Genomic DNA, 57,671 nt, shown 5'->3' on the forward strand with positions numbered 1-57,671 from the left:
GCGAAGTTGAGCGCAAGTGACTCATACCCACCCCGTGATCGGGGACAAGTCAGGGTCCGGCGAGCGCCCGGACCTCCCGGATAGGCTGGCCGCCATGAGACGTCGCGGGTTGACTGTGGTGCTGGGCGCGCTCCTGGCCGTGCTGCTGCTGTTCGCCATCGGGCAGGTGAAGGTGCCCTACGTGGTGGAGAGCGCCGGCCCGACCGTGGACACCCTGTCCGCCGTCGACGACAACGGCGAGGTCTGCACGCCGGGCGCGCCCGGTGCGCCGGAAGGCTGCCACGAGGTCATCTCGGTGAGCGGCGGCCCCGCGGTCTCGAAGTCCGACGGGCAGCTGCGGCTGGTCACCGTCAACGTGCAGTCGTCCACCGACCTGGTCTCGGTGATCCGGGGCTGGTGGTCCGACGAGGAGGCGGTCGTCCCGTACGAGCTGCTCTACCCGCCGGACGCCAGCCGCGAGGAGATCGACCAGCAGGGCCAGGAGGACTTCAAGAACTCGCAGACCAGCGCGGAGACCGCGGCGCTGCGCGAGCTCGGCTACCCGGTGCGGATCACGGTCGACAAGGTGGTCGCGGGCGGCGCGTCGGACGGCCGGTTGAAGCCGGGCGACGTCATCGACACCGTCGACGGCACCGCGGTCACCTCCAACGGCAAGCTGCTGGAGCTGATCCAGGGCAAGCCCGCCGGCAGCACGCTGAAGCTCGGCGTCACCCGCGACAAGACCCCCACCACGGTGGAGGTGACCACCAAACCGGCGTCGGCGACCGACGACACCCCGCGAGTGGGTATCGAGGTCAAGACCGAGCAGCCGCACCCGTTCACGCTGAACATCAAGCTCGACGACATCGCCGGCCCGAGCGCGGGCCTGATGTTCACCCTCGGCATCATCGACAAGCTGAAGCCGGAGGACCTCACCGGCGGCAAGGTCATCGCGGGCACCGGCACCATCGACGACGAGGGCAACGTCGGGCCGATCGGCGGCATCCCGCAGAAGCTGTACGGGGCCAGGGCGGCCGGGGCGAAGGTCTTCCTCACCCCCGCCGCCAACTGCGCGGAAGCCAAGGCCAACGCGCTGCCCGGGCTGCCGCTGGCGAAGGTCGGCACGCTCGCCGACGCGCTGGCCGCACTGGCCACGGTGCGGGCCGGCGGTCAGCCGCCTTCCTGTTAATCAGCTGAGAAAACGGCCCGGCGCAGGGCCCGTCCAGGCGGGCCCTGCGCCGAAACCGCACGTCAGACGACTCACCAGGGTTCCGTAAGGGCGTCCATCGGTGCCGGGCTCTTGCACGGCAACGTAGGCTTCCACCGTGGTGAACCGATCAAGCCAACTGCCGCACATGAGCCGTCGCGGACGCGCCTGGCTCATCGTGCTGACCGGCCTTCTTGTCTTCTTCGCCGTCCTGGGCTGGGTGGTCGAGGCGTGGACCGAATGGCTCTGGTTCGACGAACTCGACGCGACCCAGGTCTTCACCGGTCAGCTCGGCACCCGGATCGGCCTGTTCGCGGTGTTCGGCCTGATCATCTGGGCCTTCCTCTTCGGCAACCTGTACCTGGCGTACAAGCTGCGCCCGTTCCTGCCGCCGACCGGGGTCGAGCAGCAGGCGCTGGAGCGCTACCGCTACCTGCTCGGCCCGCACCTGATGCGGTGGTTCGCGCTGGCCGCCGGCGCGGTCGCGTTCTTCGCCGGGCTGGCCGCGCAGGGGCACTGGCAGCAGTGGCTGCTGTTCGAGAACGCCGAGCCGTTCAACCAGAAGGACCCGCAGTTCGGCATCGACATCGGCTTCTACGTCTTCAAGCTGCCGTTCTGGCAGTACCTGCTGAACACCGGCTTCACCGTGACGGTGCTGGCGCTGATCGGCGCGCTCGGCGTGCACTACCTCTACGGCGGGGTGCGGCTGTCCGGCGCCGGTGACCGGATGACCACCGGCGCGCGGGCCCACCTGACCGGCCTGGTGGCGCTGTTCGTCAGCCTCAAGGCGATCGCGTACGTGCTGGACCGCCGGGCGCTCCTGCTGGACACCATCTCCGGCACCGACCTGACCGGCGCGGGTTACACCGACATCCAGGCGCTGCTGCCGGCCAAGGAGATGCTCACCTACATCTCGGTGATCGTCGTCATCGCCATCCTGATCTTCTCGAACGCGGTCATGCGCAACCTGGTGTGGCCGGGCATCGCGCTGGGCCTGCTGGCCATCTCCGCGGTCGCCATCGGCGGCATCTACCCGTGGGGCGTGCAGACGTTCCAGGTGGACCCGAGCCGCAACGTCAAGGAAGCGCCGTACATCGACCGCACCATCGCGGCCACGCGCACGGCCTACGGGCTGGACACCGCGACTACCACGCCGTACGCCTCGGACACGGTCGAGCCGCCGGCGTCGCTGGCGCAGGACAAGACGATCGTGCCGAACATCCGCCTGCTCGACCCGGCGGTGGTCGCCGAGACCTACACGCAGCTGTCCCAGGTGCGCAGTTTCTACCAGTTCGGCGACAAGCTCGACATCGACCGCTACACCATCGACGGCAAGACCGCCGACTACGTGGTGGGCGTGCGCGAGATCGAGTACAGCAAGCTGACCACCGCGCAGAGCAACTGGATCAACAAGCACACCGTCTACACCCACGGCTACGGCCTGGTCGCGGCGCCCGCCAACACCACGGTCTGCGCCGGCCAGCCGCTGTTCGTCTCCGGGTTCTTCACCGGCCAGGCGCAGACCAGCGAGCAGGGCTGCTCGTCGGCGACCGACAAGCTGCCCGTCGAGCAGCCGCGCATCTACTACGGCGAGCGGATGGGCGAGTACGCCATCGTCGGCAAGCCCGACGGAGGCACCAGCGCAGAGTACGACCGGCCGACCGGCGAGGCCACCGACGCCCGCTACACCTACACCGGCCAGGGCGGCGTCGACCTGGGCTCGACCTGGCGGCGGCTGCTCTACTCGATCAAGTACGCCGAGTCGAACTTCCTGCTCGCCGATGCGGTCAACGACAACTCGAAGATCCTCTACGAGCGCGACCCGCGCACCCGGGTGCAGAAGGTCGCCCCGTTCCTCACGCTGGACGGCGACCCGTACCCGGCCGCGGTCGGCGGGCGCATCGTGTGGATCGTCGACGGCTACACGACCAGCGCGAACTACCCGTACGCGCAGCGCATCGACCTGCAGGACGCGACCAGTGACTCGCTGACCGGCGACGGCACGTTCCGGCTCGCCCGGCAGGACATCAACTACATCCGCAACTCGGTGAAGGCCACCGTCGACGCGTACGACGGCACCGTCAAGCTCTACGAGTTCGACGAGAAGGACCCGATCCTCAAGGCGTGGAACAACGCCTTCGGCGGCGACCTGATCACGAAGAAGGCGGAGATCCCGGCGGAGCTGGCACAGCACTTCCGCTACCCGGCGGACATGTTCAAGGTGCAGCGCGACCTGCTCACCCGGTTCCACGTCAACAACGCCAACGACTTCTTCAACGCGCCCGACTTCTGGGCCGTGCCCAACGACCCGGCCACCGCCGGCACCTCGGCCAAGCAGCCGCCGTACTACCTGCTGACCCAGCTGCCCGGGCAGACCGAGCCGCGCTTCCAGCTCACCGCCGCGGTGACCCCGCGGGAACGGCAGAACCTGGCCGCGCTGATCTCCGGGTCGTACGTCAACGGCAAACCGACACTGCAGGTGCTGGAGCTGAGCAAGGACGGCCGGATCCCCGGCCCGGGCCAGGCGCAGCAGTTGATGGAGAACTTCGACGCGGCGCGAACACAGCTCAACATCTGGGGCAACAACGTCGTCAAGGGCAACCTGCTGTCCCTGCCGTACGGCGGCGGCATGCTCTACGTCGAGCCGATCTACCTGCGCTCCAGCGGGGAGAAGGCGTATCCGCTGATGAAGAAGGTGCTGGTCAGCTACGGCGACAAGGTGGCCTTCGCGGACACCCTCACCGACGGCATCAAACAGCTGGTCGGCACGACCACCGGCACTCCACCGGTGACCACGCCTGAGCAGCCGCCGCCGACGACCGGGGCGCCGAACCTGGCCGCCGCCGCCGAGAAGGTCAACAAGGCCATCGACGACGTGCGGGCGGCGCAGCAGTCCGGCAACTTCGAGGCCTATGGCAAGGCGCTGGCTGCGCTGGAGGCGGCGATGAAGGAGTTCGAGCAGGCGAGCGGCACGACGCCGGCTCCGGCTGCCTCGCCCTCCCCACCGGCGCCCACGCCGACACCGGCCACCACCGGCTGAGGACGACATGAGGTGAATCGACACGGGGTGAGCGCTGAGACGGCGCTCACCCCGTGTCGATTTGCAGGGCGTGCGATCAACAGGCTATGGTTTAGAGACCGACGCGGGGTGGAGCAGCTCGGTAGCTCGCTGGGCTCATAACCCAGAGGTCGCAGGTTCAAATCCTGTCCCCGCTACGAATGAAGGACCCGGTTCCGATGGGACCGGGTCCTTCTGTATGTGGGTAGGGTGACCAGAGTGACAAGGGACGACCTGGTCCGGCTGCGGCAGGCCCGCGACCGGATGAATCGCGAGTACGCGCAGCCGCTGGATGTGGCTGCGCTGGCACGCACCGCGCTGATGTCACCGGGGCACTTCTCGCGCAGCTTCCGGTCCGCCTTCGGCGAGACGCCGTACAGCTACCTGATGACCCGCCGGATCGAGCGTGCCCAGGCCCTGCTGCGCCGGGGCGACCTGAATGTGACCGAGGTCTGCATGGCCGTCGGCTTCACGTCGCTGGGCTCGTTCAGCAGTCGGTTCACCGAGGTGGTCGGGGAGAGCCCGAGCTCCTACCGGGCCCGCGACCACTCATGGAGCGCGTCGCTGCCGGGATGCGTGGCCAAGATGATCCTGCGCCAGGTCCGCAACGGCGAGTCCGGACGGCGCGCCGGAACCTCGTCCACCACTTCGTAGCGACGAGGCCCGCCCCGTGCCGACGGCGGGAGCGGGCATCGCTGTGTCCGGCACAGGTCAGGGCGTGACCGCGATGTTGGTCAGGCCGGTGGTGGCGTTGGTGACGGTGTTGGAGGCGTACACCACGTTGAGGTTGCCGGCGCACTTCGAGGTCGAGGTGACCCGGATCGCGTACTGGCCGACCCCGCCCAGGTTCGAGGTGTTGCCGCGCCACACGTTGCCGCACCCGTTCTGGAAGGACGGCGTGGTCGTCGGGTTGTGCGTCTCGTAACCGTTGACGAACGTGCCCGGCGCGGCGAACGTGCCGGTGTTGTTCTCGATGAGGTAGCCGATGCCCTTGGCGTCGATCCAGGAATCGGCCGAGTTCTGCCCGGAGATGCCGCGCCCGTCGAAGGTGTTGCCGCGGACGACGCCGGCGAAGGTGCCCTCCTTGATGTCGATGTGCTCGGCGGCGACGTACGGGCCGATGCGGTTGTTGAGCACCTGCACCCGGTCGGAGCGGTCGACGCCGCCGGAGTTGCCGTGGCAGGCCCAGTTCGACCCGGCCGAGCCGAGGTAGACGCCCTCGCCGTAGCCGGGCTGCACCAGGCCGGTGTATTCGACGATCGAGTCGCGGATCACGCCGTCCGCCGAGGAGCGGCGGAAGTGCACTCCTTCGTCCTCGGTGTGGTGCACGTACACGCTGCTGATCGTCACGTGGTGCGAGTTGTCGAGCACGATGCCCTTCTTCGACTCGGCCACGGTGAATCCGGTGAGGTTCCAGTACGGCGCGTCGAACAGCCACAGCCCGTACCCGGAGTCCCAGCCCGCGGTGGGCGCGGGGCAGGACGGCGCGGTGCCGCTCGGCCCGTCGTTGATCAGCACCGCGGTGCGCGGCCCGGTCAGCGTGATCCGTGAGTTGGCCGTGCCCGCCCGCGTGGTGGCGAACGCCCCGCGATAGGTGCCCGCCGCGAGCCGGATGGTGGTGCCGGGGTTCGCGCCGCTCAGCGCGCTGCTCAGCTGCGCGGCGGTGCTCACGTCCACGATCGGTCCGGTGGGCGGCGGGGACGATGGCAACGGCCCTGACGGCGATGCGGACGGTGACGCGGGCGCGGACGGCGACGGAGAAGCCGGCGGGGACGGCGGGGTGGACGGTGATGGAACCGGGCCGCCTGCGCAGGCGCCGCCGTTGACGGTGCAGTTGGCCGGGGTGCCGATCCCGGCGGCGTTGAAGCCGAAGGTCTGCGACGCGCCCGGGTTGACGGTGCCGTTCCAGCTCACATTGGTGAAGGTGTAGCGCTGCCCGCTCTGCGTGCGGACCGAGCTCCACGACGAGCTGACCGTGGTGCCGGCGGGCAGGTCGAACGCGACGGTCCAGCCGGTGGCGGGGGCGTCGCCGGTGTTGGTGATCGTCACGTCGGCGCCGTATCCGGTGGCCCACACGCTGACCTGGGTGACCACGGCGCGCAGCGCCGGCCCGGCGGCATGTGCGGCAGTGCTGGTCAGGTAGGGGACCGCTGCGCCCAGCAGGGCGACAGCCGCCGTGACGGCCAACGCGCGGAGGGTTCGCATCGACTGGCTCCTTTCTAGAAGGATTGTTGCCAGTCATCGAACACCGTGGAAGCCGTCCTGCCAAGAGGATGGCATCCATGAATGTGGGCGGTTAAGCGATTGGACACGGTCGACAACGGTGACATAGTCTGTGCAAGCACCCGACGCGGGGTGGAGCAGCTCGGTAGCTCGCTGGGCTCATAACCCAGAGGTCGTCAGTTCAAATCTGGCCCCCGCTACGACAAGACCGAAGCCCGGTTCCTGATTCAGGAACCGGGCTTCGGCGTGTTCGGTGTCAGGTGGCCGTCACGGGTTGGTGAAGCCGAGCGAGTACGAACCCGAGCCGCTGTACGCGTGCACCCGGTACCGGTAGTAGCCGGCGGTGCCCGAGTAGGTCAGCGTATCCGCGTTGGACGGGGTCGCGCCCTGGGCCACGACGGCCCACGCCGAACCGTTCCACTTCTGCAGGTAGAGGTCGAAGTCCGTGCCGGACGGGCCGGCCACGCAGCCGCGGTGCGTGCCGGAGGTGGTGGACTGGTAGTAGCTGTTGTCCGGCTGGTAGGCGCTGCCGCCGCTGGACAGCGAGCCGTTGCGGGAGAACTCGTAGCCGGTGCAGCCGCTGCCGCCGGGCGGCGGCGACGACGGCGGGGTGCCGCCGCCGGTCACCAGGGTCAGGCTGTACGCCGACAGGATCTCGTTGACCGGCTGGAAGTACGTCGTGCCGCCCGACGAGCAGTTGCCGGAGCCGCCCGAGGTCACGCCCTGGGCCTGGCTGCCCGCGATGAGCGAGCCGCCGGAGTCGCCCGGCTCGGCGCACACGTTGGTGCGGATGAGGCCGTTGACGGTGCCCTGCGGGTAGGTCACCGAGGAGTTGCGGGCCTGGATGGTGCCGCAGCGCCAGCCCGTGGTCGAGCCGGACCGGCAGACCGACGCGCCGATCGCGGCGTCGGTCGAGCCGGACACCGTCACGGTGCCGCCCGCATAGTTGTTGACCAGGCCGCGCGGGGTGTTGCCGGAGTTGACCCGGACCCAGGCGTAGTCGTTGCCGGGGAAGCTGGATCCGGCGAAGGTGCCGCTCGGCTGGGTCGTGGTGGCGCCGGTGCTGCCGCAGTGCCCGGCGGTGACGAAGCCGCCGTTGACCGAGAAGCCGACCGAGCAGCGGCTGCCGCTGCCGATGTAGTAGGCGTTGCCGCCGATGACGTCGATGTACGGCACCGGGGTCTCGGCGGTGGCCTCGACGCGCACGGCGGCGGCGTCGGCCCCGGCCTGCTTGACGAAGGCGGCCGCGTCGGCGCCCGACTTGGCGAGCACCACGACCTGGTTGGCGGCCACGTCGACGTACCAGCCGGGGATCGTCTTGGGGGCCTTGGTCGCGGCGGCGTCGAGCCGGGCCTTGATCGCGTCGAGCTGGTCGAGGCTGCGGGCGACCATCTTCGGGGTCGCGCCGGCGGCGCGCACCTTGTCCGCCTGCGCCTGGCTGGTCACGCCGACCGTGAAGGTCTTCGCGTCGGCTGACAGCCAGCCGCCGCCGTAGGTCGCGCCGAGCGACTTGCGCAGGGTCAGGTCGGCCTTGCCGGCCTTCTGCTCGTCGGCGAGCCGGGCCTGCACGCCGGCGGGGTCGAGTCTGAGGTCGCGGGCCAGCGCCTGGAGGACCTGGGGCGAGATGCCCGCCGCGGTGGCGGCGTCGGTCGCGGCGTCGGGGCCTTGTCCCGCCGCGGCCGGATACGTCAGCGCGACGGTGATGCCCAGGGTGAGGGTCGCCGCCGCCGAAGCGAAGAGGAGTCTGCGGTTCATGCAGCGCAAACTATGTGCATCTATATAGGGAGCGGTAGATGTCGTTTGCGTCCTACCGTGATGCGATGGAAACGCGGGGGCCGAACTGCGGGTTGGCCTTGCCCCACTCGAGGTAGTGCGGATTGCGGGCGGCCGACTCCGCGTACGCCGCCGCGGCGAGGGTGAGCATGACGTCGGCGTATCCGGCGGCCTCGCTGCGCGGATGCCAGCCGAGCAGGTGCCGCCACCGCAGCGGCCCGCCGGCGAGGGGGACCGTGGCGATGCCGTCCACCCGGCGGAAGGTGGCCTTGCACAGCCCGACCGCGTGCCCCGACAGCACCGCGTCGACGGCGTTGCCGATGTCCATCTCGTACATGGTGCGCGGAGTGAAGCCGGCCCGCGCGCAGGCGGCGGCGAAGCAGTCGCCGAAGCAGCCGTCGCCCGGCATGCTCGCCCACTGCGCGTCGGCCAGCTCGGACAGGTCGATCTCCCACCGGTGCGCCAGTGGGTGGCTCTCGGGCAGCATCACGAAGATGGCGTCGATCGCGATCTCCCGCCAGATCAGCCCGTCGTCGGGACTGCCCGGCACGGTGTCGCCGCACACGCCGACGATGCAGAAGTCGAGCTTGCCGGCGACGGCCAGCTCGCAGAGCTGATCGGCCCAGTGCGACGGGTGGGTCAGCACCTCCACGCCGTCCTTCTCCGCGGCCAGCCGGGACATGAGGCCGCCGAGGATCGGGCCGTTGACCGCGCCGATGCGCCACTGGTTCGGCCGGACGCGGGTGCCGGTCAGCTGTGCCGCGTCCTCCTGGAGCCCGCGCATCGCGGGCAGCACCACCCGGGCGCGGGCGAGCACCAGCTCGCCCAGCGCGGTCGGGGTGGCTCCGTGGCGGCCGCGCTCGAACAGCGGGCCGCCCAGCGACCGCTCGATGCGCTGCAACTGCGCGGTGACCGCGGGCTGGGCCAGCCCGAGCAGCGAGGCCGCCTTGGTCACGCTGCCCGTGTCCGCGATCGCGCAGACCACTCTGAGATGTCGGATCTCTAGGTTCATGGCCGCTCCAGCCTGGAGGGTGCAACCGGAGTAGAGAGATCCACGCAGTCTAGACTGGTGATAGATGGCTGTCACTTCGTGGGCAAGCGGTTGCTCCTTTCGTTACCGGGCGGAACACCGCGTGTCGGTGCCCTCGCGCCGCGTCGCCGACCCGCGGCCGCCGTCTTACCGCGGTGCCGTGGCGGACGGGACGGCCCAGGTCGCCGCGGGCTGGAACAGGTACTTCCACCGTTCCTGCCGGACCGGCACCGGCTCGCCGCCCCCGGGCGACGACGCCGGCCCGCTGCTCGCCGGTGCGGCGCCGGTCAGCTCGACGTGGCCGACCAGCCGTCCCGTGCTCGGCTCGAACAGCAGCTCGTCGGTGATCGTGCCGCTGGTCAGGCGTACCGCGTAGAGCCGCTTGCCGGTCATGGTGAAGGCCTCGGCGGCGGTGAGGCCGTCGAGCCTGCCCATCAGCCGGTGGAGGGCGGCGCGCTGTGCGGCGGGCAGCAGCGGGTCGACCCGGGTCAGGAAGCGCCCGTACTGCTGCCAGCGGGTGAGGTCGTCGACCTCGGCAGGACCCCGCGAGCCCGCCCGGAAGCCGGCGAGCAGCAGGTCCGGGTCGGTGGGCAGGGTCGCCAGCCAAGCCGCGGTCGGATATCCCCAGCCGGGCCCGGCCGCGGCGAAGCCGTGCCGCGCGGTGGCGAGCTGCTCGGCGGCTGACTGTCCCTTGACGTCTCCGGAGCCCGCATCCGGCGCGGGCACTTCGAGCAGGCCTTCGGGCTCGAAGCAGCGCACCTGTGCCTGGGACGTCGCCGGTGCGCTGCCGGGCGACGGCGAAGGGCCCGACCGGGTGAGCACGGAGGCGTGCGAGCACAGCAGCTCGCCGCGGCGCGGCACGGCCAGGGTGGTGCCGGCTGCGGCCTGGTCCAACTGGGCGAAGACCGTGGGGACCGGCACCGGTGCGCCGTACTTCAGCCACAGCGCGACGCTGCCCTCCGGTGCGGTGGGCGCGGCGCTCGTGGGATGGCCCGGCCCGGCCGTCGGTCCGCCCGGCTGCGGTGTCCCGTCGCCGGCTGCGCCCAGCAGCGCCACCCCGCCGACCACGGCGGCCACCACGGCCGCGGCTGCGGCGGGTGCCGCCCAGCGGGGGACGAGGAGGCGGGGCGCGTGCGGTGCGGCCGTCGCGGTCAGGACGCGCCGACGCACCCGGTCGAGCGCGGCCGGTGCGGCCCCCGGCCGCTGCTGGTGGAATTCGCGCACGCTGCGCAGGTCGGGATCGTCGGTCATCGGGAGCCTCCGTCGGGGGATTCGTGGGCGGCGGGGTCCGTGGCGAGGGCGGCGCGCAGCTTCACCCGTGCGCGGTGCAGCGCCGACTGGACCGAGCCGAGGGGGATGTCCAGGGTGCGGGCGATCTCCTCGTAGCCGAGCTCCGCGACCGCGTACAGGAGCAGCACGTCGCGTTGGCGGGCGGGCAGTGCGGCGAGCACTGCGGCCAGCCGCCGGGTCAGCGCCGACGCGTCCGCGCGGGCGGCGGCACCGGCGGCGATGTCGGTCAGGTCGAGGTCGCGGCCGGTCCGGGCCAGCGCCCGCAGGGCCCGGGTCTCGCTGCGCCGGTGCCGGCGCAGCAGGTTGCTGGCGATGCCGTAGAGCCAGGCCCGCGCCGGGCCGTCGGCGAGCCGGTGCCGGCGCCGGTGCGCGATGAGGAACGTGTCGGCCACGACGTCCTCCGCGACCGTCGGCCCGACCCGGCCGGTGCAGTAGCGCAGCAGCTCCGCACCGTGCTCGTCGAAGAGGTCTGCCACGTCGGGGAGGCTTCGGCGGGGCTCGGCCATGAGGTGCAACATACTCATGACTGCCCGCACGGCGGTCCTCTGTTCCGCGCCGCTCGCACCGGGCTGCCGGACGGGGGCCGGAGGCGGGATGATGAGTGAATGGCGGCCCGGTTCACGACGATCGACGACTACATCGACTCGTTTCCCGAAGAAGTCCAGGACGTGTTGCGACAGGTCCGGCAGACCATCCTGGCCGCCGCGCCCGCGCAGGCCGGACAGAACATCAGCTACGGGATTCCCACCATCACCCTGGACGGCCGGTACCTCGTGTACTTCGCCGGGTGGAAGCACCACCTCTCGGTGTATCCGGTGCCGGACGGGGACGCGGCGTTCGAAGAGGTCGTCGCGCCGTACCGGGCGGCCAAGGGCACGCTGCGGTTCCCGCTGCGCGAACCCATCCCGTACGACGTGATCGCCCGGGTGACGACCGCGCTGGTGGCGCAGCGGAGCGCACCCGGACGGTGACACCCGGGTGAGCGACCCGCCCCTGGTCGTGTTGCCGTCGTCGCACCGGCATGCGTGCCGTCGGGGTCGGTCCATAGGATCGACGGGTGCAGGATGCTTCGCAGGTGTTGAGCAGGATCTTCGGCTACGACTCGTTCCGCGGCGAGCAGCAGGAGATCATCGACCACGTGATCGGCGGCGGCGACGCCCTGGTGCTCATGCCGACCGGTGGGGGCAAGTCGCTGTGCTACCAGATCCCGGCCCTGGTGCGGCCCGGTGTCGGGGTGGTGATCTCGCCGCTGATCGCGCTGATGCAGGACCAGGTCGACGCGCTCACCGCGCTCGGCGTGAAGGCGGGCTTCCTCAACTCGACCCAGGATCTCGACGAGCGGCGCGTCGTGGAGGCGCAGTTCGTCGCGGGTGAGCTCGACCTGCTCTACCTGGCGCCGGAAGGGCTGAGCTCCGGCGCTGCGCTGCGGCTGCTGGACCGCGGCAAGATCTCGCTGTTCGCCATCGACGAGGCGCACTGCGTGTCGCAGTGGGGCCACGACTTCCGGCCCGACTACCTGGCCCTGTCCGTGCTGCACGAGCGCTGGCCGGACGTGCCGCGCATCGCGCTGACCGCGACCGCGACCACCGCCACCCGCACCGAGATCGCGCAGCGCCTGCAGCTGACGCAGGCGCGCCTGTTCGTCTCCAGCTTCGACCGGCCCAACATCCAGTACCGCATCGTGCCGAAGAACGAGCCGAAGAAGCAGCTGCTGGAGCTGCTGCGCACCGAGCACGCCGGCGACGCGGGCATCGTCTACTGCCTGTCCCGGGCGTCGGTGGAGAAGACCGCGGAGTTCCTGGTGCAGCAGGGCATCCCCGCGCTGCCCTACCACGCCGGGCTGGACGCGGCGACGCGCGCGAGGAACCAGTCGCGCTTCCTGCGCGAGGACGGGATGGTCATGGTGGCCACCATCGCGTTCGGCATGGGCATCGACAAGCCGGACGTGCGCTTCGTCGCGCACCTCGACCTGCCGAAGTCGGTCGAGGGCTACTACCAGGAGACCGGCCGCGCGGGCCGCGACGGGCTGCCGTCGACGGCCTGGCTCGCCTACGGGCTGCAGGACGTGGTGCAGCAGCGCAAGATGATCGACGGCTCGGCCGGTGACGCGGCATACCGGCGCGGGCTGGCCGCGCACCTGGACGCGATGCTGGCGCTGTGCGAGACGGTGCAGTGCCGCCGGGTGCAGCTGCTGGCCTACTTCGGGCAGACCGGCGAGGTCTGCGGCAACTGCGACACCTGCCTGGTCCCGCCGGAGTCCTGGGACGGCACGGTGCCCGCGCAGAAGCTGCTGTCCACCGTGCTGCGCTTGCAGCGCGAGCGCAACCAGCGCTTCGGCGCGGGGCAGTCGATCGACATCCTGCTGGGCCGCAAGACCGACAAGGTGGCGCAGCACCGTCACGAGGAGCTGTCCGTGTTCGGCATCGGCACCGAGCTGCAGGAGTCCGAGTGGCGCGGGGTGGTGCGCCAGCTGCTGGCGCAGGGGCTGCTGGCGGTGCAGGGTGAGCACGGCACCCTGGCGCTGACCGACGCCAGCGCCGACGTGCTGGGCCGCCGCCGTGAGGTGATGATGCGCCGCGAGCCGGAGCGCGCGGCCCGCTCGTCGGGTTCGTCGCGCAAGGCCTCGGCCGCGGCCGCGGTGGCGGAGCTGCCGGCCGACGCGCTGCCCCGGTTCGAGGCGCTGCGGGCCTGGCGGGCGGCGACGGCGAAGGAGCAGGGCGTTCCGGCATACGTCATCTTCCACGACGCGACCCTGCGGGAGATCGCCGCGCAGGCGCCGGACTCGCTGGGCAAGCTGCGCGGGATCAGCGGGGTCGGCGAGAACAAGCTGGCCAAGTACGGCGACGGCGTCCTGGAGGCGCTGGCCGCGGGGTGACCGCCGCCGCCCGGTAACCACGATGATCGCTGTTTGGTGTCATGAGCTGCGGTCAGACCGCAGCTCATGACACGCTGATCTTCCAGCTGCGTGCCGCCCGACCGTCGAGAGTCGGCGGGTCAGCCTTCCTCGGTGCGGCCCTGGCGCCAGTAGCCCATGAAGGCGACCGCTTTGCGGTCCAGACCGCGCTCGCCGACCAGATGGCGGCGCAGCGTGCGGATCACCGCGGCCTCACCGGCCAGCCAGGCGTACAGCCGCCCGCTCGCCGCGTCCTCGGGGACCTCCCACAGGATGTCGTTGTCCACGTCGACGTCCTCGACCGCCTCAGCCGTGCCGGGCACCGGCACCAGCCGAGCCGCGGCCTCCTGCACCGCGGGCACCAGCAGGCTGCCGTGGGCGGCGCCGTCGCGGGCCAGCCAGCGCACGTCCACCCCGGCGGGCGCGGTCAACGCCAGCGCGTCGGCGGCGTACGGCACCTCCAGCAGCGCCGCGCCGACCGTGCCCGCGGGCAGCCGCTCCAGGATCGCGGCGATGGCGGGCACCGCGGTCTCGTCTCCGGCGAGCAGCACCGGCACGCCCGGCGCGGGCGGCACGAACTCGACGCCGCCGTGCGGCCCCTCGTGCGCGGCGTTCGGTCCCATCAGGACGATCCTGTCGCCGGGTCGGGCCGCGCGGGCCCAGCGCGACGCGGGCCCGGCGTCGCCGTGCAGGGCCACGTCCACATCGACCTCGCACTGCCCACGGCGCACCTGACGGGCGGTGTACGTGCGGATCGGGTTGCGCCGCTCGTCGGGCGTCGCGCGCCAGACGGTGTACCAGTCCGGGCCGTGGACCAGTTCGGTGAAGCCGCCCGTCGGCGCGGGCAGGATCAGCTTGAGCCGCAGGTCGTAGCCGCAGTCGGCGAAGTCGGCGAGGTCGGGTCCGGCGAAGGTGAACCGCTTGTAGGTCGGGCTGAGATCGGTGACGGACTGCACCTGCACGGTGAACAGCCGCCAGACCATGGGTTCGGTCATGCGCGGGATCTCCAGAAGGGCCGGACGACAGAGGGGGTGCCGAGGCGAGCCGACGTCACGTGGCATCCCACGCGACGTCGGCGGCAGCGCTGCATGGCTTAGGTTAGGTTAGCCTTCCCTCTCGTTGTCAAACGCTCGCCGACGTGTCCTGTGCCACTCCGCCGGTGGTGGGGCCGGGTGCGGGCGCGGACGTGATGGTCGCGGGCGCGGGCGCACCGGCGGGTTCGGGCGGGCAGGCTGAGGGCGCGCCGGTGCGGTCCGCATCGCTGCCGCGCAGGGTGAGCAGGGCGACCGCCGCGGCGACCGCCATCAGCACGGCGGCTGCGATCGCCGCCGCGTGCAGGCCCGACACGAAGGCGCTGCGGGCGCTCGCGAACAGCGCCTCACCCATGGGACCGGGTGACCCGTTCGCGACGACGGCCGCCGCGGCGAGCGTCTCGCGGGCCGTGTCCGCGGCCTCGGCGGGCAGCCCGGCGGGCACCTCGAGGTAGGCGCGGAAGACGGCGGTGCCGATGCTGCCCAGCACGGCCATGCCGAGCGCGCCGCCGAACTCCGAGGCCGTCTCCGACAGCGCGGACGCCGAGCCCGCCCGCTCCGGCGGGGCGGCCCACAGGATGAGTTCGGTGCTCAGCGACATCACCACCACCAGGCCGCAGGCGTACAGCGCGGCGCAGACCATCAGCGTCCACAGTGGGGAGTCGGCGGCCACGGCGGTCATCGCGGCGAACCCGGCCAGCGCGATCAGGAAGCCGCCCGCGACCAGGCGGGCGCGGGGCACACCGCGCTGGGCGAGCCCGGCGGCGATCGGAGCGACCGCGCCGACGCCGATCGAGGGCACCAGGCTCCACAGCGCCGCCTCCAGCGGGGACATGCCCCACACGGTCTGCAGTAGCTGGGTGGTGAAGATGGCGAAGCCGACCAGGGCGAACATCGCGAGCATGTTGACCGCGACGGCGCCGCTGAAGGCGCGGCCGCGGAAGAGCGCGAGATCGATCATCGGGTCCGTCGAGGTGCGCTGCCGGTGCAGGAAGACCGCGCCGACGGCCAGGCCGAGGACGATCGCCGTGCCCGCGAGCCGGTCGTCGCCTCGGGCGGCGAACTCCTTGACACCCCAGATGGCCGGAAGCACCGCACCCAGCGACAGGGCCGCGCCGATCAGGTCGAAGCGGCCGCCGTCGACCCGGCGCGACTCGGGCACCAGTACCGGCGCGAGCACGACCAGCAGCAGCATGAACGGCACGTTGATGAGGAAGACCGAGCCCCACCAGAAGCGTTCGAGCAGCAGGCCGCTGAGGATCGGGCCGAGCGCGACGCCGAAGGTGAGCGCGGCGGTCCAGATCGCGATGGCGGTGGCGCGCTGCTTGGCGTCGTGGAACATGTTGCGGATCAGCGCGAGGGTGCTCGGCATCAGTGTCGCGCCGCCGATCCCGAGCAGGGCCCGGGTGGCGATGAGGGCTTCGGCGCTGCCCGCGTACGCGGCGGCGGCGGAGGTGAGGCCGAAAACCGCCGCGCCGATCATGAGCAGTCGGCGGCGGCCGATCCGGTCGCCCAGCGCGCCCATCGTGACGAGCAGCCCGGCGAGCACGAAGCCGTAGATGTCGAAGATCCACAGCTGCTGGGTGGCGGTGGGGGCGAGGTCGGCGCTGATGAACGGGACGGCGAAGTAGAGCACCGACACGTCCATGGAGACCAGCAGCAGGGGCAGGAGCAGCACGACGAGGCCGATCCACTCGCGGCGGCCGGCGAGCGGCGGGCTTGGCTCGTTCATCGAGGACCTACCTTCTGTGTATGCAGTACGCGCTTCTGCGTATCTTGTACGCTGTTCTGTGTACGTTATACGCAGTACTAGGATGTGCAGTCAAGCCTTCGAGGTGGAAGCAGGTGTGATGGAACTCGACAGCGGCACCGGGGTGCCGGCGAACATCGCCGCCGCGTGGGGTCTGCGGGAGCGCCCCGGCAAGGGGCCGAAGCCCGGGCTGACCCTGGACGGCATCGTCCAGGCCGGCATCCGGGTGGCGGCCGCCGACGGCATCGCCGCGGTCTCCATGAGCCGGGTCGCCGCCGAGGCGGGCGCGTCCACCATGGCGCTCTACCGGTATGTCCGAGCCAAGGACGAGCTGCTCGAACTGATGATGGACGCGGCCATCGGCGACCCGCCGGCGATCGACCCGGACGCCGGCTGGCGCGCCGCGCTCACCGCCTGGGCATGGGCGTGCCGCGAGGTCTACCTGGCCCAGCCGTGGACGCTGCGCGTGCCGATCAGCGGCCCGCCCGCCACCCCGCACCAGCTGGCGTGGATGGACGCGGGACTGGCCGCGCTGGCCGACACCAGCCTGCGCGAGGAGGAGAAGCTCTCGATCATCCTGCTGCTCAGCATGTACGTCCGCAACGAGGCGATGGTGGCCGCGGACATGCAGGCAGCCGTGCAGGCGGTGGACACGTCGCTGGACGAGGCCATCGCGACGTACGGGAAGCTGCTGAAGCTGCTCGTGGACCCGGCCCGGTTCCCCGCACTGGGACGCGTCATCGCGGCCGGGGTGCTCGACCGGGCGGACGAGCCCCACGAGGAGTTCGTGTTCGGACTGGAGCGCATCCTCGACGGTGTCGGTCTGCTCATCGCCCAGCGGGCGGGCAGCTGACCATCCGGGGTGGACGGTACCGTGCTCCCGTGACGGACATCCCCTCCCCGGTCATGACATCGACGCCCGACGCGCCCGTCGTGGCCGAACCCCCGCGGCACGGGCTGGCCTGGTCGCTGCGGCACCTGGCGGCGGTGCTCGGCACCGTCGGCTCGGCGCTGCTGCGGCACTGGCCGGCGCTGCTGGCCCTGGTCTTCCTCGGCTTCGCGGCCCGCCGAGGGCTGGTGGTGGTGGCCGTCCAGGCCAGCAAACTCGACGGCGTATTCGGCTTCCTGGTGTTCGCGCTCGTGCCGGTCGCGGTGATGACCGCGCTGGTGCTGATGCTGCGGGTGCTGTCGCGCTCGCTGCCCGCGATGGCGGCCACCGGGGAGCCCGGCGAGCGCTTCCGCGCGCTGGCGCACATCGCGAGCGTGCTGCTGCCGTTCATCGCGGTGTACGCCTCTTACGGCTACTTCGAAGCCGACCGCAACCAGTACGTCTACGAGGTGTACGCGGACGAGACCTTCAACAACGACGCCGACATCTTCGCCAACCCGGCTGCCGTGAACATCGACGAGCGCCTGCCGTTCCAGCTGAACGCGACATTGGTGATCGTCGTCGGGGTCGCGATGGCGCTGCGTTTCCTGCTGGGGCTGCGGCCGGGACGGCTGTGGGGCTGGGTGGGGTTCGTCCGGGCATACCTGGAGGTTCTCTCGATCACTCTGTTCGCTGCGTTCGTGTCGACGGTCAGCAAGCTCTTCGTGCCGTACGTCGAGGCGCGCCAGGGTTACCAGTGGGCGCTGGGCCTCTGGCACGCGCTTGTCGACCAGATGGGCCCGCTGAAGGCGGCCACGCAGGCGGCAGGCCTGTTCCTCGCAGGGCTGTTCTTCTCCATCGACACGGTGCTGGTGGTGCCGATCGCCTGGCTCGTCGTGGGCACGGTGGTCTACGGGCAGAGTCTCGGCACGCCGCCGCTGAGCGCGAAGGCGGCGCGGCGTGCCCGCAGCGCCGTACGCCGCTGGGTACGCTTCCCCGCGCCGGTGCGCAGGCTGGCCCGCGGCAGCACCGCCAGCCTGCGTGAGAGCACGGCGCCGCTGGCGCACGCCTTCCGGCTGCTGGCGCACGCGGGCAAGGTGCCGATCCTGCTGTTCTGCCTGCTGTTCACGGCCCTGCAGACGCTCCCCTCCTGGCTGTGGGAGCTGGAACGCGAGCTCGTCGGCCCGGGGGACCTGCAGTTCTACTGGGTGCCGCTGTCCGGGCCGTTGGCGCTGTTCAACCAGGCGATCAGCATGGTGCTGCAGCTGTGCCTGGTCGCGGCGACCGTCGACCGGGTGCTGCGGGTCCAGTCAGCGGGGCAGGCTGAGCCGGACGTAGCGCACCGCCAGGTCGAAGCTGCCGAAGCTGAGCCGCACCGCGACCGCGTCGACGCCGGTGGCCAGGGCGAAGTGGGCCACGGTCCGGTAGCGGCCTGAGACCGGCGCGGGGCCCCCGGAGTCGGTGTCCGGCCGGCAGTTGGCCAGTGGCACGCGCGCCTTGGTGAGCTCCTGGGCTTCGGTGTCGTGCCGGTTGCCGGCCCGGTCCTCCAGCACGATGGTGCAGCCGGGGGACTTCTCGGGATCGGGGGACTCGATCTCGATAACGGCACGCCACACCGTGACACCCTCCGGCGGCACGAACGCGGCGGTGGCGGAGCGCTTGAGTTCGGTCGTCGGCGCCAGCTCGACCAGGCGCAGCCGGAGGCCGGCGAACTCGGCCGAGCCGTCGGCGGCGGACGGCGCCTGCACCGGCCGGCCCCGCTGCCAGTACTCCAGGTCGGAGTACACCCCGGCATAGACCATCAGGGCGAGGGCGGGAACCACCGCGACCAGTCCCCAGACGTTGCGCCGCCACCAGCCGCGGCCCAGCGAGTCCGGGCCCCTCACGACGCGGCCCTCGGCGCGAGCACCTCGGTCGGGGCCGGATTCGCCAGCACGCCGGACACGTCGGAGACGGGCAGTGGGATCTCGGCCATGGAATCCACCCTGTGGTCGACGTAAGTGGACGCCACGAGCAGGGTCAGGTCACCGGCCGAGGCGGCGGGCACCTCGATCGCGACCTCACCCTCGATAGGCAGCCCGGGCTGGATGTTCCGGCCGCCGCTGACCAGATACTGCTCGAAGCGATCGGTCGTCTCGTAGATCCTGCCTGAGGCGTCACGCACGGCGGCGTACCTGATGCGCACCGGCTCGGTGCGGGCGCTCAGGCGTAGCTTGACGACGATCCAGACGCCCTGGGTCTCCAGGATCTCATCGCCGATCTTGAGCTGGGCGGCGCAGCGCACGGCGGCGGCCCGCACCGCGAAGTCGCGGCCGACCACGTCCGTGCCGAAGTCGCCCGCGACGGCGAAGGGACGCAGCTGGTGGTTGCGGTCGGGCGTGGCATCGCCCACGGCCTGGCCGGCGGCCAGCACAGCCGCGATCAACAGGAAGGAGCCGAGACGGCGCAGCAGCTTCACGGCGACGTCCGCACCGACGGCGTCGCACCGGGTCGGCCCGAGGCGGAGACTCGCGGCGACGTGTCCGGCGACGGCGACGTGCCCGGCGACGGCGTCGCGCCGCGGGAGGCGCGCACGTCGATCACGGGCACGGTGACGCGGCCGCTGGGGTCCTCGTTCGCCCTCCACTGGAGTTCGGTGCTGAACGAGTCGCCGCGGTACGTCATACCGAGCACGAGCACCGTCACGGTGGTGGGCACCGGCGCGTCACCGGACTGCTCCCAGAAGAACGCCACCTTCTCCGGCATGTTCGGGTGCAGGCGGCGGATCACCCGCTTGTCGCGGTAGAGGACCATGTCGGAGGGCTCCTTGGCGATCAGGCCCTCCACGCCGGACAGCCGCATCATCTTGGAGGTGAGCGTCCAGCTCTCGTGTGCGGTGATCGTGACGTTGGCGGTCACGTACAGCCAGCGGTTCTTCTCGTCCTGGCGGTGCAGCGGCGGCAGGTCTCCCGCCAGGCGCACGTCGATCACCTCGACCCGCCACGGCCCGCCGTCCACCGGAACACCCACCGCGAACTGGGGAGTCTTGTCCTTCGGCGGTGCGGTCTCCAGCCCGCCGAACAGCGCGGTGCCCGCCAGCACCAGCGCGATCAGCACCCAGCGCAGTTGCGGCGCGACGCCGTCGAGCAGACCCCTGAAGAGTCTGCGGCTCAGTTGACCCCGCCCCGTGGTGACCGACACAGCGGCGAGCATACGAGATGGAACGCTTACGGGGACACCCGAGCGGGGCCGTGTCCATACACAGTGGACACGGCCCCGCTCGGGGGCGGCGGCTCAGCCCATCCAGGAGAAGACGGCGGGGTCGGGGCCGATGCGGCCGCCGTTGTCCAAAGTGGCGATCGCGGCCATGTCCTCGTCGTCGAGAGTGAAGTCGAAGACCGCGATGTTCTCGGCGATCCGCGACGGGGTCACCGACTTGGGGATGACCACGTTGCCCAGCTGCAGGTGCCAGCGCAGCACCACCTGTGCCGTCGTCTTGCCGTGCTTGGCCGCGACCCGGGCCAGCACGGGGTCGTCGAGCAGGCCCTTGCCCTGGCCCAGCGGGCTCCACGCCTCGGTCGCGATGTCGTGCACCGCGTGCAGCTTGCGCAGCTCCTCCTGCGGGAACCGCGGGTGCAGCTCGATCTGGTTGACCGCGGGCACCACGTCGAACTCGTCGAGCAGGCGGCTCATCGTCTGCACGGTGAAGTTGGACACGCCGATGGCGCGCACCCGCTTGTCGGCGTACAGCTTCTCCAGCGCGCGCCAGGCCTGGGTGTAAAGGTCCTGGGACGGCACCGGCCAGTGGATCAGGTACAGGTCCAGATAGTCGAGGCCGAGTTTGGCCATGCTCTCGTCGAAGGCGCGCAGGGCCTTGTCGTACTCGTGCTCGGTGTTCCACAGCTTCGTGGTGACGAACAGCTGCTCGCGGGGCAGCCCACTGGCGCGCAGCGCCCGGCCCACGCCCTGCTCGTTGAAGTACATCTTGGCGGTGTCGATGCTGCGGTAGCCCGACTCCAGCGCCGTGGTCACGGCCTTCTCCGCCGTGTCGTCGTCGACCTGCCACACGCCGAATCCGAGCTGGGGCATCGCTACGCCGTTGTTGAGGGTCACCTCAGGAACGATCATGCATCCATTCTTCCAGTGCCGCGGCCGCTCGTCGCGGCAGTCGGCTCGGCGCGGATCGGTGAATCGACGCGCGCCGTGCCGCCCGGGTCGGCGTGGCAGTGACCCCTTGCGATGGAAGCGCTCCCATGCAAGACTGATCCAGATTCGCGACCGGGAGCCATCGTCGCGCGACACGGCACGTCAGGGCATGGATGCGCCGAAGCGGCACCGCCGTCCTCAGTGACGGTTCGCCAAAAGGTTTCCCGCCGGGACGTGGTCCCGGCACATTCGCGAGGAGATCGTCTTGTTGTACCCACTGCGGCGTTCCCGCCCCAGTCTGCTGCGGCGCGTCGGCGCCGTCGCCACGGCGGCGCTTGTCGCCGCCGGAGGCCTGATGGTGGCGGCGAGCCCGGCCCAGGCCGCAGTCGCCTGCGAGGTCGTCTACACCGCCAACCCCTGGACCGAAGCCCCCGGCTCCGGCGGCTTCACCGCCAACCTCACCCTCAAGAACCTCGGTGACCCGTGGACGAGCTGGACGCTCGGCTTCACGCTGCCCTCCGGGCAGACCGTCACCCTGCCCGGCTGGTCGGCGAACTTCACCGCCTCCGGCCAGAACATCACCGCCACCAACCTGAACTACAACGGCAACGTGCCGACCAACGGGTCCACCGGCATCGGCTTCAACGGCCGCTGGAGCGGCACGTACTCGTCGCCGAACGCGTTCACGATCAACGGGACGGCGTGCACCGGGGCCAACCCGGCGCCGACGGTGGGCATCACCGCGCCGGCCAACAACACCCACTACACCGCCCCGGCGGCGTTCACCATCGCGGCGAGCGCGGCGGACACCTCGCCGGGGACCGTGTCGAAGGTGGAGTTCTACCGCGACGGGCTGCTGCTCGGCTCGGACACCGCGGCCCCGTACACCTGGGACGTCTCGGCGCTGCCGGTGGGCACCTACGTGTTCCAGGCGAAGGCGACCGACAACGGCGGCGCGACCGCGACCGCGAACACCACCGTCGTGGTGGACGCCTCCGTCGCGCCGAAGGTGCTGGTCAACGGTGCCGGCACGGCGGCGGTCAGCGTGCCCGAGGGCGGCACGAACACGTTCAAGGTGAAGCTGTCGGCCGCGCCGTCGGCCAACCTGACCGTGGCCGTGGCCCGCACCGCCGGTGACACCGACGTGTCGGTGTCGACCGGTGCGACGCTGACGTTCAGCACGACCAACTGGGGCACCGAGCAGACCGTCACCCTGGCGGCTGCGCAGGACGCGGACAACGCCTCCGGCTCGGCGACCGTCACCGCCAGCGCCACCGGGTACGACCCCGGCGTGGTCACCGCGACCGAGGCCGACGACGAGGTCAACGTCTACACCCAGCGCTTCATCGAGCAGTACAACAAGATCAAGAACACTGCCAACGGGTACTTCTCACCCGAGGGCGTGCCGTACCACTCGATCGAGACGCTGATCGTCGAGGCGCCCGACTACGGCCACGAGACCACCAGCGAGGCGTTCTCCTACTGGCTGTGGCTGGAGGCCTACTACGGCCGGTTCACCCAGGACTGGACCAGGTTCAACCAGGCCTGGACGGTGATGGAGCAGTACATCATCCCGTCGGCCGCCGATCAGCCCAACGCGGGCGTCGCCGGCACCCCGCAGTACGCGGCCGAGCACCTCACCCCGGCCAACTACCCCTCGCAGCTGCAGCCCAGCGTGCCGGTCGGCACCGACCCGCTGCGCAGCGAGCTGACCAGCACCTACGGCAACGGCAGCATCTACGGCATGCACTGGCTGCTCGACGTCGACAACAAGTACGGCTTCGGCCGGTGCGGCAACGGGACCACCCGCCCGGCGTACATCAACACCTTCCAGCGCGGGCCGCAGGAGTCGGTGTGGGAGACCATCCCGCAGCCGAGCTGTGACAACCTCAACCACGGCGGCACCAACGGCTACCTGGACCTCTACGTCAAGGAGGCCAGCGCCCCCGCGGCGCAGTGGAAGTACACCAACGCGCCGGACGCCGACGCCCGCGCCATCGAGGCGGCCTACTGGGCGCTGACCTGGGCCACCGAGCAGGGCAAGCAGTCGCAGATCGCGTCGACGCTGACCAAGGCGGCGAAGATGGGCGACTACCTGCGCTACGCCATGTTCGACAAGTACTTCAAGAAGATCGGCAACTGCGTCGGCGCGACCACCTGCGCCGCGGGCACCGGCCGTGACTCGATGCACTACCTGATGTCCTGGTACTACGCCTGGGGCGGCGGTCTCACGTCGGCCTGGTCGTGGCGCATCGGCTCCAGCTTCAACCACTTCGGCTACCAGAACCCGATGGCGGCGTACGCGCTGGCCAACGTCAACGAGCTGAAGCCGCAGTCGCCGACCGCGAACGCGGACTGGACCAACAGCTTCAACCGGCAGCTCGAGTTCTACCAGTGGCTGCAGTCGGCCGAGGGCGGCATCGCCGGCGGCGCGACCAACAGCTGGGCCGGCTCGTACGCCACGCCGCCCGCGAACACGCCCACCTTCTACGGCATGTTCTACGACGAGAAGCCGGTCTACCACGACCCGCCGTCGAACCAGTGGTTCGGCATGCAGGTCTGGTCGATGGGCCGCATCGCCGAGCTGTACTACGCCACCGGCAACGCCAAGGCCAAGGCGCTGCTGGACAAGTGGGTGCCGTGGGCCGTCGCCAACACCACGGTCAGCGGCACGAACTTCGCCGTCCCGTCCGAGCTGGGCTGGTCCGGCGCGCCCGCGACCTGGAACCCGTCGAGCCCGGCCGCCAACACCGGCCTGCACGTCACGGTGACCAGCACCGGCCAGGACGTCGGCGTCGCCGCGTCGCTGGCCCGCACCCTGCTGTTCTACGCCGCCAAGTCGGGCAACGCCGCGGCGAAGACCACCGGCAAGGGCATCATCGACGCGCTGTACGCCAGGGCCGAGAGCAAGGGCGTCTCCACGACGGAGACCCGCGGCGACTACTCGCGGTTCGACGACGGCTACAACGCCACCACCGGTCAGGGCATCTACGTCCCGTCCGGCTGGACCGGGGACATGCCCAACGGCGACATCATCACCGCCGGCAAGTCGTTCCTCGACATCCGGTCCTGGTACAAGCAGGACCCGGACTGGGCCAAGGTGCAGGCGCACCTGGACGGCGGCCCCGCGCCGAGCTTCAACTACCACCGGTTCTGGGCACAGAGCGACGTGGCGATGGCCTTCGCCGACTTCGCCGCCCTGTTCCCCAACGGCTGACCCCGGTCGGCACAGCGTGACGCGGCGGGCACCCTTCCCGGGTGCCCGCCGCCCATTTCCGCGAGACTTCTGGAGACCTGCCGACGTTAACCCGGACTTTGGCGGTGCAGTTTCGGGGAAACTGTTCCTTCGCCGGTCCGGATTCCTGCAGTTTCCCTGAAAATGCAGGGAAGCCGAGTCAGGCGCCGGCGGCCGGCGCGACGCGGCGGGCGATGGTGTGCAGGGCGAGCAGGACGTAGCCGACCAGGAGCGGGGCGGTGACCGGCAGGATGGAGCCGATCAGGAAGGCGATCCCGATGACGCCGGCGCAGGTGACGATCAGCGCCGGGCGGGACAGCGCGGCGCGCAGGGCCCGGCGGTAGGTGTACCCCCGGCCCAGGAACGGGATCGCCAGCGCGATCAGGCCGATCAGCGCCACCGCCGCGACGGCTGTGACGCCCAGCAGCACTTCGCCGCCGGGGACCACACCCCGGCGCAGCCAGAAGATGTTCAGGGTGACCAGCAGTGCCGCGGCCAGCACGGCGAGGGTGGCCAGCAGCCCGGGCAGCAGCCGCCGGCCGAAGGAGCGGAGCAGGTCGCGGGGGCCGGGCCAGCGGCCGTCAGTGAAGCGCAGGTGCACCGCTTCGGCCCCGGCGGCGACGGCGGCGCCGGTCGTCACGACCGGCACCGCCGCGACGGTCACCACGATGCCGACCAGGGCGAGGTCGGCCGCGTCACGCAGGGTGTCGCGCCAGTCCGTGGTGGTCGTCGCCGTCATGTGTCAGCCCTTCAGTCCGCTGGTGTTGATGCCCTGGACCAGGAAGCGCTGGAATCCGAGGAAGAACAGGAACACCGGAAGCAGGGACAGTACCGACATCGCCAGCATCGGGCCGATCGAGGTCTGGCCGCTGGAGTCGATGAACAGCCGCAGCGCCACCGGCACGGTGTAGCTGGGCACGCTGGGCAGGTAGACCAGCTGGGTGAAGAAGTCGTTCCAGGTCCAGATGAAGGAGAAGATCGCCGTCGTGATCAGGGCAGGTCGCGACAGCGGGAGGATGACGTGCCAGAACGTACGGTATGGGTCACATCCGTCGATCTTGGCGGCGTCGTCGAGCTCGCGGGGGATGCCCCGCATGAACTGGACCATGAGGAAGATGAAGAAGGCCTCCGTGGCCAGCAGCTTCGGCAGGATCAGCGGCAGCGGGGTGTCGATCCAGCCGAACTCGCTGAACAGCACGTACTGCGGGACGATCAGCACGTGGCCGGGCAGCAGCAACGTCGCGATCATGAGCGCGAAGTAGCCCTTGCGGCCCCAGAACCGCAGCCGCGCGAAGGCGTACGCGGTGACCAGGCAGGACGCCGCGTTCGCCACCACCGTGGCCAGTGAGATCACGATGCTGTTCCAGAAGAACCGGCCGAAGCTGACGCCGGGGATGTAGTCCCAGCCGTCGGAGTAGTTCGACCAGGTCAGCTCCTCGGGCCAGACGGAGAGGTTGCTGGTCACCTCGGTGGGCGACTTCAGCGACGAGCCCAGCACCCAGATCAGCGGGTAGAGCACGATCGCCAGCACGCCGAGCAGGGCCAGCACCCGCACCCAGCCACGTACGCGGGCCATCAGTTCTCTCCGTCCGAGTAGTGCACCCAGAACTTGCCGGTGCTGAAGAAGATGATCGTGATCAAGCCGATCGCCGCCAGGAAGATCCAGGCCAGCGCCGAGGCGTAGCCCATCTGGAAGTCGGTGAAGGCCTTGTCGTAGATGTGCAGGGTGTAGAGCTTCGTGGCGCCCAGCGGGCCGCCGGTGCCGTTGCTGATGACGAAGGCCGAGGTGAAGCCCTGGAAGCCGTTGATCGTCTCCAGCAGCAGGTTGAAGAAGATGACCGGCGACAGCATCGGCAGCGTGATGTGGAAGAACTGCCTACGCTTGCTGGCCCCGTCGACCTGTGCGGCCTCGTAGAGCTCGGTGGGCACCTGCTTGAGGCCGGCCAGGAAGATGACCATCGGTGCGCCGAACTGCCAGATCGTGAGCACCATCAGCGTGGACAGCGCCCAGTCCGGGTCGTTGATCCAGTTGTTGCCCTCGATGCCGAACAGGCTCAGGCCGGCGTTGAACGCGCCTTCGCGGTTGAACATGGCGACCCAGACCAGGGCCAGCGCCACCGAGCCGCCGAGCAGCGACGGCAGGTAGAACATGCCGCGGAACAGGCCGACGCCGCGGCGTTCCTTATTGAGCAGCAGGGCCACGCCCAGCGAGGCGGCCAGCTTCAGCGGGATCGCGATCAGGCCGAAGGTGAGGGTGACCCGCACCGACTGCCAGAAGGTCGGGTCCAGGGTGAAGATCTTCGTGTAGTTGTCGAAGCCGACCCACTCCACGAACTCCCAGCTCGACAGGACGTCGTAGTTGGTGAAGCTCAGGTAGAGCGAGAGCAGCATGGGGAATGCGGTGATCGCCATCAGGCCGATCAGCCACGGCGAGAGGAAGACATAGCCCGCCAGGCCCTCGGAGCGGCGGGCGGCGTAGTTCTTGCGCCGGCCGCGCGTCCGCGGCGGCGCTGCCGCCGGAACCGGGAGGGCCGGACGGGAGGCCGTGGTGAGTGCCACGCGCGGTCCCCTTCCAGGAACGAGATCGAAGTGCTGCGGAAATGGAGCGGGCCCGGCCCCGGCCCGGGATCGGCCGGGCCGGGCCCGCGTCCGCCGGCGGATGATCCCGGCAGCCCGCCTGTACCGCGGGCCGCCGGGGGACAACCACCGGCGTCAGGTCACGCCAGAGCGGCGGTGGCCTCGGTGAAGAACTGCTTGGCCGCGGCCTCGGGGGTCTGCTTGCCGTACGACACCGTCTCGGCGATGTCGCGCAGCGTGTTGCGCAGGCCGCTGTGGCCCTTCGGCGGCGGCGCGGGGGCCGGGCCGAACTTCGGCGTGATCTCGTTCTCGAAGGCGACGGTGTCCTTCATCTTCTGGTCGGTCAGCCCGTCGGAGACGGACTTGCGCACGTCGAGGTTGTTCGGCAGGCCCCGGTCCACGCCCAGGATCTTGCCGGCCTCCGGGTCGTTGACCAGGAAGTTGATGATGTCGGCCACCACGTCGGGCGCCTTGGTGGTACGCGAGGCCGCCCAGTAGGTGGACGCGCGCGCCCACTGACCCTTCGGGTCGCCCGGGTATGCCGTCATGCCCAGGTCGTTCTTGGTGGCCTTCTGCATCTCGGAGAGCTGGTTGGACCACATGAAGGACACGGCGGCCTTCTTGGTGACCACGAGCTGGGTCGCCACGCTGCCGGTGACCGCCTCGTGGCAGACGTCGGCCGGCGGGGTCGCGTTCTTGGCCCGGGCGTCCACCCAGAGCTGGAACCAGGCGACCAGGTCCGCCTCACTGAAGGCGATCTTGGGGCCGTTGTAGAACTCCTTGCCCTGGGCACGCAGCCAGAGCCACAGCGCCTTGTAGTCCGAACTCGGGTCCATCAGGCCCCAGTACTTGCCGCCGGACTTGGTGGTGATGCCGGCGCCCCAGGTGATGATCTGGTCGTACGACCAGCCGACCTGCGGTGCCTCGACGCCCAGCTCGGCCAGCTTCGTCTTGTCGAAGATGATGGCCGGGGTGTTCTCGCCGGTGGCGATGGCCACCTGCTTGCCGCCGAGCTGCCCGTACTTGGTGAGGCTCTCGGGGTGCTTCGACACGTCGATCTTCTTGTTCGCCGTGTACTTGGACAGGTCCAGGGTGACGTTGCGGCCGGCGTACTCGGCCAGGCCGTTGTCGTCGATCTGGAAGATGTCCGGCGCGTTGCCACCCGCCGAGATCGTGGCGAGCTTGTCGTAGTAGCCGGTGAACGCCTGCCAGGTCGGCGTGATGGTGATGTTCGGGTGCTTGGTCATGTAGAGCTTCAGCGCCTCTTCGGTCAGCTTGGCGCGGGCCTCGCCGCCCCACCAGAAGAAGGAGACGGTGTGCTTGGCGTTCGGGTCGACCGACGGCTCCTCCTCGCCGCCGCAGGCGGCCAGCAGGCCGGCCGCGGGAACGGCGATGGCCGTTCCGGCGAGCATGCGCAGCAGGTGGCGGCGATTCCAACCGGCCGCCGGCAGGCTACCGTTGTGCTGCGTCGGCTCGTCGGCCGGCGCGGGTGTCGCTGGGTGCATAGCTTTCACTCCCTGCTCTCGGAAGCGACACCGTCAAGAGGCGGCAGTTGCCGCCTACCCGGGCCCGCAGTGCGATGCGGGCCCGGGCCTGACGAGTCGCGGATGACCAACTCGGTCTGAAGCGTTACCAGTGCGGTGGTGCGGCGGTCGTCGCCATGCTGGAGCAGCATGTCGACGGCCGCCCGTCCGGCGGCCGCCGTGGGGGTGGCCACCGTCGTCAGCATGGGGCGGGTGCGGCGGCTCAGCGCGGTGTCGTCTATTCCGACGACACTGATCTGATCCGGCACCTTGACCCCGCGGTGGTCGAGAGCGTCGATCAGGCCGACGGCCATGAGGTCGTTGTATGCGAGCACGGCGCTGACGCCGGCTCGCAGCACGGCCTCGGCCTGTGCCGATCCGCTCTCCTCGGTGGGTGCGTTGGGCCCGAGGACCACCAGCTCGGCCCCGGCGGTGCGGGCGGCGAGGGTGGACGCGCGGCGGATCTCGCGGTTGGTCCAGGACCCGCGCGGGCCGCCCAGCAGGGCGATCTCGCGGTGCCCGAGGCCGACCAGGTGCTCGACCGCGAGCCGGGCGCCCTGTGCGACGTCCATCACGACCGCGGGCAGGCCGGGAACCGGCCTGTTGACCACGACCAGCGGGACCTCGCGGGACAGCTGCTCGATCTGGGTGTTGCTCATGCGGGGGCTGCACAGCAGCACCCCGTCCACCTGCTTGGCCAGTGCGAGCACCAGCTCCTCCTCGACACCGGGGTCCTCGTTGGTGTCGGCGACGAAGACGTGGTAGTCGCGGCCGCGGGCATGACTCTCCGCCGCTTTGATCAGCGGCGGGAAGAAGGGGTTGGCGATGTCCGCCACGATCAGCCCGATGTTGTGCGTGCGCCCGGTGATCAGCGCGCGGGCCGCCCGGTTGGGCCGGTATCCCAGCACTTCCGCCGCAGCGAGCACGTGTGCCCGGGTCTCGGCGTTTACCAACTGCGGTGCGCTGAACGCGCGGGACACGGTGGAGACGTGCACGCCACTGGCCTTGGCGACATCGCGGATAGTGGCCGGCACCTGCACTCCTTTGTGTACACGCGATCCTGTGTTGGCTATCACGGTGGTGACCCATTAATGCAAACGGTTGCGACCGTGTCAACGGTCGAAGATGTCGATCTGGTTTCGACAGTGGACCTTGGCGGTGCCGGCACTAGGAAATATCATGACAATCAAGGCGGATTCCGGGGCAACCATTGACGCGATCGGGGCGCGATGGTTAGTTCTGCTGCAAACGTTTGTAGTCGCATGAGGCCCAGGAGGCCGGATGACCACGCGGTACGCGATCGTGGGGACCGGGGCTCGAGCGCAGATGTTCGCCCAAGCTCTGAACAAGCACGGCGAACTTGTCGCACTAGCCGACGTCAACCCCGCTCGGATCGCCGCTCAGCAGCGCCGCCTGCAGGCGGCGGGCGCCCCGCCCGCCGTGGCCTACGACGCCGGCGACGTGCCGGCGATGCTGGCCAAGGAACGCGTCGACACCCTCGTGGTGTGCAGCGTCGACGCCACGCACGACGAGTACATCGTCGCCGCGCTGGACGCCGGGTGCTCGGTGGTGACGGAGAAGCCGATGACCGTGGACGTGCCGAAGTGCCGGCGCATCCTGGAGGCGGTGAAGCGCAACGACGGCAAGGTCGGGGTCGCCTTCAACTACCGCTTCCACCCGGTGCACGAGCAGGTCCGCACGCTGCTGGCCGAGGGCGCGATCGGCGAGATCGGCTCGGTGCACTTCGAGTGGCTGCTCGACGTGCGCCACGGCGCGGACTACTTCCGCCGCTGGCACCGCGACCGGGCCAACTCCGGCGGGCTGCTGGTGCACAAGGCGACGCACCACTTCGACCTGGTCAACTGGTGGCTGAACAGCACCCCGGTGCGGGTCACCGCCGAGGGCCGGCTGTTCCTGTACGGCGAGAACGGCGCCCGCCACGGCTACGCCCGCGACTACGCTCGCGCCCACGGCGCCGCGGCTGCGGCGGGCGACCCGTTCGCGCTGCACCTGGCCGACAACCCGAACCTGGCCGAGCTCTACCTCGACGCCGAGGCGCACGACGGCTACCACCGCGACGTCAACGTGTTCGCGCCCGGCACCGACATCGAGGACGACATGGCCGTGCTGGTGCGCTACGCCAGCGGCGCGACCATGTCGTACCACCTCACCGCGTATGCGCCATGGGAGGGTTACCGGATCGCCTTCAACGGCAGCCGCGGCCGCCTCGAACTCGACATCGTCGAGTCCGACCACGTCGCACCCGGGGTGGCCGGCGCGGTCAAGGGCCACTCGGCCGCGCTGCACGGCGTGGAGGCGGCGGCCGAGAGCGGCAGCGTCTCGCTGCGGCTGCGCCGGTACTGGGAGAAGCCGGTCGAGGTGCCGGTGGCGGCATACGACCGGCAGGGCCACGGCGGCGCGGACGTGCGGATGACCGGGGTGCTCTTCGGCGGCGACGCCGACCCGCTGCACCGGTCGGCGACGGCGCTCGACGGCGCGCGCTCGCTGCTGACCGGACTGGCCGCGAACGCGTCGATCGCCTCCGGGCGCAGCGTGGACGTGGCGCAACTGCTCGACATCTCGGAATGGGAGTGATGGCGTGGACGACCTGCTGTTCCCGGCGGAGGCGCGCACCCGGGCGATCGCCCGGGAGCTCTACACGCACGCGCGGAACCTGCCGCTGATCAGCCCGCACGGTCACGTCGATCCCGGCCTCCTCGCCGAGGACGCGCCGTTCCCGGACCCGGCCCGGCTCATCATCGTGCCCGACCACTACGTGACGCGCATGCTGCTCAGCCAGGGCGTTACGCCCGACCGGCTGGGCGTGCCGCGCGTCGACGGCGGCCCGATCGAGACCGACCCGCGGGCCATCTGGCGCACCTTCGCGCAGCACTGGCACCTGTTCCGGGGCACGCCGTCGCGGCTGTGGCTGGAGCAGACCTTCAAGACCGTGTTCGACATCGAGACGCCGTTCGGGCCGCAGACCGCCGACCGGGTGTACGACGAACTGGCCGCGCGCCTGGAGCAGCCGGAATACCGGCCGCGGGCGCTGTTCGGCAAGTTCAACCTGGAGGTGCTGGCCACCACCGAGTCGCCGCTGGACGACCTGTCCCGCCACGCCAAACTGGCCGCGGACGGCTGGGGCGGCCCCGGCGGGCGCGTGATCACCACGTTCCGTCCGGACGACCTGGTCGACATGGACTGGCCCGACTGGGCCGCCCGGGTGGTCCGGCTCGGGGAGATCACCGGCCTCGACACGAGCATCTACGACGGTTACCTCGCCGCGCTGCGGCAGCGGCGGCTCGACTTCATCGCCGCGGGCGCGACCTGCTCCGACCACGGGCACCCGACCGCGGCGACCGGCGAGCTCGCCCCCGTGGACGCGCAGGCCCTGTTCGAGCGGGTGCTGCGGGACGGTCTGGCCGTGACGCCCGACGGCACGCCGGTGACGGAAGGGTCGCCCGCCACACCCGCGGAGGCCGAGGCGTTCCGGGCGCACATGCTGATGCAGTTCGCCCGGATGTCGTTGGACGACGGCCTGGTCATGCAGCTGCACCCGGGCTCGTCGCGCAACCACAACGCGGCGCTGTTCCGCACGCACGGCCGCGACGTGGGCGGGGACATCCCGGTGGCCACCGAGTACACCAACGCGCTGCGGCCGCTGCTGGACGAGTTCGGCCACGACCCGCGGTTCCGGGTCGTCGTCTACACGCTGGACGAGTACACCTTCACCCGCGAGCTGGCCCCGCTGGCCGGCGGCTACCCGGCGATGTTCGTCGGCGCGCCGTGGTGGTTCCTCGACGCGCCGGAGGCACTGCGCCGCTGGCGCGAGGGGGTCACCGAGACCGCGGGCTTCTACAACACCGCCGGATTCGTCGACGACACCCGCGCCTACTGCTCCATCCCGGTGCGCCACGACGTGGCCCGCCGGGTGGACGCGGGCTTCCTCGCGCGCCTGGTCGCCGAGCACCGCCTCGGCCTCGACGAGGCCGCGGAGACCATCGCCGACCTGGCTTACCACCTGCCCAAGAAGATCTTCCGAGTAGGACAGTCATGAAAATCATCGACGCCAAGGTGCACGACGTACGCTTCCCGACCGCCGCCGCGGGCGACGGCTCGGACGCGATCAACCGCGGGGACTACAGCGCCGCGTACGTCGAGCTGCACACTGAGTCCGGCCTGTTCGGCGCGGGCTTCACCTTCACCAACGGCCGCGGCAACGAGATCGCCTGCGCGGCGATCGAGGCGCTGGCACACCACGTGGTCGGCCGGACGCTGGAGGAGATCTTCGCGGAGCCGGTGGCATTCTGGCGCTCGCTGAGCGCCGACGTGCAGCTGCGCTGGCTGGGCCCGGAGAAGGGCGTCATCCACATGGCGACCGGCGCGCTGGTCAACGCGGTGTGGGACCTGCGGGCCAAGGCCGAGGGCAAGCCGATGTGGCGCCTGCTGGCCGAGATGCCGGCCGAGGAGCTGGTCGCCAGCGTCGACTTCCACCACATCACCGACGCGATCACCCCGGCCGAGGCGCTGGAGCTGCTGCGCCAGGACGAGGGCTACGCCGAGCGGCTGGCCGTGCTGGAGCGCGACGGCTTCCCGTCGTACACCACGTCGGTGGGCTGGCTGGGTTACCCCGACGAGCAGGTGCGCGAGCTGACCCGGGCGGCGTACGCCCAGGGCTGGCGGGCGATGAAGATGAAGGTCGGCGGCCCGATCGAGGACGACATCCGCCGCGCGCGGCTCATTCGCGAGGAGATCGGCCCCGACGCGCTGCTGATGATGGACGCGAACCAGGTCTGGGACGTCGACGAGGCGATCGCGAACATGGCGGTGCTGGCCGAGGTGAACCCGTACTGGATCGAGGAGCCCACGCACGCCGACGACGTGCTCGGGCACGCGGCCGTGGCCCGGTCGGTGAACCCGATCCGGGTCGCCACCGGCGAGGTCGCCGCGAACCGGGTCATCTTCAAGCAGCTCATGCAGGCCGATGCGATCCAGGTGTGCCAGATCGACGCGTGCCGGGTCGGCGGCGTCAACGAGGTGCTGTCGATCCTGCTGATGGCCGCCAAGTTCGGCGTGCCGGTGTGCCCGCACGCGGGCGGCGTCGGGCTGTGCGAGTACGTGCAGCACCTGTCGATCTTCGACTACCTGCGGCTCGGGCGTTCGCTCGACGGCCGGATGGTGGAGTACGTCGCCCACCTGCACGAGCACTTCGAGGACCCGATCAACGTGGTCGGCGGCCGCTACCGGCTGCCCACCCAGCCGGGTTACTCGGTGACGCTCAAGCCGGAGTCGATCGCCGAGTTCTCCTTCCCGGACGGCCCGACATGGCGATGACGGTCCCCGCGACCCGGCTCGGCCGAGCGACGCTGTCGCGGCTGCCCGCCGACAGCCGCCCGGCCGTGCTGCCGGGCGAGGCCCGCAGCGGCGTGCTGCACCTGGGACTGGGCGCGTTCTTCCGCGCCCACCAGGCCGTCTACATCGAGGCGGCGATGGCTGCGCGCGGTGGCGACTGGGGCATCGTGGCCGTCGCGCCGCGTTCGCGGGACGTGCTGGAGGCGCTGCGCGCGCAGGACCACCTCTACAGCGTGGTCACGCTGGACGCGGCGGCCGAGCGCGCCCGGGTGATGGGCGCGCTCAACGGCACGGTGCACGCCGCGAGCGATCCCGACGCCGTGGTCGGCCTGCTGGCCGACCCGGCGATCCGGGTGGTGACGCTGACGGTGACGGAGAAGGCGTACGCGCCGGACGCGGCCGTGCCCCGGCTGCTGGTGGACGGGCTGATCGCCCGCGCCCGCGCGGACACCGGCCCGATCACCCTGCTCAGCTGCGACAACCTGCCGTCCAACGGCGTCGTGCTGGGCAACCTGCTGGGCGGCATGATCCCGGCCGAGCTGCGCGACTGGTACGACGTGTCCGTGCGCTGCCCGTCGAGCATGGTGGACCGGATCGTCCCGGCCACCACAGCGGGCACGCTCGCCTCGGCCGAGCGCTGCCTGGGCGCCAGGGACCTGGCCGCGGTCGCCGCGGAGCCGTTCAGCCAGTGGGTCATCGAGGACGACTTCGCCGGCGCGCATCCCGACTGGGTGGCGGGGGGCGCGGTGCTCACCGGCGACGTCACCCCGTGGGAGCACCTCAAGTTGCGCGCCCTCAACGGTGTGCACAGTGCGATGGCCTACCTGGGCGCGCTGGCCGGCTGTGAGAGCATCGCCGACGCGTTGGCCCTGCCCGGCATGGCCGACCTGCTGCGCCGTTACGTCGCCACCGAGGTCGCGGCCTCGATGACGCCCCCGGACGGGGTCACCGTCGCGGGTTACGGCGACGCGGCGCTGGAGCGCTTCGCCAACGCCCGGCTCGGGCACCGCTGCCTCCAGGTCGCCATGGACGGCACCCAGAAGCTGCCGCAGCGGGTGCTGTCGGTGCTGAACACGGTCGCCGATCCGGCACTGGCCACGCTGATCCTGGCTGCCTGGGCCCGGTTCGCCGAAGGGACCGGCGATGCCGGGCAGGCGCTGTCGCTGGACGATCCGCTGGCCGCGCGCGTGCGTGCCGACCTGAGCACCGAAACCCTGTTCGGCCCCGGTGGCGTGCTCGAGGTGCCGGATCCGGCCCGACGCCGCATGATCGAGGCGTGGCGCACCGCGCTTGCCACCCACGGTGCGGCGGACGTGGTCCGGACGGCGTTGCGGTGATGACGGACCGAGGGAGGGCATCGTGACGGCCACGTCGGTGGCGCTGATCGGCGCGAACGGGCATGGGATGCACCACCGTCGGCATCTCGCGGAGTTCGCCGAACGGGGTCTGGTCCGGCTGGTGGCGCTCGCCGACACCCGGCCGGTGATGGACCCGCCGGAGGGTGTGCCGGTCTACACCGACCACGCGGCGCTGCTTGCCGAGACCAAGCCCGAGGTGGTCATCGTGTGCACGCCGCCGCACACGCACCTGGCGCTGACCCGCGACGCGCTGCACGCGGGCGCGGACGTGCTGCTGGAGAAGCCGCCCGTGCTCGACCGGGCGGAGCACGACGCGCTGCTGGCCGAGCAGGACGCGACCGGCCGCGTGGTGCAGGTCGGCTTCCAGTCGCTGGCCTCGCCGGCCCTGGCGCGGCTGCGCGCGGCGGTCGCCGCGGGCGAGCTCGGCACCGTACGGCAGGTCTCGGTGCTGGGCTGCTGGCGCCGCGACGACGCGTACTGGTCCCGTTCGCCCTGGTCCGGGAGGCGCACCGTGAACGGCCGGCCGTCGCTGGACGGCGCGCTGGCCAACCCGTTCGCGCACGCCGTGATGCAGGCGCTGGCGGTGCTGGACGCGCCGGTGATCCGGGTCGAGGTGGACTGGCTGCGGGTGCGCCCGATCGAGGTCGAGGACACCGCGACGCTGCGCATCACGCTGGCGGGCGGGGCGCAGGTGCTGGTCGCGGTGACGCTGGCGGGAGAGGAGCACGTCGACGGTGACCTCACCGTGTACGGTGACCGCGGCGTCGCCGAGCTGACCTTCCGCGAGGACCTGCTGCGGCTGCCCGCCGACTCGGCGGCGGTGCTGGTCGAAGGACGGCAGTCGCTGCTGGAGAACCTGCTGGCGTACCGCACGTCGGGGGCTCCGCTGCTGTCCGGGCTGGCCCGGACGGCCTCGTTCACCACGGTCATCGAGCAGTTGCGGGTGGCCCGACCGCCGTATCAGGTCGCCCCGGAGGCGCTGGCGACCGACGGCGGGCACCGCACGCTGGTCGGCGTGAACGCGGTATTGCGTCGTTGCGCCGCTGAGGGGGCCCTGATGAACGAGCTTTCCACGCCGTGGAGTGCAAACGGTCCGGACAGGACTGCAAACAGCTGAACAAGCGCGGCAAGACCCTTTTGAATAGCCGCTGCATCCAGCTCTTTAGGGAGCTGGAGCAGGGGATACTGTGCATTAATCACTGCAACAAAGCTGCTATCGCAATCCATTGACTTCACTGTCGCCGTTTTCCTATGTTCCTGATTAGGTAACACATCGGATACATATGGAGAGCGCGATGCGAATGCGAGACAGTGTGGTCGGTCGCCGCCGGCTCCGGCGGGCAGCCGTCGGATCCGGCCTCGGCGTCCTGTTGCTGCTGACGGGCGCGTCGCCCGCAGCGGCGACCGGCGACCCCAGCGGCCCCGGCTGGTGGGCGCAGCAGCTCGCCCGCCAGCCGCTCGCGGCGAACGACGGCTGGGCCGCCTCCGGTGCCGGCACCACGGGCGGTTCGGCCGCCGACGCCGCCCACGTGTTCGTGGCGCACAACCGCGACGAGCTGGCCGCGGCGCTGACCGGCACGGAGCCGAAGATCGTCTTCGTCGAGGGCGTCATCGACGGCCTGAAGACCGCCGACGGCACCGCCCTGAGCTGCTCGGACCTCGCCGACCCGGGTTACACGCTGGAGAGCTACCTGGCCGCGTACGACCCGGCCGTCTGGGGCCGCGCCACCGACCCGAGCGGCCCGATCGAGCAGGCCCGGGTCCGCTCGGTGGCCAACCAGCGGGCCCGTACCGAGCTGAAGGTCGGCCCGAACACCACGATCCTCGGGCTGGGCGACGCCACGCTGCGCCACCTCACCCTGATGATCGACGGCGGCAACAACGTGATCGTCCGCAACCTCAACTTCGAGGACGCCGCCGACTGCTTCCCGCGCTGGCGGCCCACCGACGGCGCCGAGGGCAACTGGAACTCCGAGTACGACCTGGTCTCGGTGCGCCGGTCGACGAACGTGTGGATCGACCACAACACCTTCAGCGACGGTGACAACCCCGACAGCAACCAGCCGGTGTACTTCGGCCGTCCGTGGCAGGTGCACGACGGCGCGTGCGACATCACGCACACCTCGGACCTGGTCACCGTGTCGGCGAACGTGTTCACCCACCACGACAAGACCATGCTCATCGGCTCCTCGGACACGGTCGGCCCGGACGTCGGCAAGCTGCGGGTCACCCTGCGGCACAACGTGTTCGACGGGGTCGGCCAGCGTGCGCCGCGGGTGCGGTTCGGCCAGGTCGACGTGTACAACAACGCGTTCCGCATCGCGGAGTTCTACGACTACAGCGTCGGCCTGGGCATCCAGTCCGCGGTGTACCTGGAGAACAACTCTTTCACGCTGACCGACGGCATCACCGCCGACCGGGTGCTGAAGGACTGGAAGGGCACCGCCGTCACCGAGCTCGGCAGCTGGGGCAGGGTCGGCAACGGCCGTCCCGGGCCGCTGAACCTGCTCGCGACGTACAACGCGGTCAACGACCCGGACTTCGGTGCCGACGCCGGCTGGAAGCCCACCCTGCGCGCGTACCAGCCGCTGCCCGGCTGGGCGGTGCCGCTGGCCACGATGCTGTCCGGCGCCGGAAAGCTCGGCGCCCGCTGACCCGGTGCCCGGCGGTCGGTCCCTGCCCGGCCGCCGGGCCCCGTAAGCCCTCGGTCCCGCTCACCGATGGCGTACAGAGCTCCCGCACCCTGGTGGCGCCCTCCGGCACACCCGTGCCGGACCACCGGGTGCGGTTCCTCCCAAGGAGGTACCGCTCATGTCCATCTCCATGCGCGCGGCTCCACGGCGTCGCAGACTGGTCGCGGCGTCAGGCGCGGGCTTTACGGCCCTCGTCCTGGCGCTCGGGGCAACCTGGTTCGGCGGCACCGCGTACGCGGCGACGCTGTTCTCGGACAACTTCGAAGACGGCAACTCCACCGGCTGGTCCAAGTCCGGTGGCAGCTGGGCGGTGGTGGCCGACGGCAGTCAGGCCTACCGGCAGACCAGCACCGGGGCCGATGCCAAGGCGCAGGCCGGCTCGACCTGGACCGGCCAGTCGGTCTCGGCCCGGGTCAAGCCGATCGCGTTCGGCAACTCATCGCGCTCGGTCGGCGTGGCCGCCCGGCTGCAGAGCCTGTCCAACTACTACTCGCTGGTGCTGACCGGTTCCGGCACCGTGCAGCTGCGCCGCGTCTCCGGCGGCGGCGTCACCACATTGGCCACCGCGGCCGTCCCGGTGTCGCCCGGCACCTGGTACACGCTACGGCTGGACGCGTTCGGCTCGGCGCTGACCGGCTTCGTCAATGGCGCACAGGTGGCCTCGGCCACCGACGGCACCTTCTCCTCCGGCAAGATCGGCCTGATGGCGTCGTACGCCAGCGCCTCGTTCGACGACGTGACCGTGTCCGACACGGCCGGGCCGGGCACGCCCAGCAGCCCACCGCCGACCCCGACGGGGTCCGCGCCCCCGCCCTCGCCGAGCAGCTCCCCGCCGCCACCCGGCACCTGCAACACCGGCGGTGCCCCGGTCGGCTTCGCGGCCGTGAACGCCTGGGGCCGCAACGGCACTACCGGCGGCGCGGGCGGCCCGACCATCGAGGTCGACACCGCCGCCGAGCTGATCGCGGCGATCGCGCAGACCGGCCCGCTGAACATCTGCGTCAAGGGGCTCATCACGGTCCCGGCGGGCATGTACAACGTCAGCTCGCACAAGTCGATCATCGGCGTCGGCTCCGGTTCCGGCATCTCCGGCGGCGGCTTCAACATCGGTCTGACCATCGACGACGCGATCACCTCCCCGCCCGCGAACGCGGTGCAGAACGTGATCATCCGCAACATGATGTTCCGCAACGCCAGCGACGACTCGATCAACGTCCAGATGTTCTCGCACCACATCTGGCTCGACCACAACGACCTGGCCCAGGGCTACGACGGCCTGATCGACGTCAAGCGCGGCTCGTCGTACGTGACCATCTCGTGGAACCACACCCACCACCACGCCAAGAACATGCTGCTGGGCCGCGACGACGCCGACGACCTGCAGGACACCGGCCGGTTGAAGGTCAGCTACCACCACAACTGGTTCGACGAGACCCCGCAGCGCAACCCGCGCGTGCGCTACGGCGAGCCGGTGCACATCTACAACAACTACTACTTCCACAACACCGACGTCGGCGTGGCCTGCCAGACCGACGCCGGCTGCGTGGTCGAGGGCAACTACTTCGAGAGCGTCGAGGAGCCCATCTCGAACAGCTACGCAGGTCCGGGCGGTCGCTGCGTGGCACGCAACAACATCTACACCGGCAACGAGCCCGGCGCCCCCGACTGCTCCGGCACCGTCGAGGAGCCCAGCGCCTACTACGGCTACGTGCTGGACAACCCTGCCGACGTCAAGGCCATCGTGATGGCCGGCGCCGGTGTCGGAAAGATCTGAGGAGGATCTTCCATGCGAAACGCGTACAGCCCGGGCGCGCACCGCGCCAGGCGAGCCGGTCTGGTGACCGCCGCCACCACTGCAGCACTGGCCGTCGTGATGACGGCCCTGATGAACCTGACCGGCGGCGTCGCCATGGCCGCGACGCTGTTCTCCGACAACTTCAACAGCGGGTCGGCCACCGGCTGGTCCAAGTCCGGCGGTGACTGGTCCGTGGTCACCGACGGCACGGGCACGTTCCAGCAGAGCAAGGTCGACAGCGAGCTGGCCCGCCAGTTCGCGGGCAGCACCTCGTGGACCAACTACACGGTCACGGCGCGGGTGAAGCCGACCGGCTTCTCCGGCTCGGGCCGCTACGCCGCGCTCGGCGCGCGCTCCACCGGCTCGTCGACCCGCTACCAGCTGGCGCTGCTCAACTCCGGGCGGGCCGAGCTGCAGGCGGTCAACGGCAGCAGCGTCACCGTCATCGGCGGCGTGAACCTGACCGTGAGCACCGGCACCTGGTACACCCTGCAGATCACGGCCAGCGGATCCACGCTGACCGGCTGGGTAAACGGCTCGCAGGTCGCCTCGGGCACGAACACCCAGTTCGGCGCGGGTCGGATCGTGCTGGTGACGTCGTACGCCACCGCCCGGTTCGACGACGTCGTGGTCTCCGACGCGGCAGGCCCGGCCCCGACCACCGGCGGCCCGCAGCCGTCGGCGTCGTCGTCGGCGTCACCGCGGCCCCCGTCCCCCTCCCCGTCCGTGCCGAGCAGCCCGCAGCCGCCGGCCGGCGGCCTGGTCGGCTGGGCGACGGTGAACGGCTCCACCAGCGGTGGCGCGGGAGGCAGCACGGTCAACGTGACCAGCGCGTCCCAGTTCCTCAGCGAGATCAACTCGTCGGGTACGAAGACCATCACGTTCTCCGGCACCTTCAACATCAGCGGCATGAACCGGGTCGCCTCGAACAAGACGATCCTGGGTGTCGGCTCCAGCGCCGCGCTCGTCGGCGGCGGCCTGACGCTGAGCAACGTCTCCAACGTCATCATCCGGAACGTCAACTTCCGGAACTGGGACGACGACGCGATCAACGTCGAGACCAGCTCGCACCACGTGTGGATCGACCACAACAGCCTGACCAACGGCTACGACGGCGCGATCGACATCAAGCGCGGCTCGGACTACATCACGGTCTCCTGGAACCGGATCTACGGCCACGACAAGAGCATGCTGCTCGGCCACAGTGACGACAACGGCAGCCAGGACATCGGCCACCTGCGCGTCACGTACCACCACAACTGGTTCGACGGCTCCGGCACCCGCCACCCCCGCGTGCGCTTCGGCAACCCGGTGCACGTCTACAACAACTACTACAACGGCAACGAGTACGGCGTCGCCTCCACCTGCGGCGCGGGTGTGCTGGTCGAGGGCAACTACTTCGAGAACGTCGAGGAGCCGACCGCGGTCGGCTACGCCGACTCTCCCGTGGGCGCCATCGTCCAGCGCAACAACTACTTCGTCGGCTCCGGCAGCCCCGCCAGCGGCGGCGGCTCCGTCAACAGCATCCCCTACTCCTACACCCTCCAGACGGCGTCCTCGATCAAGTCGATCGTGACGTCCGGCGCCGGCACCGGCCGCATCTGATGGGAAGGGCACCTTCACAACGCTGAGCGTTGTGAAGGTGCCCTTCCCATCTCCGCACCACCCTGACCTGCCCGCCGGCGCCCCGGGCCAGCGCGCTGCCGCCACCCGCGGGCGACCCGATCTCGCACGTGAACCGGAGGAGAGATGACGACACCGCACCGCCGGCGCACCGCACTCCTCGCCGGCACCATCGCCGCCGCCCTCGCCCTGGCGGTCGGCCTCACCACCGCCGCGTCCGCGGCCACCCTGTTCAGCGACGACTTCGAGGACGGCAACGCCACCGGCTGGAGCAGCTCGGGCGGCAGCTGGTCGGTCGTCGTCGACGGCACCCGCGCCTACCGCCAGAGCAGCACCAGCGCCGACGCGAAGTCCCTGTCCGGCACCGCCTCCTGGACCGACTACACGGTCTCGGCGCGGGTCAAGCCGATCGCGTTCGGCAACAACACCCGCGCGGCAGGCATCGCCGCCCGCGCCTCGAGCACGTCCAGCTTCTACTCGCTCGTCCTGGTCGGCGCGGGCCGCGCCGAGCTGCGCCGCACCAGCGGCGGCGGCGTGGCGGTGCTGGCCCAGGCGGCCACCACGGTCACCCCGGGCGCCTGGCACACCCTCGCCCTACAGGTCACCGGCAGCACGCTGCGCGGGTCCGTCAACGGCGTGCAACTGGTGACCGGCACCGACGCCACCTTCGGCACGGGCCGGATAGGCCTGCTCGGCTCGTATGCCAGCGCCGCCTTCGACGACGTGCAGGTCGTCACCGGCAGTGGTCCCGATCCGTCACCCTCGGCGCCCGCCTCACCATCGAGCGCACCGTCGCCGAGCCCCAGCACCAGCCCGCCGCCACCGCCCCCGGCGGGCCAGGCCGACGGGTACGCCTCCGTGAACTCCCTCGGCCAGAACGGCACGTACGGCGGCGCGGGCGGGCAGACCGTCACGGTGACCACCGCGGCGTTGCTGGCCGACTACGCGGGACGGGCGGAGCCGTACATCATCATGGTCTCCGGCCGGATCTCCGTCAGCGGCATGATCACCGTGGTGGCGAACAAGAGCATCATCGGCGTCGGCAGCACCGCCGAGATCACCGGCGGCGGGCTGCAGATGGGTTCGACCACCCGGCCCGGCAACAACGTCATCGTCCGCAACATCACCTTCCGGAACGCGTCCGACGACTCGGTCAGCGTGCACAACGCCTCACACCACGTGTGGATCGACCACAACGAGTTCTGGCCGGGCTTCGACGGCTCGGTCGACGTGAAGCGGCAGTCGAACTTCGTCACCGTGTCCTGGAACGTGTTCCACGGCACCGACAAGTCCATGCTGCTCGGGCACTCGGACACGTTCCCCGCAGACATCGGGCACCTGAAGGTGACCTACCACCACAACCTGTTCGACGGCTCGAACCAGCGGCACCCGCGGGTGCGGTTCGGTGAGCCGGTGCACGTGTACAACAACCACTACCGCAACGTCGGCCTGTACGGCGTCGCGTCCACCGAGAATGCGGGCGTGGTCGTGGAGGGCAACTACTTCGAGAACGTCGCGTTCCCGTGCCACTCGACGAACGGGTACGCCGACAGCGCGCCCGGCCGCCTGGTCCAGCGTGCCAACGCGTTCGTGAACTCGGGGCCCTGTGAGGCCAACGGGAGCGTGCCGGAGCCGGGGAGCTACTACCCGTACACCCTGCAGAGCGCCGCTGCCGTGCCCGCCGCGGTGACCGCGGGCGCGGGGGTCGGCCGGATCTGAGCAAGCACGACAGTGGGCGGGCACCGTGGCGGTGCCCGCCCACTGCCGTGTCCGCCGATCGATCGCGCCCTGGCGCAAGCCTGTCGTCCAGCCCGCCTGACCTGGTCTGGAGCCGGCCGGTGGGGTGCCGGGGACCGTCCTGTGCGGAATCCCGGCCCTTGGGCGTGCAACATCTGGAGTCCGGGCCGCGTGCATTCAGGTCGACCGGTTCAGCTACGGGGAGGACCTGCCGATGATCACATTCGAGGAGTACGTCCGATTACGCGGCGCGCGTCTGGTCGGCCTGGCGCGGCTGCTCGTCCACGACCGCCACCTGGCCGAGGACCTCGTGCAGGAGGTGCTGGGCCGCGCGTTCGCCCGCTGGAACAAGATCGTCAAGTTCGGCGAGCCGGACGCGTACGTGCGCCGGATGCTCGTCAACGCGCACATCAGCCGGCAGCGCCGCCGCTCGTCGAGCGAACTCGCGGTCGGCGACGTCGCCGACCGCGCCGACCGCACGGACGTCGGGGGTGCGGCGGTCGAACGCGACGCCGCCTGGCGGCTGCTGGCCGAGCTGCCGCCCAAGCAGCGCGCCACCCTGGTGCTGCGCTACTACGAGGACCTCGACGACGCCGCCATCGCCGAGATCCTGGACTGCTCGCCCAGCACCGTCCGCACCCAGGCGATGCGCGCCCTCGCCACCCTCCGCCGGCACCTGGACGTGCCGGCGGCCCTTGCCCGAGGAGGAGAACGGTGAACACCGACATCGACGAGACGATCCGCGCCGCGCTGCACGACCGTGCCGGCGGCGACGTGCACGTGGAAGGCCTGCTCGCCGGTGCCACCCGGCAGGGCAGGCGCCGGCGGCGCATCCATCACGCCATGGTCGCCGGTGGCACCGCCATGGCGGTGCTCGCCGTCGGCGGCGTGCTGTCAGCGCTGCCGTGGGGCGCCGGGGTGGCTCCTGGCGTGGACACCGCGACGCAGCCGAGTGCGCAGGTCACCGGACCGTCCGCGCCGTCGCCCGGTGGGCCGGGCGGCTCGCCGTCGGCGCAGCCGAGCGAAGTGGCGGCAGTCGGCGCCTTCCGGCCGCCGACCGCCGACGCGAAACCGCTGGCACAGGGCGGCCGGGTCGGCACCGGGCAGCTGCTGCACCTGGACGCCGCCGACCCGGCGGCGGTCAGGATGACCTGGTCGACCGGGCAGCGGCACGAGTCGCTGACGGTGGTCCGGATGAGCGCCGCGGCGACGTTCAGCCGGTACGAGGTGCTGGCGGCGGACACGGAGCAGGGCCTGGCGGCCGCGCGCCGGGGCGAAGCGCTGCCGCCACCCGTGTCCACCGATCAGGTCACCTTCGGCGGCAAGCCGGCGACACTGCGGCTGAGTGACCGGGTGCCCGGCAGGCAGTCGTCCGGATCGCTGACCTGGCAGCCCACCCCGGGCACCTGGGCGCAGGTCGTCGTGTACCTCGACGACCGGCCGCAGGCCGGACGGACCGAGGTGCTGGCGGTGGCCGGCCTGGTGCGCTTCGACCGGGTGTTCCGGTGCGTGGTGGGTTTCCGGCTGGCTTGGACGCCGTCCGGCACCCGGCTGACGGACTGCTCGTTCGAGGCGGTCGGCCGCCCGGGGCGGGTCGCGACGTACAGCGGGGTGCGCCTGGTCACCGGGAAGGCGTGGTGGTGGGTGAACAACCACGACCGTGCCGATCTGGACACCTCCGGCCCGTTCGTGGAGGTCGAGGGTCGCCGGATCCAGTCGGACAAGAACGCGGCCGGGTATGCGTACAGCGGCACGCAGGCGGCGTCGCTGAGCCCCGGCAAGCCCTCGATCAGTCAGGCCGACGCCAACCGGGTGATGGGCCACTTCGTCCCGGTCCCCGGCGACTTCCCGCAGGCCTGGGTCCAGGACCCACTGCACTGACCGACGCCTGCTCCGAGGCGGCGAAGAGTTGAGAAGGGCACCTTCTACAACGCATAGCGTTGTGAAGGTGCCCTTCCTTTCTCAGCTGACGGTGCAGGTGGCGCCGTTGAGTTTGAAGGCGGGCGGTTCGGGGTTGGTGGTCGTCCAGACGCCGTTGTAACCGATCTGGGTGGAGGCGTTCGGGGCCAGGTTGGCGTTCCAGGAGAGGTTGACGGCGGTGACGTTGAGGCCGCTCTGCGACCAGGTCGCACTGTGGCCGCTGCCGACCGCCTGGCCGGTGGCCGGGAAGGTGTAGGTCAGCGACCAGCCGTTGACCGCCGTGGTGCCGGTGTTCTTGATGGTGACCTTGGCGGTGAAGCCGCCGGGCCACTGGCTCTCGATGAGGTATGCCACGTCGCAGCCGGCGCCGCCGCCGGTGCCCGAGGTGGTGAACGTGACGGGCGAGGAAGCGGCGGACGTGTTGCCCGCGCCGTCGACCGCGACGACGTAGTAGGTGTACGAGGTCGAGGCGGTCAGGCCGGTGAGGGCGAAGGAGTTCGTGGTCGGTGAGCCGGTCAGCACGTCGGTCGTGCCCGCTTCGCGGTATACGCGGTAGCCCGCGAGTCCGCTGCCGCCGGTGTCGGTCGACGCGGTCCAGCTCAGCGTCGCGCCGGTCTGCGTGATCGACGAGGCCGTCGGGGTGCCCGGCTGCGTCGGCGCGGTGGTGTCGTTCGGCGGTGCGGTGGTGCTGAAGGTGACCGGCGCGGAGGCGGTCGAGGTGTTGCCCGCGCCGTCGACCGCGACGACGTAGTAGGTGTACGAGGTCGAGGCGGTCAGGCCGGTGAGGGTGACGGAGTTGCTCGTCGGTGAGCCGGTCAGCACGTCGGTCGTGCCTGCCTCGCGGTATACGCGGTATCCCGCGAGCCCGCTGCCGCCGGTGTCGGTCGACGCGGTCCAGCTCAGCGTCGCCGAGGTGGACGTGACCGCGGACGCGGCGGGGGTGCCGGGGGTGCTCGGCGCGACGGTGTCCGGGGTGCCGCCGCCGGGTGCCTCGCCCCAGACCCTGGTGGTCCCGTCGTACAGCGTGATCCTGCTGTTGCGGGCCATGGTTGCCTGGTAGGACCAGTCGTTGGCGGTGTCCCAGCTGCCCGAGCTGGTGATCCGGAACTGCACCTCGCGCCGCCAGTCGGACTGCCCGGCCGGGATGATGTTCTGCCCGGCGCAGGAGACCGTCACGTAGTAGACGTTGCCGCTGTGCTGGGTCGGCCCGGTCGGCGGCGAGCACTGGCTGTACGCCACCGACGTGCTGATCTGGCTCGGCGTGGTCGACCCGTCGAGGGTGAAGTAGTACCGGAACGAGCCGTTGCTCAGCGCCCGGGCCGGCCAGGCCGACTTGTTGTAGACCAGTGCCTTGACCTCGGTGAACGTGGTGCCGGTGGTGTTCAGCCCGGACTCGACGTACATCTCGGCGTCGTCCGGGGTCTCCGTCGGCGGGAAGCTCGCCAGCGGGGTGCCCCCGAACTCGCTGTACATGCGTACCAGGGCCGAGGTGAAGCCGCCGTTGTAGTCGGTGGCGACCTCGTTCATCTGGTAGTTCTGCCGGTCGTCGGTGTAGGCGTCGTTGGCCGAGCCGGGCCCGCCGACCAGCGCGCCGTAGAGCACGTGCCGGTTGTTCGTCGGGCTGGTCAGGCTGTCGGTCCAGGAGCCGTGCGCGGTGCGGTGGTGCGGGTTGCGCGGCGGGTTGGTCCCGAAGCCGTTGACGTAGCTGCGGTTGTTCGGGTTGTCGCCGAGAATGTAGTTGATCTGGCGGGCCGCGAAGTCGTGGTAGCGCGCCTTGCGGGTCGCATCGCTGATCCAGTCCGAGTACACGAACGCGACCCAGGCGGTGTTCGCCGAGTAGCGCAGCGAGCCCCACTGCTGCAGCCAGGCCTGGCCGCCGGGGGAGTAGGTGATGCGCTGGCCGTTGACGCCGACGGTCCAGTAGTCCAGCCACCGGTTGGCGTCGTCGACGTACTGCTGCTTGCCGGTGAGCTTGGCCAGCAGCACGTACGAGCCGTAGGTCTTGTCGTCCCAGTCGTGCGTCCACTTGTAGGAGTGGGTGCTCGACTGCGGCTCGGTGCCCAGGTTCGCGTAGTAGGACTCGGCCTTGCTCAGGTAGGCCGCCTCTCCGGTGGCCCGGTGCAGCCAGATCGCGCCCCAGACCAGCTCGTCGTTGAAGCCGCTCCACGAGTTGTAGTAGCTGCTCGCGTCGGTGATGCACTCGCTGTACTTGCGGCGCACCGTGTCGGCGAACGTGTACAGCTGGCGGGCGTGGCTGACCAGCGTGTTCGCGTACGTCGCGTCGGTGGGCCGGAAGACGATCGAGGCCGCGGCCATCGCGGCCGCCGTCTCCGCCGCGAGATCCGTGCCGCCGCAACTGGCATCGATCTTGTACGCGGGCCGCGCCATCTTCATCACCTCGGCCGGGCCCCACCACTGGTGGTCCGCGCCGCCGTTGCCGACCTGCCCGTAGAGCACGTTGGCCGACGGGTGCGCCTTGATGAAGTAGTCGTTGACGAAGCGCAGGTTGTTCAGCAGCGGCGTGAGCTGGCCGGATGCGGAGTAGGCGGCACGGTACTCGACCGCGCCCCAGGCCAGCATGGTCGCCGTGGCGGCCATCGGGAAACCGAACTTGACGTGGTCGCCCGCGTCGAACCAGCCGCCGGTGAGGTTCACGCCGACGTCGGAGCCGTCGTTCATGGCGGAGTTGCCGCGCCAGGAGACCCGGTTCCACGACGGCTTGGGCCCGGCTGCCTGCGCCTCGTAGAAGAACAGGGACTTCTGCAGCGCCTCGCCGTAGTTGTAGGGGCCTGCCGCCTGGGCGGGGGCGGCGGCCACGCCGACGGCCAGGGTGCTGAGGGTGAGCGCGCCGCAGGCTCCGGCGAACAACCGACGCCACCGGCCCGGAGGGCGGATGCCGTCACTGAGGGTAGGCACTAGGATTCTCCTGTCCGTGGAGCCGCGCGACGCGAGTCGCTGCGGTAGGGCACAGGTGGGGCGGATGTGGGCGCATCCGCCCCACCGCTATCGCAGTTCGCGGTGCGGTGGGTAAGTCAGGGCTTTCCTGTACGTTTCGGTCGACATCGATGGAAGCGCTCCCACCTCTGTCAAGCACGATTTAACCGCGCGGTTGCCTTCTTGTGAAGCCCCGATTTCGCGCGGGAAGCCTTACCTGGTCACGGCTCCGGTACTGGCGCGATGCGTGAGCATCGGCGGCAGCAGCGTGGTCGGCGGCACGGCCCGGTCGTCGAGTTTGCGCATCAGCAGCTCCACGGCCTGCCGGCCGACGTCCTCGGCCGGTATCTGCACCGAGCTCAGCGCGGGCGACGAGCGCTCCGCCAGCTCGTCCGGACAGATCGCGACGACGGAGACGTCCTCGGGCACCCGGCGGCCCAGCGCACGCAGCGAACTCAGCACGTGCGCCACCGCGGCCTCGTTGTGCACCACCAGGCCGGTCAGTCCCGGGTGGTGGGCGAGCAGCTGCCCGAGGGACTCCTGCACCGCCTCCGGGTGCTCCTCGAACGGCTGCGCGTACGCGGTCAGCCGCAGCCGCTTCGCGGCCTCCACGAACCCGTCCCGGGTGCGGTGCGCGAAGCCGGTGTCCCGGTCGTACACCACCCGCGGCGCGCCGAGCAGCGCGATCTCGCGGTGGCCCAGCGCGGCCAGATGTTCCACGCACACCGCGCCCGCGCGATGGAAATCCAGGTCGACGCAGGTCAACCCGGCCGAGTCGGCGGGCAGCCCGATCAGGACGCTGGGCCGCTCCAGCCGCCGCAGCGTCGGCACCCGCGGGTCGTGCATCTCCACGTCCATCAGCACCAGGCCGTCCACCATCGCGCCCGCGGCCACCCGGCGCAGCCCGGCCGGGCCCTCGTCGGCGGTCACCAGCAGCACGTCGTGGTGATACTGGCGGGCGCTGGTCACCACCGCGGTGGCGAACTGCATCAGCACCGGCAGGTGCATGCCCTGCCGCAGCGGTAGCACCAGCGCGATCACGCTGGACCGGTTGCTGGCCAGCGAGCGCGCGCCCGCGTGCGGGTGGAAGCCCAGCGCGCGGATGCTGGCGTGCACCCGGGCGCTGGTCGTGGCGGAGATGGCCCGCTTGCCGCTGAGCACGTACGACACCGTGCTGGTGGACACGCCCGCATGCCGTGCCACGTCGGCGATGGTCACCACGCTGTCGCGCTGGGACGCCCGCCGCGGACGGCTCCTCATCGGCGGCACCTCCCCACTCATGGCTGCTCCTCGCTGCGCTCGTCGCAACCATGAGGAACCGGCGACATGATTCGCTCGCTGCGCTCGCTCATGCGAACACGAGCTCGCTGACGATGATGCCCGGTGCGTCGTAGACCAGGTATAGGTCGGTCCGGCCGGATGTGCTCAGCGGGCAGCTGATCTTCTGGTACGCGTACCGTCCTTCGCCCGCGCCGACCGCCTCGGCCAGCACCTCGCCGTCGAGCGGGTCGTCGGCCACCAGCGCCACCCGGCCCGCGCCGCCCGCCACGGCGAAGACGACCTCGTCGCAGCCGGTCAGGTCGGTCGCGCCGAACGACAGCCAGGCACCCGCGTCGGTGGCCCGCACCGCGTCGCCGCGCTCCGGCGCGGTGTCGACCAGCACCACGCCGCAGCCCTCGTCATGGTCGGCCGCGCGCAGCAGACCGGGCAGGCGGCGGGCGCCGATGCGCTCGCCGCGCACGGTCAGCGTGGCGCAGCCGCGGATGTCGGTCGCCGAGCGGCCGACCATCACCTTGTGCCGGGCCGCCTCCACCACGGGCCGTCCCGTGGTCACGTCCCAGAAGGACAGGTCCGCGGCGGCCAGCTCGATGCTGACCAGCGTGCGCTCGCCCGGCTCGAGCCGGATCCGGCGGAACCCCCGCAGCCGCCGCAGCGGCTGCTTGACCCGCGAGCGCTGCTGGTGCGTGTAGAGCTGGACGACCTCCTCGCCCGCGCGCCCGCCGACGTTGGTCACCTCGACGGTCACGGTGACCGTGCCGTCGGCGTCGATCGCGTCGGTGTCCAGGCTGACCGCGCCGTACTCGAACTCGCCCCAGCTCAGGCCGTGCCCGAACGGGTACAGCGGGGTGCCGCGGTAGTACAGGTAGGTCGCGTCGCTGGTGATGATGTCGTAGTCGTAGAGGTCGGGCAGCTCGCAGTGGCTGCGGTACCAGGTCTGCGGCAGCCGCCCCGCGGGCTCGGCATCGCCGAACAGCACGTCGGCGAGCGCGTGGCCGAACTCCTGGCCGCCGTGGCTGCTCCACAGCACCGCGGGCAGGTGCACGTCGGCCCAGCTGATCGCATACGGGTAGCTGCTGGTCAGGACGAGGGCGGTGCGCGGGTTGGCGGCGTACACGGCGCGCAGCAGGGCCTCCTGCGCGGGCGGCAGGGACAGGTTCTCCCGGTCCTCGGTCTCGCGGCCGTTGACCAGCGGGTGGTTGCCCAGCACCACGACCACGGCGTCCGCCTCCGCCGCCACGGCGGCGGCCTGCTCAGGCCCGCTGCGGCGCACCTCGACCTGGAGCCGCGCGGCCTGCTCGAAGGTCGCGCCGACCGCGGCCACCCCGTCCTCGCCGACGGTCAGGTAACTGCGGCTCAGCTCGTGGTGCAGCGACAGCGTGCCGTCGGCCCGCTCGACCAGCCGGAACGTCTCGTGCACGTCCCACCCGTGCGGGCCGGGCGCGTCGGCGACCAGCAGGTTGTCGCGCACCGTCAGGTGCCGCCCGTTGGCCGCCGAGCGCAGCGCCAGCACGCTGGTGCCGTGGTGCCCGGCCGGGCCGGGGTGGCTGCCCCAGTCGAACACGTCGAAGCCGTGCGGGTCCGCGAACGCCCGCCGCACCGGCGCGGCAGGTGCCGGACTGTCCTGGCCCGGGTCGGCGTCCACGTCGGCGGCGTGCGCATCGTCCGCCCGGCCGTCGGCGGCGCGCGCCGCGCCACGCGCCGGGGCCGGGTCGGCGACCGCGAGATAGCCGCCGCCGACCAGGCGCAACGCGACGCGGTCCGCGCCCTCCGCGAAGGTCACCTGATCTGCGCCCAGCCGGGCGGCCAGGCCGTCGCGCGCGGTGACCTGGTAGGGCAGCGTGCCGCTGTACCAGTCGGCCATCAGCTGATCGCCCAGCGGCCCGACCACCGCGACCCGGCGCACCTGCGCGCGGTCGAAGGGCAGCAGTCGGCACTCCTGCTTGAGCAGCACGATGCTGCGGGTCGCGGCCTCGCGGGCCAGCGCCTGGTGCGCGGGGCAGTTCACGGTGTCGGGGTCGAGGCCGGTGAACGGGTTCGCCTCGGCCGGATCGAACTCGCCCAGCCGCATCCGGATCGTCAGCACCCGGCGCACTGCGGCGTCCACATCGGCCTCGTCGATCAGCCCGCGGTCGAGGGCCTCGGTTAGCCGTCCGATGGTGACGTGCGAGTTCGCGTCGGCGTCGGTGAAGCTGTCCACCCCCGCCTTCAGCGAGGCGGCGTGGCTGGTCGCATGGTCGGGGAAGTAGGCCTGCTGGGCGGGGTCGGCCAGGTTGCTCGGCGCGTACGCGTCCGAGACCACCAGCACCTCGTCGCCGGTCCAGGACCGCAGGTCGTCGTTCAGATGCGGGCTGACGTGCGCCGGACGGCCGTTGACCAGGTTGTACGACGCCATCACGGCGACCGCCGCGCCGCTTTCGATCGCCGGGCGGTACGCGGGCAGTTCGTATTCGTGCAGCACCCGTGGGCCGAGGTTGCTGGAGCTGACGCAGCGGTCGTTCTCGTTGTTGTAGCCGAGGAAGTGCTTCAGCGTCGGGGCGGTCTTCAGGTAGACGGGGTGGTCGCCGCGCAGTCCGCGCGCGTACGCCTCACCCATCAGCCCGGTCAGCCAGGCGTCCTCGCTGTAGCCCTCCTCGTTGCGGCCCCAGCGCGGGTCGCGCAGCGGGTTGACCACCGGCGCCCACACGTTGAGGCCCGCCCCGGACGGATCCTTGTGGTGGCTGGCCCGCACCTCGTCGCCGACCGCTGCGCCGACCCGGCGCACCAGGTCCGGGTCCCAGCTCGCGCCGAGGCCGACCGCCTGCGGGAACACTGTCGCCTCGCCGAGCCAGGCGAGCCCGTGCAGCGCCTCGGTGCCGGTGCGGAACCCGCCCACGGACAGCCGGGGCACGGGTGGCTGGTGCTGGTGCAGCAGCGCGATCTTCTCGGGGAGGGTGAGCCGGCCGAGGAGGTCGGCGACGCGGTCGGGGACGGGGGCGGAGGGGTCGCGGAAGTTCATCGCCGGGTTCCTTCGTCTGGGCGGACGGTCGGAATATGCGTCGTGGAGGCGGTGCGGGCGGAGCGGGCTGTCGAAGCGCTTCGACAGTGGATCGCGAAAGTTCCGGAGCCTGGTCCACAGTCGAAGCGCTTCGACGATCGTCTGAAAAAGACCCCGCCCGACATGTGTTTCTGCCTGATTTCGCAACGGAGTACGCCAGAGATTTACCGTGTCCCACCGGTCGTCGTCAAGGGAGCGTTCCCACGGCAGGTCCGCTCCGGTCCGCACGCGGGCGGCTCAGCAGCGCCGATGCCCGTCAGCGCGGAAGAAGTTCGCGGGGTTCGGCCGGGCGGTAGGCCAGCGCCTCGGCGGGGCGCAGCCGGTCGCGCAGCCGGGTCAGCGCGCGGCGCGCCGCGACGGTCCGGCGCGGCCCGTCGATGTGGGCGTAGTGCAGGTGGTGCACCCGACCCGGCCCTCCCCACCACGGCGAGCGGTCCTCGGACACCGGGTAGCCCAACTCTCGCAACCGTCCGCCCAGCTTCGCCTCGCACAGCGTGACCTGCCAGGGCTCCAGCCGGTCCCGCCAACTGCCGACCCGCTCGGTGGTCACCGGCTCGTGGGTGAGCCGGTGCCAGCTCTTGCGGCTGGGCACGGCGACCTCGGCCAGCCGCGCCGGTTCGGCCATCGCCGGGTCGTACTCCTCGCCCAGGAAAGCGCAGATCGCCCGCAGCTCCGGCTCCGGGTCGGCGACCAGGCGTTCGTAGCGCACCTCGTGGTAGGAGTGCTCGCCCAGGACGCGGCGCGCCCACGCGGAGGAGTCCATCGCCCGCGCCCAGTCGGAGATCGCGTGGCACACGTCCTTGCCCTGCTGCCAGGGTGTCTCGCCGAGGGAGGCGACGCAGTCGCGCCCGTCGCGCACGATGTTGACGATCTGTGCGTCGGGGAACAGGCGCAGCAGCGGGCCCAGGTTGTTCAGGTACGCCGGGCGCTTGTCCCCCCAGCGGGGCTTGTCGAAGCGGCGGGCGTACGCGCGGAACACGATGCCGAGTGCGGAGCCGAGCGTCGGCGGGCCGGTCACGATCTCCTCGATCACCGCGTCCGAGTTCAGGCCCAGGTCGCCGAAGGCGGTCTTCCCGCCGGTGATCCACTCGGCGAGGCCGCGGCGGTTGGCGGGCTCGCGCAGGTCGCCGAAGCTGGCCCGGTCGAGGTACGCGCCCAGCAGGAAACGCGTCTCCGGCGGGATCGCGATCCGCGGGTGCGCGTGCAGCATGAGCTGAAGCATCGTGGTGCCCGAGCGCGGGCAGCCCACGACGAACACCGGCCGGTCACTGCCCACGAGTGGCTCCGTCCATAAAGGGTGGATTATCCGCAATACACCCTTATTAACGACCCGTGAACGACCCACGATGCGCGGCCCGCACGCCGCGCCGGCCCTGCACGCCGCGCCACCGCCCTTGATCGCCCGACTTGCCAGGCAGATGTGCGTATCTTGGGCCCACTTTCGCCCATGTGCCTGGCAAGTCGAGTGACCTTGGTGCGGAATGCGCCCGGCTGGGTCAGAGGCGGGGGAGGCGGCCCGCGTCGACGTGGTCGAGGACGGTGGCGGCGCCGCCGGTGGCGGCCGCGCCGTGGTCGAGGATGGACGCGACGACCTGCGCGCCGCCCTCCTCGGGGCCGATGCGGCGGGCGCGGAGTTCGGCCTCGACGGGTGGGAGCAGCCAGGGTGCGAGGGGCACGAAGTAGCCGCCGAGCACCACGACCTCGGGGTCGAGCAGGTTGGCCAGGATGGAGACGCCCTGGCCGAGGGCGCGGCCGACCTCCTCCAGCGCGTGCAGGGCCGCGGGGTCGTTGCTCCGCGCGCGGCGTACCACCTCGTCGACCTCGGGTTGCAGGTCGGTGATGTCGCCGTCGCCGGCCACCTCGGGCAGCACCCGCGCGATGATCGCGGTGATGCCCGCGATCGCCTCCAGGCAGCCGCGGCGGCCGCAGGCGCACGGCGGGCCCTGCGGGTCGATGGTGATGTGCCCGATCTCGCCGGGGAAGCCGCGATGGCCGCGCAGCGGCCGGCCGTCGCTGATGATGCCCGCGCCGATGCCGACCTCGCCGGTCAGGTAGATCAGGTTCTGCGAGCCGGCGAACGCGCCGTAGCGGGACTCGGCCAGCACCGCCAGGTTCGCGTCGTTGTCCACGGCGACCGGGAAGCCCGGCTCGCCGAGCGCGCGGTTGACGATGTCGCGCAGGTTGACGTCGCGCCAGCCCAGGTTGGGGGCCATGATGACGACGCCGTCGGGGGAGACCAGGCCGGGCACGCCGACGGTCAGCCCGAGCACCCGGCGGTCCTCCTTGAGCACCCGGTTCACCGCGCGCCGGCCTAGTGCCGCGATCGCGGTCGCGGCCTGCGCGGGGCTGGACGCGAGCCCGGCGAACGAGCGCCGCCAGGACAGCACCTGCTGCCCGGCCAGGTCGATGGCGACCGCGGTGAGGTAGTCGGCGTTAACCTCGATCCCGATCGCGGCGTACGGCGAGCCGTCGAGCACGAGCATGGTCGCCGGGCGGCCGATCCGGTGCTCGGTGAGTCCGGTCTCGCGCAGCAGCCGACGTTCGATCAGGTCGGCGACGAGGCTGGACACGGTGGCTTTGTTGAGCCCGGTGGCGGCGGCGATCTCCGCGCGGGAGCATGGCGCGTGCCCGCGCACGTAGCGCAGCACGACAGCCAGGTTCGTGGCCCTGACATCGGCGAAGTCCGCCGGTTGAGGGCCGCGCTGCATGGTGATCACCGTCTGCCCTCCGGTGTGGCTGCACTGGTCGCACCATCATGCCGTATGGAGCCGTCGGTGAGCATCGCCGTGGACCTAGGCATGGGAACGCTCCCTTGTGGTCACCGTGAGCTTCGGCTAGTTTGTTTAGTCGGAAGACGAACTAACTGTATCGCGCAATCGCTCCACAGACACCCCTTTCCCGATCCTGAGCTTGACAAATGACGAAGGGAGCACGCCGTGGACAACCCCCTCGCGGGCGCGGCGGCGAACCGCCGATCGTTCCTGAGCCTGGTAGGCCTGGGCGCGATCGCCGTCGCAGGCAGTGGCGCACTCGCCGCCTGCGGTGAGAAGGCGGCGGACACGGGCACGACGCAGCAGCTCGACAAACTGCAGGCGGTCCTGCCCAAGTACCAGCCGCTGGAACTGGTGCAGCCGGACATCAAGGGCGTCTCGCCGGTCGCCAACGGCTTCACCAAGTACCCGTCCGCGCTGGTCGACGCGATCACCGAGAAGCCCGGCCGGGGCAGCACCATCACCACCATGACCCCGTTCTGGGGCCAGGTGCCGGCCGGTCCGGGCCAGAACGCCTACCTCGACGCGATCAACGCGGAGCTGGGCTCCGTGGTCACCCCGGGCGTCCAGGACGGCAACACCTACGCCGACAAGCTGAACGCGATCCTGCCCGCCCGGGACATCCCGGACGTGCTCTGCATCCCGGGCTGGGAGATCAGCAAGATCCCCAACTTCTCGGAGGCCGCCAAGGCGCTGTTCGAGGACCTCACCGACCACCTCGCCGGGGACAAGGTCAAGCCGTACCAGATGCTGGCCAGCCTGCCGACCGGTGCCTGGGGCAACGCCGTCTGGAACGAGCGGCTGATGGCGGTGCCGTGGCCGACCGACGGCCCCTACCCGTGGGCGCTGTTCCACCGCAAGGACCTCGTGGACGCCGCCGGCGTCGCGATCCCCAAGACCGCCGACGAGCTCTACGACTTCGGCAAGAAGATGACCAACCCCGGCAAGGGTGTGTGGGCGTTCAACGACATCCAGGCCATGGTCGAGATGATCTTCCGGGTGCCGAACTCCAAGGACGGCTGGGGCTACAAGAACGGCAAGGTCCAGTTCAAGTACGAGACCGACGAGTTCAAGGCCGCGCTGGAGTTCCTGGCCAAGGTGTACAAGGACGGCCTGATCCACCCGGAGGTCGTGGCCAGCAAGGGCGCGGACGCGAAGCTGCTCTTCTCCGGTGGCAAGATCGCGATGATCCAGGACGGCGTGGGCGCCTGGCTCGGCATGCAGGCCGAGCAGCAGAAGGTCACCGCCGGCTTCAACATGCAGCCGGTGCCGTTCTTCGCCGCCGACGGTGGCGCGCCGCTGGTGTGGTCCGCGATCGACCCGGTCTTCTACACCTTCGTGAAGAAGGGCCTGGGCAAGGAGAAGACCGAGGAGATCCTGCGCGTCCTCAACTTCGTCGCCGCGCCGCTGGGCACCAAGGAGTTCGAGCTCATCGAGTACGGCGTCGAGGGCAAGCACTTCACCAAGGGCGCCGACGGCTGGCCGGCCGGCACCGACCTGCAGGGCAAGGAGAAGGCGGACCAGTTCCGCTTCCTGGCCGGCACCGCTCCCACGATCAAGTACGACGCACGGGTTCCCAACTACGTGACCGATCTGATCAACTGGGGGAACGCCGCGGTCAAGCACCTCGAGGTCGACCCGTGGCTGGGGATGAAGCTCGAGATGCCGGCGGAGTACGTGAAGGTCAAGCAGCCCACCGAGGACAAGTTCAAGGACATCGCCCGCGGGCGTCGTCCGCTGTCCGACCTGGATGCGGTGCTCAAGGAGTGGCGTGACGGGGGCGGCGAGGCCGGCCGTGCGCACATGGCGAAGGCGCTGAGCGACGCCGGCCGATGAACAGGGAGTCGCTGTGAAAGGCACCACCGACGCCGGTGGGCAGTCGTCGGCGGTCCGTCTTCAGGACGGACCGCCGGGACAGCCCGCCGGCACAGTGGCCGGGTCTTCGGCGGCCCGGCCACTTCCCACGCCCGCGACCGGCGCGCCGACCGGCCGGCGGCGGGCCTCGTTCGCCGCGCGCTGGCGCAGGGACTGGCCGTTGCTGCTGATGGCCCTGCCCGCCGTGCTGCTGCTGCTGGTCTTCCACTACCTGCCCACGGTGGGCAACGTGGTGGCGTTCAAGGACTACGACCAGTGGTCGGGCGACACCGCGATCGAAGCGATCGTGAACAGCCCCTGGATCGGCTTCACCAACTTCGCGGAACTGTTCGCGGACTCCCAGTTCTGGGACGCGCTGCGCAACACCCTGCTCATCACCACGTTCCAGCTGGTGTTCTTCTTCCCGCTGCCGATCGCGCTGGCCATCCTGCTCAACAGCGTGGTGTCGAGCCGACTGCGCGGCTTCATCCAGACAGTGGTCTACCTGCCGCACTTCTTCAGCTGGGTGCTGGTCGTCACGTTCTTCCTGCAGATGCTCGGCGGCTCGGGCCTGCTGGCCCAGGTGCTGCGGGACAACGGGCTCGAACCGTGGAACATCATGACCAATTCGGACACCTTCATTCTGCTGGTGAGCTCGGAGTCGCTGTGGAAGGACGTCGGCTGGGGCACCATCATCTTCCTCGCCGCGCTGACCGCGATCGACCAGAACCTGTACGAGGCGGCCGCCTCCGACGGA

Annotated in this window: 41 protein-coding genes and 2 tRNA genes (1 of these 43 cut by a window edge); 23 read left to right on the plus strand and 20 right to left on the minus strand. The window is 70.8% G+C overall.

Translation table 11 applies throughout. The annotated features are described in order from the left end of the window. Positions 1-94: 94 nt before the first annotated feature. The 4 genes from FLL47_RS21290 to FLL47_RS21305 all read left to right on the plus strand — a co-directional run bounded on the left by FLL47_RS21290 (position 95) and on the right by FLL47_RS21305 (position 4,898). Complete coding sequence (locus FLL47_RS21290) at positions 95-1,168, plus strand: YlbL family protein (protein WP_144122287.1); 1,074 nt, start codon at positions 95-97, stop codon at positions 1,166-1,168. A 166-nt stretch (positions 1,169-1,334) separates the two neighbouring features. Next, positions 1,335-4,226, plus strand: a complete 2,892-nt coding sequence (locus tag FLL47_RS21295) for a UPF0182 family membrane protein (protein WP_144122387.1) — start codon at positions 1,335-1,337, stop codon at positions 4,224-4,226. A gap of 102 nt (positions 4,227-4,328) precedes the next feature. Beyond that, positions 4,329-4,402, plus strand: a tRNA-Met gene (locus FLL47_RS21300). 106 nt (positions 4,403-4,508) lie between these two features. Then, positions 4,509-4,898, plus strand: coding sequence for a helix-turn-helix transcriptional regulator (locus FLL47_RS21305; protein ID WP_222106136.1), 390 nt, complete (start codon positions 4,509-4,511; stop codon positions 4,896-4,898). 57 nt (positions 4,899-4,955) lie between these two features. Here the strand turns inward: FLL47_RS21305 and FLL47_RS21310 are convergent, their stop codons facing one another. Beyond that, complete coding sequence (locus tag FLL47_RS21310; protein WP_144122289.1) at positions 4,956-6,449, minus strand: cellulose binding domain-containing protein; 1,494 nt, start codon at positions 6,447-6,449, stop codon at positions 4,956-4,958. Between the two features lie 144 nt (positions 6,450-6,593). Between FLL47_RS21310 and FLL47_RS21315 the strand changes: the two genes are divergently transcribed. Further along, a tRNA-Met gene (locus tag FLL47_RS21315) sits at positions 6,594-6,667 on the plus strand. Positions 6,668-6,734: 67 nt separating this feature from the next. On the opposite strand, the gene FLL47_RS21320 is transcribed toward FLL47_RS21315, so the two are convergent. The 4 genes from FLL47_RS21320 to FLL47_RS21335 all read right to left on the minus strand — a co-directional run bounded on the left by FLL47_RS21320 (position 6,735) and on the right by FLL47_RS21335 (position 11,066). Continuing rightward, entirely contained in the window at positions 6,735-8,222 is a 1,488-nt protein-coding gene (locus FLL47_RS21320) for a S1 family peptidase (protein WP_144122290.1), read from the minus strand. Positions 8,223-8,274: 52 nt separating this feature from the next. Beyond that, complete coding sequence (locus FLL47_RS21325; protein ID WP_144122291.1) at positions 8,275-9,252, minus strand: LysR family transcriptional regulator; 978 nt, start codon at positions 9,250-9,252, stop codon at positions 8,275-8,277. Between the two features lie 165 nt (positions 9,253-9,417). Next, positions 9,418-10,521, minus strand: a complete 1,104-nt coding sequence (locus FLL47_RS21330; protein WP_144122292.1) for a hypothetical protein — start codon at positions 10,519-10,521, stop codon at positions 9,418-9,420. Beyond that, positions 10,518-11,066, minus strand: a complete 549-nt coding sequence (locus FLL47_RS21335) for an RNA polymerase sigma factor (RefSeq protein WP_186315821.1) — start codon at positions 11,064-11,066, stop codon at positions 10,518-10,520. The genes FLL47_RS21330 and FLL47_RS21335 overlap by 4 nt, the downstream gene beginning before the upstream one ends. Positions 11,067-11,165: 99 nt before the next feature. Between FLL47_RS21335 and FLL47_RS21340 the strand changes: the two genes are divergently transcribed. Continuing rightward, positions 11,166-11,531: an iron chaperone gene (locus FLL47_RS21340; protein WP_144122294.1), complete on the plus strand. Its 366-nt coding sequence runs from the start codon at positions 11,166-11,168 to the stop codon at positions 11,529-11,531. Positions 11,532-11,617: 86 nt separating this feature from the next. Next, positions 11,618-13,435, plus strand: coding sequence for a DNA helicase RecQ (gene recQ / locus FLL47_RS21345; protein ID WP_144122295.1), 1,818 nt, complete (start codon positions 11,618-11,620; stop codon positions 13,433-13,435). Positions 13,436-13,554: 119 nt separating this feature from the next. Here the strand turns inward: recQ and FLL47_RS21350 are convergent, their stop codons facing one another. Continuing rightward, positions 13,555-14,448, minus strand: coding sequence for a siderophore-interacting protein (locus tag FLL47_RS21350; RefSeq protein WP_144122296.1), 894 nt, complete (start codon positions 14,446-14,448; stop codon positions 13,555-13,557). Positions 14,449-14,575: 127 nt separating this feature from the next. Further along, positions 14,576-16,216, minus strand: a complete 1,641-nt coding sequence (locus FLL47_RS21355) for an MFS transporter (RefSeq protein WP_144122297.1) — start codon at positions 16,214-16,216, stop codon at positions 14,576-14,578. Positions 16,217-16,334: 118 nt separating this feature from the next. On the opposite strand from FLL47_RS21355, the gene FLL47_RS21360 reads away from it, so the two are divergent. Both FLL47_RS21360 and FLL47_RS21365 read left to right on the plus strand, forming a co-directional pair. Next, the gene (locus FLL47_RS21360) at positions 16,335-17,087 is read left to right on the plus strand and encodes a TetR/AcrR family transcriptional regulator (RefSeq protein ID WP_144122298.1); all 753 of its coding nucleotides are present in this window, start codon (positions 16,335-16,337) and stop codon (positions 17,085-17,087) included. Positions 17,088-17,116: 29 nt separating this feature from the next. After that, complete coding sequence (locus FLL47_RS21365; protein WP_144122299.1) at positions 17,117-18,538, plus strand: hypothetical protein; 1,422 nt, start codon at positions 17,117-17,119, stop codon at positions 18,536-18,538. 446 nt (positions 18,539-18,984) lie between these two features. On the opposite strand, the gene FLL47_RS21370 is transcribed toward FLL47_RS21365, so the two are convergent. The 3 genes from FLL47_RS21370 to FLL47_RS21380 all read right to left on the minus strand — a co-directional run bounded on the left by FLL47_RS21370 (position 18,985) and on the right by FLL47_RS21380 (position 21,209). Beyond that, the gene (locus FLL47_RS21370) at positions 18,985-19,560 is read right to left on the minus strand and encodes a hypothetical protein (protein WP_144122300.1); all 576 of its coding nucleotides are present in this window, start codon (positions 19,558-19,560) and stop codon (positions 18,985-18,987) included. Continuing rightward, positions 19,557-20,282 (minus strand): RNA-binding protein, encoded by a 726-nt coding sequence (locus tag FLL47_RS21375; protein ID WP_144122301.1) that lies wholly within the window; start codon positions 20,280-20,282, stop codon positions 19,557-19,559. The genes FLL47_RS21370 and FLL47_RS21375 overlap by 4 nt, the downstream gene beginning before the upstream one ends. A gap of 93 nt (positions 20,283-20,375) precedes the next feature. Beyond that, entirely contained in the window at positions 20,376-21,209 is an 834-nt protein-coding gene (locus tag FLL47_RS21380; RefSeq protein WP_144122302.1) for an aldo/keto reductase, read from the minus strand. A gap of 373 nt (positions 21,210-21,582) precedes the next feature. Between FLL47_RS21380 and FLL47_RS21385 the strand changes: the two genes are divergently transcribed. Further along, entirely contained in the window at positions 21,583-24,444 is a 2,862-nt protein-coding gene (locus FLL47_RS21385; RefSeq protein ID WP_144122388.1) for a glycoside hydrolase family 48 protein, read from the plus strand. 178 nt (positions 24,445-24,622) lie between these two features. Here FLL47_RS21385 and FLL47_RS21390 read toward each other — a convergent pair whose 3' ends face one another. The 5 genes from FLL47_RS21390 to FLL47_RS21410 form a co-directional block, all read right to left on the minus strand. After that, a complete protein-coding gene (locus tag FLL47_RS21390; RefSeq protein WP_144122303.1) occupies positions 24,623-25,201 on the minus strand; it encodes a hypothetical protein in 579 nt (192 codons plus the stop codon). 3 nt (positions 25,202-25,204) lie between these two features. After that, positions 25,205-26,038, minus strand: coding sequence for a carbohydrate ABC transporter permease (locus FLL47_RS21395; RefSeq protein WP_144122304.1), 834 nt, complete (start codon positions 26,036-26,038; stop codon positions 25,205-25,207). After that, the gene (locus FLL47_RS21400) at positions 26,038-27,021 is read right to left on the minus strand and encodes a carbohydrate ABC transporter permease (protein ID WP_425457740.1); all 984 of its coding nucleotides are present in this window, start codon (positions 27,019-27,021) and stop codon (positions 26,038-26,040) included. The genes FLL47_RS21395 and FLL47_RS21400 overlap by 1 nt, the downstream gene beginning before the upstream one ends. A gap of 158 nt (positions 27,022-27,179) precedes the next feature. After that, on the minus strand, positions 27,180-28,544 hold the full coding sequence (locus tag FLL47_RS21405; RefSeq protein ID WP_246158349.1) for an ABC transporter substrate-binding protein: 1,365 nt from the start codon (positions 28,542-28,544) through the stop codon (positions 27,180-27,182). 5 nt (positions 28,545-28,549) lie between these two features. Further along, on the minus strand, positions 28,550-29,596 hold the full coding sequence (locus tag FLL47_RS21410; RefSeq protein ID WP_144122305.1) for a LacI family DNA-binding transcriptional regulator: 1,047 nt from the start codon (positions 29,594-29,596) through the stop codon (positions 28,550-28,552). Positions 29,597-29,843: 247 nt separating this feature from the next. Here FLL47_RS21410 and FLL47_RS21415 point away from each other — a divergent pair, with 247 nt between their 5' ends. The 11 genes from FLL47_RS21415 to FLL47_RS21465 all read left to right on the plus strand — a co-directional run bounded on the left by FLL47_RS21415 (position 29,844) and on the right by FLL47_RS21465 (position 45,001). Further along, a complete protein-coding gene (locus FLL47_RS21415; protein WP_144122306.1) occupies positions 29,844-31,157 on the plus strand; it encodes a Gfo/Idh/MocA family protein in 1,314 nt (437 codons plus the stop codon). 4 nt (positions 31,158-31,161) lie between these two features. Further along, complete coding sequence (gene uxaC, locus FLL47_RS21420; protein WP_144122307.1) at positions 31,162-32,619, plus strand: glucuronate isomerase; 1,458 nt, start codon at positions 31,162-31,164, stop codon at positions 32,617-32,619. After that, a complete protein-coding gene (locus FLL47_RS21425; RefSeq protein ID WP_144122308.1) occupies positions 32,616-33,896 on the plus strand; it encodes an enolase C-terminal domain-like protein in 1,281 nt (426 codons plus the stop codon). The genes uxaC and FLL47_RS21425 overlap by 4 nt, the downstream gene beginning before the upstream one ends. Next, positions 33,887-35,251, plus strand: coding sequence for a mannitol dehydrogenase family protein (locus FLL47_RS21430; protein WP_144122309.1), 1,365 nt, complete (start codon positions 33,887-33,889; stop codon positions 35,249-35,251). Before FLL47_RS21425 ends, FLL47_RS21430 begins: the two co-directional genes overlap by 10 nt. Positions 35,252-35,273: 22 nt before the next feature. Continuing rightward, the gene (locus FLL47_RS21435; RefSeq protein WP_246158352.1) at positions 35,274-36,389 is read left to right on the plus strand and encodes a Gfo/Idh/MocA family protein; all 1,116 of its coding nucleotides are present in this window, start codon (positions 35,274-35,276) and stop codon (positions 36,387-36,389) included. A 178-nt stretch (positions 36,390-36,567) separates the two neighbouring features. Then, on the plus strand, positions 36,568-37,926 hold the full coding sequence (locus FLL47_RS21440) for a pectate lyase family protein (RefSeq protein ID WP_246158356.1): 1,359 nt from the start codon (positions 36,568-36,570) through the stop codon (positions 37,924-37,926). 157 nt (positions 37,927-38,083) lie between these two features. Next, entirely contained in the window at positions 38,084-39,739 is a 1,656-nt protein-coding gene (locus tag FLL47_RS21445; protein ID WP_281286739.1) for a pectate lyase family protein, read from the plus strand. 12 nt (positions 39,740-39,751) lie between these two features. Continuing rightward, on the plus strand, positions 39,752-41,365 hold the full coding sequence (locus FLL47_RS21450) for a pectate lyase family protein (protein ID WP_246158358.1): 1,614 nt from the start codon (positions 39,752-39,754) through the stop codon (positions 41,363-41,365). Positions 41,366-41,509: 144 nt separating this feature from the next. Beyond that, positions 41,510-43,102: a pectate lyase family protein gene (locus FLL47_RS21455; protein ID WP_144122310.1), complete on the plus strand. Its 1,593-nt coding sequence runs from the start codon at positions 41,510-41,512 to the stop codon at positions 43,100-43,102. A gap of 235 nt (positions 43,103-43,337) precedes the next feature. Further along, a complete protein-coding gene (locus tag FLL47_RS21460) occupies positions 43,338-43,838 on the plus strand; it encodes a SigE family RNA polymerase sigma factor (protein ID WP_144122395.1) in 501 nt (166 codons plus the stop codon). Continuing rightward, positions 43,835-45,001 (plus strand): hypothetical protein, encoded by a 1,167-nt coding sequence (locus FLL47_RS21465; protein ID WP_144122311.1) that lies wholly within the window; start codon positions 43,835-43,837, stop codon positions 44,999-45,001. The genes FLL47_RS21460 and FLL47_RS21465 overlap by 4 nt, the downstream gene beginning before the upstream one ends. A gap of 81 nt (positions 45,002-45,082) precedes the next feature. Here FLL47_RS21465 and FLL47_RS21470 read toward each other — a convergent pair whose 3' ends face one another. From FLL47_RS21470 to FLL47_RS21490, 5 genes are all read right to left on the minus strand, one after another. Next, on the minus strand, positions 45,083-47,956 hold the full coding sequence (locus FLL47_RS21470; RefSeq protein ID WP_222106128.1) for a glycoside hydrolase family 9 protein: 2,874 nt from the start codon (positions 47,954-47,956) through the stop codon (positions 45,083-45,085). A gap of 231 nt (positions 47,957-48,187) precedes the next feature. After that, entirely contained in the window at positions 48,188-49,255 is a 1,068-nt protein-coding gene (locus tag FLL47_RS21475) for a LacI family DNA-binding transcriptional regulator (protein WP_246158359.1), read from the minus strand. 67 nt (positions 49,256-49,322) lie between these two features. Further along, the gene (locus FLL47_RS21480) at positions 49,323-52,250 is read right to left on the minus strand and encodes a glycoside hydrolase family 3 protein (RefSeq protein ID WP_144122314.1); all 2,928 of its coding nucleotides are present in this window, start codon (positions 52,248-52,250) and stop codon (positions 49,323-49,325) included. Positions 52,251-52,545: 295 nt separating this feature from the next. Then, positions 52,546-53,565 carry a sulfotransferase family protein gene (locus FLL47_RS21485; protein WP_144122315.1) on the minus strand — a complete coding sequence of 340 codons (1,020 nt, stop codon included), beginning with the start codon at positions 53,563-53,565 and terminating at the stop codon, positions 52,546-52,548. A 220-nt stretch (positions 53,566-53,785) separates the two neighbouring features. Beyond that, the gene (locus tag FLL47_RS21490; RefSeq protein WP_144122316.1) at positions 53,786-54,997 is read right to left on the minus strand and encodes an ROK family transcriptional regulator; all 1,212 of its coding nucleotides are present in this window, start codon (positions 54,995-54,997) and stop codon (positions 53,786-53,788) included. Between the two features lie 228 nt (positions 54,998-55,225). Here FLL47_RS21490 and FLL47_RS21495 point away from each other — a divergent pair, with 228 nt between their 5' ends. Together FLL47_RS21495 and FLL47_RS21500 are read left to right on the plus strand one after the other, a co-directional pair. After that, positions 55,226-56,896, plus strand: a complete 1,671-nt coding sequence (locus FLL47_RS21495; protein ID WP_144122317.1) for an extracellular solute-binding protein — start codon at positions 55,226-55,228, stop codon at positions 56,894-56,896. 13 nt (positions 56,897-56,909) lie between these two features. Beyond that, positions 56,910-57,671 carry the 5' portion of an ABC transporter permease gene (locus FLL47_RS21500; RefSeq protein WP_246158361.1) on the plus strand. 315 nt of this gene lie beyond the right edge of the window, so the window shows 762 of its 1,077 coding nt (coding positions 1-762); the start codon lies at positions 56,910-56,912; its stop codon lies off the right edge, out of view.

Source organism: Catellatospora sichuanensis, assembly GCF_007483665.1.
Classification (GTDB): domain Bacteria; phylum Actinomycetota; class Actinomycetes; order Mycobacteriales; family Micromonosporaceae; genus Catellatospora; species Catellatospora sichuanensis.

What these genes read in the sequence shown, in the direction of transcription:
- FLL47_RS21290 (WP_144122287.1), top strand. Translation starts at nt 95, where the DNA reads ATGAGACGTCGCGGGTTGACTGTGGTGCTGGGCGCGCTCCTGGCCGTG.
- FLL47_RS21295 (WP_144122387.1), top strand. Translation starts at nt 1,335, where the DNA reads ATGAGCCGTCGCGGACGCGCCTGGCTCATCGTGCTGACCGGCCTTCTT.
- FLL47_RS21305 (WP_222106136.1), top strand. Translation starts at nt 4,509, where the DNA reads ATGAATCGCGAGTACGCGCAGCCGCTGGATGTGGCTGCGCTGGCACGC.
- FLL47_RS21310 (WP_144122289.1), bottom strand. Translation starts at nt 6,449, where the DNA reads ATGCGAACCCTCCGCGCGTTGGCCGTCACGGCGGCTGTCGCCCTGCTG.
- FLL47_RS21320 (WP_144122290.1), bottom strand. Translation starts at nt 8,222, where the DNA reads ATGAACCGCAGACTCCTCTTCGCTTCGGCGGCGGCGACCCTCACCCTG.
- FLL47_RS21325 (WP_144122291.1), bottom strand. Translation starts at nt 9,252, where the DNA reads ATGAACCTAGAGATCCGACATCTCAGAGTGGTCTGCGCGATCGCGGAC.
- FLL47_RS21330 (WP_144122292.1), bottom strand. Translation starts at nt 10,521, where the DNA reads ATGACCGACGATCCCGACCTGCGCAGCGTGCGCGAATTCCACCAGCAG.
- FLL47_RS21335 (WP_186315821.1), bottom strand. Translation starts at nt 11,066, where the DNA reads ATGGCCGAGCCCCGCCGAAGCCTCCCCGACGTGGCAGACCTCTTCGAC.
- FLL47_RS21340 (WP_144122294.1), top strand. Translation starts at nt 11,166, where the DNA reads ATGGCGGCCCGGTTCACGACGATCGACGACTACATCGACTCGTTTCCC.
- FLL47_RS21350 (WP_144122296.1), bottom strand. Translation starts at nt 14,448, where the DNA reads ATGACCGAACCCATGGTCTGGCGGCTGTTCACCGTGCAGGTGCAGTCC.
- FLL47_RS21355 (WP_144122297.1), bottom strand. Translation starts at nt 16,216, where the DNA reads ATGAACGAGCCAAGCCCGCCGCTCGCCGGCCGCCGCGAGTGGATCGGC.
- FLL47_RS21360 (WP_144122298.1), top strand. Translation starts at nt 16,335, where the DNA reads ATGGAACTCGACAGCGGCACCGGGGTGCCGGCGAACATCGCCGCCGCG.
- FLL47_RS21380 (WP_144122302.1), bottom strand. Translation starts at nt 21,209, where the DNA reads ATGATCGTTCCTGAGGTGACCCTCAACAACGGCGTAGCGATGCCCCAG.
- FLL47_RS21385 (WP_144122388.1), top strand. Translation starts at nt 21,583, where the DNA reads ATGGTGGCGGCGAGCCCGGCCCAGGCCGCAGTCGCCTGCGAGGTCGTC.
- FLL47_RS21390 (WP_144122303.1), bottom strand. Translation starts at nt 25,201, where the DNA reads ATGACGGCGACGACCACCACGGACTGGCGCGACACCCTGCGTGACGCG.
- FLL47_RS21395 (WP_144122304.1), bottom strand. Translation starts at nt 26,038, where the DNA reads ATGGCCCGCGTACGTGGCTGGGTGCGGGTGCTGGCCCTGCTCGGCGTG.
- FLL47_RS21405 (WP_246158349.1), bottom strand. Translation starts at nt 28,544, where the DNA reads ATGCACCCAGCGACACCCGCGCCGGCCGACGAGCCGACGCAGCACAAC.
- FLL47_RS21415 (WP_144122306.1), top strand. Translation starts at nt 29,844, where the DNA reads ATGACCACGCGGTACGCGATCGTGGGGACCGGGGCTCGAGCGCAGATG.
- FLL47_RS21425 (WP_144122308.1), top strand. Translation starts at nt 32,616, where the DNA reads ATGAAAATCATCGACGCCAAGGTGCACGACGTACGCTTCCCGACCGCC.
- FLL47_RS21430 (WP_144122309.1), top strand. Translation starts at nt 33,887, where the DNA reads ATGGCGATGACGGTCCCCGCGACCCGGCTCGGCCGAGCGACGCTGTCG.
- FLL47_RS21440 (WP_246158356.1), top strand. Translation starts at nt 36,568, where the DNA reads ATGCGAATGCGAGACAGTGTGGTCGGTCGCCGCCGGCTCCGGCGGGCA.
- FLL47_RS21445 (WP_281286739.1), top strand. Translation starts at nt 38,084, where the DNA reads ATGTCCATCTCCATGCGCGCGGCTCCACGGCGTCGCAGACTGGTCGCG.
- FLL47_RS21450 (WP_246158358.1), top strand. Translation starts at nt 39,752, where the DNA reads ATGCGAAACGCGTACAGCCCGGGCGCGCACCGCGCCAGGCGAGCCGGT.
- FLL47_RS21455 (WP_144122310.1), top strand. Translation starts at nt 41,510, where the DNA reads ATGACGACACCGCACCGCCGGCGCACCGCACTCCTCGCCGGCACCATC.
- FLL47_RS21475 (WP_246158359.1), bottom strand. Translation starts at nt 49,255, where the DNA reads ATGAGTGGGGAGGTGCCGCCGATGAGGAGCCGTCCGCGGCGGGCGTCC.
- FLL47_RS21480 (WP_144122314.1), bottom strand. Translation starts at nt 52,250, where the DNA reads ATGAACTTCCGCGACCCCTCCGCCCCCGTCCCCGACCGCGTCGCCGAC.
- FLL47_RS21490 (WP_144122316.1), bottom strand. Translation starts at nt 54,997, where the DNA reads ATGCAGCGCGGCCCTCAACCGGCGGACTTCGCCGATGTCAGGGCCACG.